This window comes from Pseudomonas sp. UBA7530 (assembly GCF_002479365.1).
Classification (GTDB): domain Bacteria; phylum Pseudomonadota; class Gammaproteobacteria; order Pseudomonadales; family Pseudomonadaceae; genus Aquipseudomonas.
Genome location: NZ_DLMS01000005.1, coordinates 114,760 through 167,779, shown reverse-complemented (window position 1 = coordinate 167,779; position 53,020 = coordinate 114,760). Strand labels below are relative to the sequence as shown.

Annotated in this window: 52 protein-coding genes and 1 tRNA gene (1 of these 53 cut by a window edge); 26 read left to right on the top strand and 27 right to left on the bottom strand. The window is 62.3% G+C overall.

Annotated features, from left to right (window positions below; genetic code table 11):
* Positions 1-63: 63 nt before the first annotated feature.
* Both B2U07_RS09835 and B2U07_RS09830 read left to right on the top strand, forming a co-directional pair.
* Positions 64-1,341: a hypothetical protein gene (locus B2U07_RS09835; RefSeq protein ID WP_275545193.1), complete on the top strand. Its 1,278-nt coding sequence runs from the start codon at positions 64-66 to the stop codon at positions 1,339-1,341.
* Between the two features lie 69 nt (positions 1,342-1,410).
* Positions 1,411-2,418, top strand: a complete 1,008-nt coding sequence (locus B2U07_RS09830) for a phage integrase (RefSeq protein WP_296276879.1) — start codon at positions 1,411-1,413, stop codon at positions 2,416-2,418.
* Between the two features lie 55 nt (positions 2,419-2,473).
* On the opposite strand, the gene B2U07_RS09825 is transcribed toward B2U07_RS09830, so the two are convergent.
* Positions 2,474-2,563 (bottom strand) — tRNA-Ser (locus B2U07_RS09825).
* 92 nt (positions 2,564-2,655) lie between these two features.
* Entirely contained in the window at positions 2,656-2,874 is a 219-nt protein-coding gene (locus B2U07_RS09820; RefSeq protein WP_275545194.1) for a hypothetical protein, read from the bottom strand.
* A 184-nt stretch (positions 2,875-3,058) separates the two neighbouring features.
* Between B2U07_RS09820 and B2U07_RS09815 the strand changes: the two genes are divergently transcribed.
* Positions 3,059-3,748, top strand: coding sequence for a crotonase/enoyl-CoA hydratase family protein (locus tag B2U07_RS09815; RefSeq protein ID WP_275545195.1), 690 nt, complete (start codon positions 3,059-3,061; stop codon positions 3,746-3,748).
* Positions 3,749-3,850: 102 nt separating this feature from the next.
* On the opposite strand, the gene B2U07_RS09810 is transcribed toward B2U07_RS09815, so the two are convergent.
* Positions 3,851-4,243 carry a hypothetical protein gene (locus B2U07_RS09810; protein ID WP_343252177.1) on the bottom strand — a complete coding sequence of 131 codons (393 nt, stop codon included), beginning with the start codon at positions 4,241-4,243 and terminating at the stop codon, positions 3,851-3,853.
* Between the two features lie 153 nt (positions 4,244-4,396).
* On the opposite strand from B2U07_RS09810, the gene B2U07_RS09805 reads away from it, so the two are divergent.
* The 13 genes from B2U07_RS09805 to cobA all read left to right on the top strand — a co-directional run bounded on the left by B2U07_RS09805 (position 4,397) and on the right by cobA (position 19,786).
* Entirely contained in the window at positions 4,397-4,711 is a 315-nt protein-coding gene (locus tag B2U07_RS09805) for a transcriptional regulator (RefSeq protein WP_197855793.1), read from the top strand.
* 361 nt (positions 4,712-5,072) lie between these two features.
* Positions 5,073-6,356 (top strand): CmpA/NrtA family ABC transporter substrate-binding protein, encoded by a 1,284-nt coding sequence (locus B2U07_RS09800; RefSeq protein WP_275545197.1) that lies wholly within the window; start codon positions 5,073-5,075, stop codon positions 6,354-6,356.
* Between the two features lie 12 nt (positions 6,357-6,368).
* On the top strand, positions 6,369-7,220 hold the full coding sequence (gene ntrB / locus B2U07_RS09795; protein WP_275545198.1) for a nitrate ABC transporter permease: 852 nt from the start codon (positions 6,369-6,371) through the stop codon (positions 7,218-7,220).
* Between the two features lie 129 nt (positions 7,221-7,349).
* A complete protein-coding gene (locus B2U07_RS09790) occupies positions 7,350-8,141 on the top strand; it encodes an ABC transporter ATP-binding protein (protein ID WP_275545199.1) in 792 nt (263 codons plus the stop codon).
* 96 nt (positions 8,142-8,237) lie between these two features.
* The gene (locus tag B2U07_RS09785; protein ID WP_275545200.1) at positions 8,238-8,927 is read left to right on the top strand and encodes a polysaccharide lyase family 7 protein; all 690 of its coding nucleotides are present in this window, start codon (positions 8,238-8,240) and stop codon (positions 8,925-8,927) included.
* Between the two features lie 48 nt (positions 8,928-8,975).
* Positions 8,976-9,419 (top strand): thioesterase family protein, encoded by a 444-nt coding sequence (locus B2U07_RS09780; RefSeq protein WP_275545201.1) that lies wholly within the window; start codon positions 8,976-8,978, stop codon positions 9,417-9,419.
* A 148-nt stretch (positions 9,420-9,567) separates the two neighbouring features.
* A complete protein-coding gene (locus B2U07_RS09775; protein ID WP_275545202.1) occupies positions 9,568-9,723 on the top strand; it encodes a hypothetical protein in 156 nt (51 codons plus the stop codon).
* Positions 9,724-10,144: 421 nt separating this feature from the next.
* Positions 10,145-11,356, top strand: a complete 1,212-nt coding sequence (locus tag B2U07_RS09770; RefSeq protein WP_275545203.1) for a nitrate/nitrite transporter — start codon at positions 10,145-10,147, stop codon at positions 11,354-11,356.
* Positions 11,357-11,360: 4 nt separating this feature from the next.
* Positions 11,361-13,025 (top strand): bifunctional protein-serine/threonine kinase/phosphatase, encoded by a 1,665-nt coding sequence (locus B2U07_RS09765; RefSeq protein ID WP_275545204.1) that lies wholly within the window; start codon positions 11,361-11,363, stop codon positions 13,023-13,025.
* A 303-nt stretch (positions 13,026-13,328) separates the two neighbouring features.
* Positions 13,329-15,785: a nitrite reductase large subunit NirB gene (gene nirB, locus B2U07_RS09760; protein WP_275545205.1), complete on the top strand. Its 2,457-nt coding sequence runs from the start codon at positions 13,329-13,331 to the stop codon at positions 15,783-15,785.
* On the top strand, positions 15,782-16,108 hold the full coding sequence (gene nirD, locus B2U07_RS09755; protein WP_197855802.1) for a nitrite reductase small subunit NirD: 327 nt from the start codon (positions 15,782-15,784) through the stop codon (positions 16,106-16,108). The genes nirB and nirD overlap by 4 nt, the downstream gene beginning before the upstream one ends.
* A 98-nt stretch (positions 16,109-16,206) precedes the next feature.
* On the top strand, positions 16,207-18,927 hold the full coding sequence (locus B2U07_RS09750) for a nitrate reductase (protein WP_275545206.1): 2,721 nt from the start codon (positions 16,207-16,209) through the stop codon (positions 18,925-18,927).
* A 115-nt stretch (positions 18,928-19,042) separates the two neighbouring features.
* Positions 19,043-19,786 carry a uroporphyrinogen-III C-methyltransferase gene (gene cobA / locus B2U07_RS09745; RefSeq protein ID WP_275545207.1) on the top strand — a complete coding sequence of 248 codons (744 nt, stop codon included), beginning with the start codon at positions 19,043-19,045 and terminating at the stop codon, positions 19,784-19,786.
* Positions 19,787-19,892: 106 nt separating this feature from the next.
* Here cobA and B2U07_RS09740 read toward each other — a convergent pair whose 3' ends face one another.
* From B2U07_RS09740 to ppsA, 8 genes are all read right to left on the bottom strand, one after another.
* A complete protein-coding gene (locus B2U07_RS09740; protein ID WP_197855805.1) occupies positions 19,893-20,873 on the bottom strand; it encodes an OmpA family protein in 981 nt (326 codons plus the stop codon).
* 107 nt (positions 20,874-20,980) lie between these two features.
* Positions 20,981-21,571, bottom strand: a complete 591-nt coding sequence (gene sigX, locus B2U07_RS09735; RefSeq protein WP_275545208.1) for an RNA polymerase sigma factor SigX — start codon at positions 21,569-21,571, stop codon at positions 20,981-20,983.
* An 82-nt stretch (positions 21,572-21,653) separates the two neighbouring features.
* Positions 21,654-22,478, bottom strand: coding sequence for a mechanosensitive ion channel family protein (locus B2U07_RS09730; protein WP_013715734.1), 825 nt, complete (start codon positions 22,476-22,478; stop codon positions 21,654-21,656).
* 1 nt (position 22,479) lies between these two features.
* Entirely contained in the window at positions 22,480-22,731 is a 252-nt protein-coding gene (locus tag B2U07_RS09725) for a CrfX protein (RefSeq protein ID WP_172825358.1), read from the bottom strand.
* A 49-nt stretch (positions 22,732-22,780) separates the two neighbouring features.
* Positions 22,781-23,767, bottom strand: coding sequence for a zinc transporter ZntB (locus B2U07_RS09720; protein ID WP_275545209.1), 987 nt, complete (start codon positions 23,765-23,767; stop codon positions 22,781-22,783).
* A 4-nt stretch (positions 23,768-23,771) separates the two neighbouring features.
* The gene (gene rraA / locus B2U07_RS09715) at positions 23,772-24,260 is read right to left on the bottom strand and encodes a ribonuclease E activity regulator RraA (protein WP_275545210.1); all 489 of its coding nucleotides are present in this window, start codon (positions 24,258-24,260) and stop codon (positions 23,772-23,774) included.
* A gap of 183 nt (positions 24,261-24,443) precedes the next feature.
* Entirely contained in the window at positions 24,444-25,430 is a 987-nt protein-coding gene (locus B2U07_RS09710) for an alpha/beta fold hydrolase (protein ID WP_275545211.1), read from the bottom strand.
* Positions 25,431-25,595: 165 nt separating this feature from the next.
* On the bottom strand, positions 25,596-27,968 hold the full coding sequence (gene ppsA, locus B2U07_RS09705) for a phosphoenolpyruvate synthase (RefSeq protein ID WP_275545212.1): 2,373 nt from the start codon (positions 27,966-27,968) through the stop codon (positions 25,596-25,598).
* A gap of 261 nt (positions 27,969-28,229) precedes the next feature.
* Between ppsA and ppsR the strand changes: the two genes are divergently transcribed.
* Entirely contained in the window at positions 28,230-29,048 is an 819-nt protein-coding gene (gene ppsR / locus B2U07_RS09700; protein WP_197855811.1) for a posphoenolpyruvate synthetase regulatory kinase/phosphorylase PpsR, read from the top strand.
* A 65-nt stretch (positions 29,049-29,113) separates the two neighbouring features.
* On the opposite strand, the gene prpF is transcribed toward ppsR, so the two are convergent.
* From prpF to B2U07_RS09675, 5 genes are all read right to left on the bottom strand, one after another.
* Positions 29,114-30,301, bottom strand: a complete 1,188-nt coding sequence (prpF, locus tag B2U07_RS09695; protein ID WP_275545213.1) for a 2-methylaconitate cis-trans isomerase PrpF — start codon at positions 30,299-30,301, stop codon at positions 29,114-29,116.
* A gap of 175 nt (positions 30,302-30,476) precedes the next feature.
* Entirely contained in the window at positions 30,477-33,086 is a 2,610-nt protein-coding gene (gene acnD / locus B2U07_RS09690; protein WP_275545347.1) for a Fe/S-dependent 2-methylisocitrate dehydratase AcnD, read from the bottom strand.
* Positions 33,087-33,116: 30 nt separating this feature from the next.
* Positions 33,117-34,274 carry a bifunctional 2-methylcitrate synthase/citrate synthase gene (gene prpC / locus B2U07_RS09685; protein WP_275545214.1) on the bottom strand — a complete coding sequence of 386 codons (1,158 nt, stop codon included), beginning with the start codon at positions 34,272-34,274 and terminating at the stop codon, positions 33,117-33,119.
* Between the two features lie 123 nt (positions 34,275-34,397).
* Positions 34,398-35,285, bottom strand: coding sequence for a methylisocitrate lyase (gene prpB / locus B2U07_RS09680; protein ID WP_275545215.1), 888 nt, complete (start codon positions 35,283-35,285; stop codon positions 34,398-34,400).
* Positions 35,282-36,004: a GntR family transcriptional regulator gene (locus tag B2U07_RS09675; RefSeq protein WP_275545216.1), complete on the bottom strand. Its 723-nt coding sequence runs from the start codon at positions 36,002-36,004 to the stop codon at positions 35,282-35,284. Before B2U07_RS09675 ends, prpB begins: the two co-directional genes overlap by 4 nt.
* A 303-nt stretch (positions 36,005-36,307) precedes the next feature.
* On the opposite strand from B2U07_RS09675, the gene B2U07_RS09670 reads away from it, so the two are divergent.
* The 4 genes from B2U07_RS09670 (at position 36,308) to pabB (ending at position 41,005) form a co-directional block, all read left to right on the top strand.
* Positions 36,308-36,844, top strand: a complete 537-nt coding sequence (locus tag B2U07_RS09670; protein ID WP_115291503.1) for an ATP-dependent zinc protease — start codon at positions 36,308-36,310, stop codon at positions 36,842-36,844.
* 5 nt (positions 36,845-36,849) lie between these two features.
* Positions 36,850-38,376, top strand: a complete 1,527-nt coding sequence (locus B2U07_RS09665; RefSeq protein WP_275545217.1) for an inactive transglutaminase family protein — start codon at positions 36,850-36,852, stop codon at positions 38,374-38,376.
* A gap of 4 nt (positions 38,377-38,380) precedes the next feature.
* Positions 38,381-39,367: an alpha-L-glutamate ligase-like protein gene (locus B2U07_RS09660; RefSeq protein ID WP_275545218.1), complete on the top strand. Its 987-nt coding sequence runs from the start codon at positions 38,381-38,383 to the stop codon at positions 39,365-39,367.
* Positions 39,368-39,646: 279 nt separating this feature from the next.
* Positions 39,647-41,005: an aminodeoxychorismate synthase component I gene (gene pabB / locus B2U07_RS09655; protein WP_275545219.1), complete on the top strand. Its 1,359-nt coding sequence runs from the start codon at positions 39,647-39,649 to the stop codon at positions 41,003-41,005.
* A 40-nt stretch (positions 41,006-41,045) separates the two neighbouring features.
* Here the strand turns inward: pabB and thrH are convergent, their stop codons facing one another.
* The gene (thrH, locus tag B2U07_RS09650) at positions 41,046-41,663 is read right to left on the bottom strand and encodes a bifunctional phosphoserine phosphatase/homoserine phosphotransferase ThrH (RefSeq protein WP_275545220.1); all 618 of its coding nucleotides are present in this window, start codon (positions 41,661-41,663) and stop codon (positions 41,046-41,048) included.
* Between the two features lie 175 nt (positions 41,664-41,838).
* Between thrH and B2U07_RS09645 the strand changes: the two genes are divergently transcribed.
* On the top strand, positions 41,839-42,459 hold the full coding sequence (locus B2U07_RS09645) for a phosphoadenosine phosphosulfate reductase family protein (RefSeq protein WP_197855820.1): 621 nt from the start codon (positions 41,839-41,841) through the stop codon (positions 42,457-42,459).
* Positions 42,460-42,519: 60 nt separating this feature from the next.
* Here the strand turns inward: B2U07_RS09645 and cysB are convergent, their stop codons facing one another.
* The 5 genes from cysB to B2U07_RS09620 form a co-directional block, all read right to left on the bottom strand.
* The gene (gene cysB / locus B2U07_RS09640) at positions 42,520-43,494 is read right to left on the bottom strand and encodes an HTH-type transcriptional regulator CysB (protein WP_197855821.1); all 975 of its coding nucleotides are present in this window, start codon (positions 43,492-43,494) and stop codon (positions 42,520-42,522) included.
* 104 nt (positions 43,495-43,598) lie between these two features.
* The gene (locus B2U07_RS09635; RefSeq protein WP_197855822.1) at positions 43,599-44,099 is read right to left on the bottom strand and encodes a universal stress protein; all 501 of its coding nucleotides are present in this window, start codon (positions 44,097-44,099) and stop codon (positions 43,599-43,601) included.
* Between the two features lie 124 nt (positions 44,100-44,223).
* A complete protein-coding gene (locus tag B2U07_RS09630) occupies positions 44,224-45,129 on the bottom strand; it encodes a 5'-nucleotidase (RefSeq protein WP_197855823.1) in 906 nt (301 codons plus the stop codon).
* Between the two features lies 1 nt (position 45,130).
* Positions 45,131-46,087: a putative 2-dehydropantoate 2-reductase gene (locus B2U07_RS09625; RefSeq protein ID WP_275545221.1), complete on the bottom strand. Its 957-nt coding sequence runs from the start codon at positions 46,085-46,087 to the stop codon at positions 45,131-45,133.
* Entirely contained in the window at positions 46,087-46,473 is a 387-nt protein-coding gene (locus B2U07_RS09620; protein WP_275545222.1) for a thioredoxin, read from the bottom strand. The genes B2U07_RS09625 and B2U07_RS09620 overlap by 1 nt, the downstream gene beginning before the upstream one ends.
* Here B2U07_RS09620 and B2U07_RS09615 point away from each other — a divergent pair.
* Both B2U07_RS09615 and B2U07_RS09610 read left to right on the top strand, forming a co-directional pair.
* On the top strand, positions 46,472-46,885 hold the full coding sequence (locus B2U07_RS09615) for a PilZ domain-containing protein (RefSeq protein ID WP_197855826.1): 414 nt from the start codon (positions 46,472-46,474) through the stop codon (positions 46,883-46,885). The two genes, B2U07_RS09620 and B2U07_RS09615, sit on opposite strands and share 2 nt — an antisense overlap.
* Before the next feature lie 201 nt (positions 46,886-47,086).
* Positions 47,087-48,163, top strand: coding sequence for a 3-deoxy-7-phosphoheptulonate synthase (locus B2U07_RS09610; RefSeq protein ID WP_275545223.1), 1,077 nt, complete (start codon positions 47,087-47,089; stop codon positions 48,161-48,163).
* A 92-nt stretch (positions 48,164-48,255) separates the two neighbouring features.
* On the opposite strand, the gene B2U07_RS09605 is transcribed toward B2U07_RS09610, so the two are convergent.
* Both B2U07_RS09605 and B2U07_RS09600 read right to left on the bottom strand, forming a co-directional pair.
* Positions 48,256-48,528 (bottom strand): GNAT family N-acetyltransferase, encoded by a 273-nt coding sequence (locus tag B2U07_RS09605; RefSeq protein ID WP_013715766.1) that lies wholly within the window; start codon positions 48,526-48,528, stop codon positions 48,256-48,258.
* 136 nt (positions 48,529-48,664) lie between these two features.
* Complete coding sequence (locus B2U07_RS09600) at positions 48,665-50,038, bottom strand: GntP family permease (protein WP_275545224.1); 1,374 nt, start codon at positions 50,036-50,038, stop codon at positions 48,665-48,667.
* A 267-nt stretch (positions 50,039-50,305) separates the two neighbouring features.
* Between B2U07_RS09600 and oprI the strand changes: the two genes are divergently transcribed.
* Positions 50,306-50,557, top strand: coding sequence for an outer membrane lipoprotei OprI (gene oprI / locus B2U07_RS09595; protein WP_003239826.1), 252 nt, complete (start codon positions 50,306-50,308; stop codon positions 50,555-50,557).
* A gap of 142 nt (positions 50,558-50,699) precedes the next feature.
* Here oprI and B2U07_RS09590 read toward each other — a convergent pair whose 3' ends face one another.
* From B2U07_RS09590 to B2U07_RS09580, 3 genes are all read right to left on the bottom strand, one after another.
* Positions 50,700-51,656, bottom strand: coding sequence for a L,D-transpeptidase family protein (locus B2U07_RS09590; RefSeq protein WP_197855829.1), 957 nt, complete (start codon positions 51,654-51,656; stop codon positions 50,700-50,702).
* A gap of 72 nt (positions 51,657-51,728) precedes the next feature.
* Positions 51,729-52,010, bottom strand: a complete 282-nt coding sequence (locus tag B2U07_RS09585; RefSeq protein WP_275545225.1) for a hypothetical protein — start codon at positions 52,008-52,010, stop codon at positions 51,729-51,731.
* Between the two features lie 90 nt (positions 52,011-52,100).
* A complete protein-coding gene (locus B2U07_RS09580) occupies positions 52,101-52,706 on the bottom strand; it encodes an arylesterase (RefSeq protein ID WP_275545226.1) in 606 nt (201 codons plus the stop codon).
* Between the two features lie 11 nt (positions 52,707-52,717).
* Between B2U07_RS09580 and B2U07_RS09575 the strand changes: the two genes are divergently transcribed.
* On the top strand, positions 52,718-53,020 hold the 5' end (the start) of the coding sequence (locus B2U07_RS09575; RefSeq protein ID WP_275545227.1) for an ABC transporter ATP-binding protein. The gene runs 381 nt beyond the window's last position; only the first 303 of its 684 coding nucleotides appear in the window; it begins with the start codon at positions 52,718-52,720; the stop codon falls past the right edge of the window.

Here is a 53,020-nt window from a genome sequence, read left to right as displayed (position 1 = left end):
TGTAGCACGTCAGATAAACCAAGGTTAAACGTGTCGATTCGGCACTATTTGGAGCATTAGAAAATGGCAGTTAAAGACCAACTCCGCGTTGATCGTGAGTTCAATAAAAACCCAACCGGTAGGCTGTTTTTCGACAGCATGACCGCTCGGATAACTGACCTTTCCAACGTCCGAATCCTGGCCTGTAGCGTCGACACCGTCCGCCAGCTCTATCGCGGCCTGATCCGCCCGGAAATCATGAGCCTCTTCGACAAGCCCGGCACCATCGTTGACTTCGCGGGCCAGCGTTGGCACTCGGGTCGCGTCAGCAAGGATTCCGGGTACCAGTACAAGCTGCAGAATGCTGACCTAGGCATCATCCTGCTGGTGAAGAACTTCAACGCCAAAATCGAGAACATCGGCCCCCACCTGAAAATCGAAGTGTCACCCCATGCTATCGACCAGTTCTGCCCCGAGCGCCTGCAGGAACGCCTGGACTACTACGCCGGCCACGTGCTGACCAACATCGAGCGCAACCAATGCGCCGTTCACCTCGCCCTGGATCTGCAAGGCTGGCAACCGCCCGCCGATCTGGTCGCCCGTATGCACTGCCGCGCACGCGCTGCCCGCGATATTTCCGGCATCAAGGAAATCCAATGGACGCTGGAGTCTGCGACCTACGGCAAAGGTCAGTCCTACCTGTTCGGCTCAGCTGGTGGCGTCCAGCTCGGTATCTACAACAAGACCGAACAGGCCCGCGCCATCGACAAGCTCGACTACTGGGAAGGCGTGTGGAGACGTCGCGATAGCTTCGATGAAGGCGACCCGGACAACTACGACCCAGAGCAAGACGTCTGGCGCGTAGAGCTGCGTTACCACCACTCTGTGATCCAGCAATTCGCCTCGGGCTCGTTCGATCTGCAGACCAGCCAGATCATTGAAACCAACAGCTACGCCGCCTTTGCCCCGCACCTAGACGGCCTGTGGCGCTATGGCCTGCGCCAATTCAAGCTACTGGCTCGCCCTGGTTACTTCGAACCCATTTGGACCCTGATCCGCGAAGACGTTCGCGTGGATCTGCCGGTTGATTCCCTGGTGGACGAAACCGAGTACAAGCGCCAATACAAGACCTCGCGGGGCTTCTCCGGCAAGAACGTCGAGTTATTCCTGGGAAACTTCGTCAGCCTGCTGGCACGGGAGCGAGTGGGCGCTAGAAAGGCTTTCTATCGGCTCAAGGATTGGGAGTGCTGGCCGGTGATCCGCGACCACTACGCCGCTAAGGGCATGGACGAAGACGGGTTGTATAAGCACATCAAAGGCATCCTTGAGGAACGCCATGTTCGTTGGGGGCGTGCTGTCTGATGTTTGTTTGCCAAATACACAAACAAGACAAACACGCTGATGCTCACGCGCTTGGCCAGGGCCGTCACCATGGCAATTGAGCAACTGAGTGATGGTCGCTGGAAAGTCGACGTTGAACCCATCAAGGGCCGTCGCTTCCGCAAGACCTTCAAGACCAAGGTTGAAGCCCAGCGCTTTGAAGCGACCTGCAGGGCCAATTGCATCGACTCGCCAGCCTGGACGCCCAAGCCGAAAGATCGTCGCCGCCTGTCTGAACTCTGCACCCGGTACCATGAACTGCACGGCCATGCGTTGGCTGATGGTGCCGCGATCCTCCGCACTCTGCAGAATCTGGCTAAAGACCTGGGCGACCCCATCGCGGTCAAGCTAACCGGCAACGCCTTCTGCGAAACACGCAGCGAATTGCTCAAGGCCGGCATTCAAGGCAAGACCATGAACAACCGGCTCGGCTACCTGAAAGCCCTGTTCAACGAGCTGCACCGCCTGGGCGATATCGACTACCCGAACCCGCTGGTCAACGTCCGCCCGCTACGCCTGCAGGAACGCCCTATTTCCTTCCTCTCGACCTGCCAGATAGCCGAACTGCTCGAGGCCCTGGATGACCGCACCACCAGCCCAGGAATCGGCTTGATCGCTCGCGTCTGTCTGAGTACGGGTGCCAGGTGGGGAGAAGCCCAAGCGCTGACACCTGAGCGAGTGCGTAACGGCATGGTGACCTTTGCCAACACTAAGTCGAAGCGAACCCGGTCGATTCCTATCGATAGCGCACTGGAGAGGGCGCTACATGTCTACTTCAAGCGTCACGGCCTGTTCACCAACTGCATGCTGACCTTCAGCCGTGTGCTGGATAAGACCTCGATCAAGCTCCCGGCCGGCCAGGCCACGCACGTGCTACGGCACACCTTCGCCAGTCACTTCGTCATGCGGGGCGGGAACATCCTGACGCTGCAGAAAATCCTGGGGCATACGTCGCTGGCAATGACCATGCGCTATGCGCACCTGTCACCGGACCATCTGCAGGATGCTTTGACCTTGAATCCGCTTTTCGACACTTCTTCGACACCTGCCGAAAGCTGAAAAGCAAAAAGCCCCGAAAACTTCTCAGTTCTCAGGGCTTTAGGTATTGCGAAAGTGGCGGTGAAGAAGAGATTCGAACTCTTGATACGGTTTCCCGTATACACACTTTCCAGGCGTGCTCCTTCAACCACTCGGACACTTCACCGGATCTCGACGTTTTGGCCTGTAGCCCGTCGAGGTGCGCTAATGTAGTCGAATGTTTTCCGAATGGCAAATTTTTTTAAAGGATTCATGCGCTTAAGAGCGCAGCGGGTTTTCCTCTGGGCCTTCGGCAGGCGTTTCGTCGAAACGCAGGTGGCCGAACAGCAGGAAACCCAGGGACATGAACAGCCCCGCACCGAACAGAAGCAGCACACCGGCGGGGCTGCGAAGGTAGAGCATTTCGCTGAGCGTGACCGAGCCCAGCAGTAGGCCGATCACTGCGAGGGTATAAAGGATGGAATTCAGGATGTTCATGGACAGCTCCTTCGCTTCGCCGCCACCTTAATAGCCAGGCTTCGCTGCCCGCCAATTGCCATCCGGCATCGCCACGATAGGCAAAACCGCTGACCCGCCAGTCAGTCACGGCGCTTTACCGGAGCGATTGGGCTGAGTACCTTCTGCCGACATTCAGCCTGCGGCTCCAACAAGGAAAACTGCCATGAGCGACCTGATCAGCTATCAACTCGAAGACGGCATCGCCACCCTCACCCTGAGCAATGGCAAGGTCAACGCCATCTCGCCTGACGTGATCGCTGCCTTCAATGCTGCGCTCGACCGCGCCGAGCAGGATCGCGCCATCGTCATCATCACCGGTCAGCAAGGCATTCTTTCCGGCGGCTACGACCTGAAAGTAATGACCTCCGGCCCGCAGAACGCGATCAACCTGGTCGCTGCAGGTTCCACCCTGGCGCGGCGCATGCTTGCCCACCCCTTCCCGATCATCGTCGCCTGCCCTGGCCATGCCGTGGCCAAGGGTGCCTTCATCCTGCTGTCGAGCGATTACCGCATCGGCGTCGAAGGCCCGTTCAGCATCGGCCTGAACGAAGTGCAGATCGGCATGACCATGCACCATGTCGGTATCGAGCTGGCCCGTGATCGCCTGCGCAAGTCGGCCTTCCACCGCTCTGTGATCAATGGCGAGATGTTCGACCCGGCTGGCGCCGTGGATGCCGGCTTCCTGGACAAGGTGGTGCCGGCCGAGCAACTGCTGGCCACCGCACAGGCTGCGGCGCAGCAGATGAAGAAGATCAACATGACGGCGCACAAGAACACCAAGTTGAAGGTGCGCAAGGCGCTACTGGAAACCCTCGATGCGGCCATCGAGACGGACAAGCAGCACCTGATGTAAGCACGCGACACATCGCGCCTAGAAAAAAGCGCCGCTTCCGTTGAGGTCGCGGCGCTTTTTAGTTTTTGGCCTGTTGCTCTGAGGGCGAAGGTTGCTGCGTGTTCAGCCGGAGTAGTCAAGCGCCGTCCAGGCCCTGCTCATACCCTGGGCCAGCACGCAGCCAGGCTTGCTCAATTGCTCATTGAAGGCTGTCGGCAGCAGCGTGGTTTCGCCCTCGGCAGCGCCATGACGCTCGGTAAGCCATTGCAGCCTGCCGCAATTGGGCGTCTCGATCACATAGCTGGCGGCGATATTGGAGTGGTGGCTGGGCAGGTGGATCACGTCGAGCACCACGCCCGCCTCTTCAACCCGCTGACCATCGGAGACCAGCACGGCCCAGGCCTGCTCGCCCTCGATCACCAGATAGGCACCGTTGGCCTGTGGTCGCTCAATCTGCGGTTGCGCGCAGCCACTCAACAGGGCCAGTAGCACAATCGTCATCAGCATGTGTTGCATTGCCAATACCCCCTTGCAAGGCGCCCACATCTGCATGGTGGGCGGGTCGTTGTCGCCTGAATGAGGCCACTATTACCCAATACTGTTTATTTGTACAGTATTTTTCGATTACCCTATTCGCAGGCAAATGACCGAGCACATAGGAGCGCCATCATGCTGGACGTACTGCAGCTGAAACACCGAGTGAACCGCATGCCGCTGGAGCGCGTTCGCGAGATGGTCGACGAGTTGCTGCTCGAAGGCATCGTCACCGAGAGCCGCACGCCCTTTAATCGTCAGCACTTCAATACCTGCTTCGCCGAGATCGAGGCGTTGTTGCAGCGCGCTGGCTATCACCGGCAGCTGGATGTGGTCGGTTATCAGGGGCTGGCCTACGCGCTGTTCGATCCGGCCCGCTGGGAAGCCGTCGAGGTGCTGCGCTGGTTGCGCGATTACGTCGAAGAAGCCCATGTACAGCCGGCCTCCTGAGCCGGCAGGGCGAACCAAAAACGCTCAGTGACGCACGGCCATGCACGGCATTGGCTCAACGGCAGGCCCGCAACATGGCGCCTGCGCAAAGCCGTTAAGGCTCCAATCGATCTCATCAAATAGCTGCAAACCATTGATTTATAACCTACAGCCTCTTATCCGCAGTTCCGTTCGTGTATCGCCGAGTATCGCGAGCGAAAGCTGGCAAGCCCCTTGCTAATGCCCTGTCAACATCCTGCGTAGCACGCCAACGGCGGCGGGCCGGGGATCACGGACAACGGCGTCCGTCAGGTCACCTCCTCTTAACGAGGTGGCCTGGCGTACGCCGTTTTTGTTTATGCGCCTGACAAGGATTAGACCCATGACCGATCGTGATTCGACCAAGCCCTTCGGCACCAGCCGCCGCAACTTCCTCAAGCAATCCATCGCCCTGGCCGGCGCCGTAGGCGGTATCGCCGCACTCGGCCTGTCCGCCCCCGCATCGCTACGCAGTGCGGCCTGGGCTGCCGGCTCCGACGCACCGGAGAAATCCGCGCTGACGGTCGGCTTCATTCCCCTGACCGATTGCGCATCGGTGGTAGTGGCAGCCACCCAGGGTTTCGGTGAGAAGTATGGCCTGACCATCAAGCCGAGCAAGGAGGCCTCCTGGGCCGGCGTGCGCGACAAGCTGGGCACCGGCGAGCTGGATGCCGCCCACGTGCTCTACGGCATGATGTACGGCGCCCAGCTCGGCCTCGCCGGCCCGCAGAAGGACATGGCGGTGCTGATGGGACTGAACCAGAACGGCCAGGCCATCACCCTGTCCAAGCAGCTGCGCGAAGCCGGGGTAACCAACGGCGCGCAACTGGCCGAGCACGTGAAGAAAGGCGGTAATCCGCTGACCTTCGCCCAGACTTTCCCCACCGGCACCCATGCCATGTGGCTGTACTACTGGCTCGGCAGCCTGGGCATCAACCCGATGAGCGACGTGAAGACCATCGTCGTACCGCCGCCGCAGATGGTCGCCAACATGCGCGTCGGCAACATGGACGGCTTCTGTGTTGGCGAGCCCTGGGGCGCGCGGGCGATCTTCGACAAGATCGGCTTTACCGCCACCACCACCCAGCAGATCTGGCCGGACCACCCGGAGAAGGTGCTCGGCACCACCCGCGCCTTCGTCGAGCAGTACCCCAATGCGGCGCGCGCGCTGATCATGGCGATTCTTGATGCCAGCCGCTTCATCGAGGCCAGCGAGGAGAACCGCAAGAGCACCGCCAAGCTGATTTCCGGCAAGGCTTACGTCAACGCGCCGGTGCAGGTGATCGAGCCGCGCTTCCTCGCCCAGTACGAGGACGGCCTCGGTAATAGCTGGAAGGACGAGCACGCCATGGCCTTCTGCAAGGACGGCAGTGTCAACTTCCCCTATCACTCCGACGGCATGTGGTTCCTGACCCAGTTCAAGCGCTGGGGCCTGCTCAAGGACGCGCCGGACTACGCCGCCGTGGCCGCGCAGATCAACCAGACCGCGCTGTACGCCGAAGCTGCTGGCGCGCTCAAGCTGGCGGTGCCGAGCAGCCCGCTGCGCAGCAGCACGCTGATCGACGGTGTGGTCTGGGACGGCAGCAACCCGGCCGCCTACGCCGACTCCTTCGCCATCAAAGCTTGACCGGAGGTGATCATGAACGCGCCCCTGAAAACGCCCCTTCCCACAGTCAGCAAACCGCGCCTTTCGCCTGCCGCCCTGCTGCCGAGCGCAACGACCCTCGGTCACCTGGCCAAGGCCGGTATCGCCCCGCTGCTGGGCATCCTCGCCTTCATCGGCTTCTGGTCGCTGCTGGCGCAATACAGCGAAGGTCTGCCGGGGCCGCTGAGCACCTGGCAGGCTGCCCTGGTGCTGTTCGCCGACCCGTTCTACGACAACGGCCCCAACGACATGGGCATCGGCTGGAACATCCTCAATTCGCTCGGTCGAGTCGGCATCGGCTTCGGTCTCGCTGCGCTGGTTGGCATTCCCCTGGGTTTCGCCATCGGCCGCTTCGCCTTTCTCGCCGGCATGCTGGCGCCCATCATCAGCCTGCTGCGTCCGGTCTCGCCACTGGCCTGGTTGCCGATCGGCCTGCTGGTGTTCGAGGCAGCGGGGCCGGCGTCGATCTGGGTGATCTTCATCAGTTCGATCTGGCCGATCATTCTCAACACCGCGGCGGGCGTTGCCAGCGTGCCGCAGGATTACCTGAATGTGGCCCGCGTGCTCAAGCTGTCGGAGTTCAAGGTGCTGACGCGCATCCTCTTCCCCGCCGTGCTACCGCACCTGATGACCGGCATCCGCCTGGCCATCGGCGTGGCCTGGCTGGTGATCGTCGCCGCGGAGATGCTCACCGGCGGCATCGGCCTGGGCTTCTGGGTGTGGGATGAGTGGAACAACCTCAACGTCGAGCACATTCTCATCGCCATCATCATCGTCGGCCTGGTGGGCCTGGCGCTGGAGCAGACGCTGCTACTAATTGCCAGGCGCTTCGATTACGCAAGCTGATAAAGCCTTACAAGACATTACGCCAACTCGTTGTTTTAAATGAAGAGTAGCCTGGATGAAATCCGGGTCGCCATGACCCAAATCCTCCGGATTGCATCCGGGCTACGGCGAGAGAATGGGAGAATTTCGATGGAAAAATTCGTAGAGCTGACCCAGGTATCCAAGCATTTCGATACCAAAAAAGGCCGCTTCCAGGCCTTGGCCGACGTCAACCTGAGCATCGCCCGCGGCGAGTTCGTAGCGCTGATCGGCCATTCCGGTTGCGGCAAGTCGACCGTACTCAATCTGATCGCGGGCCTGCTTGAAGCCAACGAAGGGGGGTTGATCTGCAATGGCCGCGAGATCGACGGCCCCGGCCCGGAGCGCGCCGTGGTGTTCCAGAACCACAGTCTGCTGCCCTGGATGACCTGCTTCGGTAACGTCCATCTGGCGGTGGAACGGGTGTTCGGCGCGCAGGAAAGCAAGGCCCAACTCAAGGCCCGCACCGAGCAGGCGCTGAACATGGTCGGCCTCGGCCATGCCATGCACAAGCATCCCAGCGAGATCTCCGGCGGCATGAAACAGCGCGTCGGCATTGCCCGCGCCCTGGCCATGGAGCCGAAGGTGCTGCTGATGGACGAGCCGTTCGGTGCCCTCGATGCGCTCACCCGCGCGCATCTGCAGGACGAGCTGCTGCGCATCGTCGCGCAGACCCGCAGCACCGTGGTGATGGTCACCCATGACGTCGACGAGGCCGTGCTGCTGTCCGATCGCATCGTGATGATGACCAATGGCCCGGCGGCCACCGTCGGCGAAATCCTCGCCGTCGAACTGCCGCGCCCGCGCAACCGCCTGGCGCTGGCCAATGACCCGCAGTACCACAGCTATCGCACCGCCGTGCTGGAGTTCCTCTACCAGCGCCAGCAGCGCCCGGCCGCCTGAAGCTGTGGCAACCGCTCTGGCTGGAGGGCCGGAGCGGGAACCTCTGGGTCGATTCAGGGACGAACCTGTGCCTCCAACCGACGAGCAGAGAACGCCGTGCTAGACCTTACGACCTGGAACCTGTCGATCCCCACCGACCCCGCACCCACCACCATCAGCACCGAGCGCCTGAACAACGGCTACGAAAGCCGTTACTTCCGACGCAACGGCGACGGCAGCGTGACCTTTTGGGTCCCGGTAACCGGCTCGACCACCGCGGATGCGCGCTATCCGCGCAGCGAGCTACGCGAAACCCAGCGCGACGGCAGCCTGAGCAACTGGCAGCACGCCAGTTCGGACAACTACCTCAGTGCCGTACTGCAGGTGGAGCGGGTGCCCAGCCGCAATAAGGTGGTGATTGGCCAGATCCACAGCACCGACGTGCCGGGCAGCCAGAACGACCCGCTGGCCAAGCTGCAGTATCACTATCGCCGCGGCGTCGGCCGCGTCGAGTTGTTGCTGCGCGCCCGCCCCGGAGACAGCAAGGTGCAGAACATCCTGCTGGCCGAGAACGTGCAGCTTGGCGAGCGTTTCGGCTACGACCTGCGCGTGACGCCCAGCGGGCGCCTCGGGGTCAGCGTGGCCAGCAGCGACGGTGACGAGGGCGCGATCTACCGGCAGCTCAGCAGCCGCTGGAACACCCAGTACCTGTACTTCAAGGCGGGCGCCTATATCCAGGACAATTCCGGGCCGGACAACGAAGGCGGCCGGGTGACCTTCCATCATCTCAACAGCCTGCACCGCTAGGGCACGCAGCAGCATACAATCGCCGTTTTTCTCGACAACGGTTCGACCATGGCGCGCCTGACCCTCGATTTTCCCGAAGACCAGTACTGCTACAGCACCCACCTCACCGTGCGTGTCACCGACATCAACGGCGCCAACCATCTGGGCAACGACTCGATGATCTCGATGATTTCCGAGGCGCGCGCACGTTTTCTCTTCGAATTCGGCATCCGTGAAACCGATGGCAGCGGCACCGGCATCATCGTCACCGATCTGGCCACCACCTACCGGGCCGAGGCGCATGCCCGTGACCAGTTGCTGTTCGAAGTCGGCGTGATGGATTTCAACAAGTATGGCGGCGATATCACCTTCCGCATCACCCGCCCAACCGACGGCACACTGGTGGCCATGGCCAAGTCCGGCTTCGTGTTCTTCGACTATCGCCAGTCGAAGGTGGTGCCGATGCCGGACGCCTTCAGCGGCAAATTCCCAAAGGTCAATCGGCTCGACTGACTGCCGCTGGCGTACCCGCCGAAGACGCGCACTACAGCCCGGCCTGGTGGTTCTGACCAAAACTTGCACAATTATTGCTGCCGGCTCCGTGACACATCGCTATTCATCTGCTACGCCTAGCTCATAAACAGAAAAAGGGGGATCGAGGATGACCGACACCTACCGCCGCGCCCGTCAGGCCGGACTGCTGAGCAACCTGCTGGCAATCGCCCTGCTGACCCTGCCGCTACCAACCCACGCCACCAGCGCTGCCCAATCTTCCACAATCGAATCGCAGGTCGCATTCAGCACGCTGCGCAGCTGAGCCAAACGCTCGCCCCGTTGGGGTGCAGCCAATGTGAAACCGCCTCGTTTTGCGGCATCCCTGCGTCGGCTGAATTTGCACAACGCCCGATCTTAAAGCCTTTGATCGATTGGCCCGGCCCTTGCTTGGTCCCTGGTACCAGGTAGCCAACGGCGGCCACCTCCCTCACGACAAAGACGTCGCCTCACCTCGCCTTCATGGCCTGTGGTGAAGCGGCGTTTTTTTTCGTGTTCGCCCCAGCGTTCGGGGCCGCTGCAGGTATCGCGAGCCGAGCCAGCAGCGCGATCGTTCAAACCTGTTGTGGCTTTGGCCGCTGGGCTCTGCATTACCCGTGCACGGCCTCCCCGACAGGTGCGGCAGTCGTGTCCACGACCAAGGTCTGCTGCGCCATGTCGGCTTCTTCTCGCTGATGAGGTGATCGATGAATACAAGTTTCTGGAAAGCCGGCCACGCCCCCACCCTGTTCGCCGCCTTTCTCTATTTCGACCTGAGCTTCATGGTCTGGTACCTGCTCGGCCCGCTGGCAGTGCAGATCGCCACCGACCTTGACCTCAACGCCCAACAACGCGGCCTGATGGTGGCCACACCGATTCTCGCCGGTGCCGTGCTGCGCCTGTTGATGGGTTTTCTCGCTGATCGCCTGTCGCCGAAAACCGCAGGCCTGCTCGGCCAGGTGGTGGTGATCGTCGCGCTGTTCTGCGCCTGGCAGATCGGTATCGGCAGCTACGAGCAGGCGCTGCTGCTCGGCCTGTTCCTCGGTTTCGCCGGCGCCGCCTTTGCCGTAGCCCTGCCGCTGGCCTCGCAGTGGTACCCGCCACAGCACCAGGGCAAGGCCATGGGCATCGCCGGTGCGGGCAACTCCGGCACCGTACTGGCAGCACTGTTCGCGCCCGGGCTGGCCGCGCTTTCAGGCTGGCAGAACGTGTTCGGCTGGGCGTTGATCCCGCTGCTGGCGACCCTGGTGATCTTTGCACTGGTGGCCAAGAACGCACCGGAGCGGCCCAAGGCAAAAGCTTTCGGCGACTACCTCAAGGCCCTCGGCGACCGCGACAGCTGGTGGTTCATGTTCTTCTACAGCGTCACCTTCGGTGGCTTCATCGGCCTGGCCAGCGCACTGCCTGGCTACTTCAGCGACCAGTACGGACTCAACCCGGTCACCGCCGGCTACTACACCGCCGCCTGCGTGTTCGCCGGCAGCCTGCTGCGCCCGCTCGGCGGCGCCCTGGCCGACCGCATCGGCGGCATCCGCTCGCTGCTCATGATGTATACCATCGCCTCGCTGTGCATCGCCGTGGTGGGCTTCAACCTGCCCAGTTCGACCGCCGCCCTGGCGTTGTTCGTCGCCGCCATGCTTGGCCTGGGCGCCGGCAATGGCGCGGTGTTCCAGCTGGTGCCGCAGCGTTTTCGCAAGGAAATCGGTGTGATGACCGGGCTGATCGGCATGGCCGGCGGCATTGGCGGCTTCTTCCTCGCCGCGGGCCTGGGCACGATCAAGCAGCATACCGGCGATTACCAGCTCGGCCTGTGGCTGTTCGCCAGCCTCGGCGTACTGGCCTGGGTCGGCCTGCATGGGGTCAAGCAACGCTGGCGCACCACCTGGGGCAGCGCCGCGGTGACCATCGCGCGGGTGTGAGCGAATGACCCTGCAACTGAGCATCGGCGAAGCCAGCGACACCGGCCCGCGCAGCGAGAACCAGGACGCGCTGCGCGTGGTCACCCCGGCGCCGGCCTTGGCCGCCAGCAAGGGCTACCTGCTGGGCCTGGCCGATGGCGTCAGCCAGTGCGCCGATGGCGGCCTGGCGGCGCGCGCCACCCTACAGGCGCTGGCTTTGGACTACTACTCCACGCCTGAGACCTGGCCGGTACAGCACAGCCTGGACCGCCTGCTGATCGCGCAGAACCGCTGGCTGCAAGCCAATGGCGGCGGCCAACCGCTGCTGACCACCCTCACCGCCCTGGTGCTGCGCGGCCGCCGCTACACCCTGGCGCATATCGGCGACAGCCGCGCCTACCTGTGGCGTGACGAACGCCTGCTGCGCCTGACCGAGGACCACGTCTGGGAACAGCCGGGCATGCAGCATGTGCTCAAGCGCGCCATGGGCCTGGATCAGCACCTGGTGGTGGACTACCGCGACGGCGAGCTGCAGGCCGGCGACCGCTTCCTGCTGGTCAGCGACGGGGTCTGGGCCTGCCTCAGCGACAAGCGCATCGGTGAACTGCTGCGAGGCGAAGATATCGAGGCAGTCTGCCAGGCGCTGGTCGCCGAGGCTCACCGCGCCGGCAGCCAGGACAACGCCAGCGCCCTGCTGGTGCACGTCGAGCAGCTTCCCGACGCCGCGCTGGCCGACACCCTGGCCCAGCTCGATCACTGGCCACTACCGCCGCGCCTGCGCGACGGCCAGGCATTCGAGGGCTGGCAGGTCGAAAGCCTGCTCGGCGAATCGCGCCAGTCGCTGATCTACCGCGTGCGCGACGCGCACAATCAGCCCTGGCTGCTCAAGACACTACCAGCCAGCCGTGCCGGCGAGGAGCAGGCCGGCCCGGCGCTGCTGCAGGAGGAATGGTTCCTACGCCGCGTCGCCGGGCGCCATTTCCCCGAACTGCACGCCCTGCCGCAGCGCCAGCACCTGTATTACGTGCAGCGTGAATATGCCGGCCAGACTCTGGCCGCGCGCCTACGACAGACCGGTCCGCTGAGTCTGGCCGACTGGCAGGACCTGGCGCCACGGCTGATCAAGGCCCTCGGCCTGCTGCACCGACGCAATATCATCCACCGCGACATCAAGCCGGAGAACCTGCTGCTCGGCGACGACGGCGAGCTGCGCGTGCTCGATTTCGGCCTCGCCTACTGTCCAGGTCTGACCCGCGACGAGGCACACAGCCTGCCTGGTACGCCCAGCTACATCGCCCCGGAGGCCTTCGCCGGCAACCCGCCCAGTGCGCAGCAGGATCTCTATGCCGCTGGTGTAACCCTTTATCACCTGCTGACCGGGCATTATCCATATGGCGAGATCGAGGCCTTCCAGCACCCGCGCTTCGGTCAGCCGCTACCCGCCAGCCGTTACCGCCCGGATCTGCCGGCCTGGCTCGATGAAATATTGAACCGCGCGGTCGCCGCCAGCCCGGCGCAGCGCTTCGAAACCGCCGAAGAGTGGCTGCTGGCCCTGGAAAGCGCTGAGCGTCAGTTGCTGAACAGCCGCCCGCGACCACTGCTCGAGCGCGAGCCGCTGCTGGTCTGGCGAACGGTGGCGCTGGTATCGCTGCTGCTCAATCTGCTGCTGGCGGTGCTGCTGCTCAAATGACTCGGCTCGCACCAAAGCAGCGCAAAAAAAGCCTCGCAACGGTGCACGCGCTAACTCACGCGACCCCGCAACGTCGCTGCAACGCCTGAAAAACCGTATTCCGCAGAGTTGGCACAAGGACTGCATTGCTTCTGACACAACATAAAGTGCGGCCTTCAACGAAGAAGGCTGCACCTCCCGACAGAACGGGACCTGGACAAAGGCGTCCTCGCTAGGTGACTAGCGGGACGCCTTTTTTGTTTTCTGGCCTGCCATTTATGGCAGCCACTTTTTCCGTGATCAACGATTCAGGAGATGGCCGGCATGCAAAAACTCAAGCTGGTGATGATCGGCAACGGCATGGCGGGTGTACGCACCCTCGAAGAGTTGCTCAAGCTCGCCCCCGATCTCTACGACATCACCGTGTTCGGCGCCGAGCCGCACCCCAACTACAACCGCATCCTGCTTTCGCCGGTGCTGGCCGGCGAGCAGACCTTCGAGGAGATCGTGCTCAACGATCTGAACTGGTACGCGGAAAACCACATCAAGCTGCTGCTCGGGCGCAAGGTGGTCAGGATCGACCGCAAGAAGCGCCTGGTCATCGCCGATGATGGCAGCGAGGCCGAATACGACCGCCTGCTGATCGCCACCGGCTCCAACCCCTTCATCCTGCCGATTCCGGGCAAGGATCTGGCTGGCGTGATCGGCTATCGCGACATCGCCGACACCCAGATGATGATGGACACCGCCAAGACCCATAAGCACGCGGTGGTCATCGGCGGCGGCCTGCTCGGCTTGGAGGCGGCCAACGGCCTCAAGCTGCGCGGCATGGACGTCACCGTGGTGCACATCGGCGACTGGCTGCTGGAGCGCCAGCTGGACCGCACCGCCGGCGAGCTGCTGCAAAAATCACTGGAAGACCGCGGCCTGAACTTCCTTCTGCCCAAGCACACCGCCGAATTGCTGGACAACGGCGAAGGCCGCGTCTGCGCGGTGAAGTTCAAGGACGGTGAGGTGATTCCTGCCGACCTGGTAGTGATGGCCGCCGGTATCCGCCCCAACAGCGATCTGGCCGAACAGGCCGGCATCGCCTGCAACCGCGGCATCCTGGTCAACGACACCATGCAGACCTATGATCCGCGCGTCTACGCCATCGGCGAGTGCGCCAGCCACCGCGGCATCGCCTACGGCCTGGTGGCGCCGCTGTTCGAACAGGCCAAGGTCTGTGCCAACCACCTGGCCCTGCTCGGCTACTCCCGCTATCAGGGCTCCGTGACCTCGACCAAGCTCAAGGTCACCGGCATCGACCTGTTCTCCGCTGGTGAATTCATGGGCGGCGAAGGCACTGAAACCATTACCCTCTCCGACCCCATCGGCGGCGTGTACAAGAAGCTGGTGATCAAGGACGACGTGCTGGTCGGCGCCTGTCTGTACGGCGACACCGCCGACGGCGGCTGGTATTTCCGCCAGATCCGCGAGAGCCAGAACGTCAGCGAGATTCGCGATCACCTGATGTTCGGCGAAGGCGCGATCGGGGACGTCGGCCACCAGGGCGCGGACAAGACCGCCAATATGCCCGACAGCATGGAAATCTGCGGCTGCAACGGCGTGTGCAAGGGCACCATCGTCAAGGCGATCCAGGAGAACGGCCTGTTCTCGGTCGACGAGGTGAAGAAGCACACCAAGGCCGCCAGCTCTTGCGGTTCCTGCGCCGGCCTGGTCGAGCAGATTCTGATCAGCACCGTCGGCGGTGCCGCCGACGTCAAGCCCAAGAGCGAAAAGGCTATCTGCGGCTGCAGCGACCTCAACCACGGACAAATCCGCAAGGCGATCCGAGAGCAGCACCTGACGTCCATGGCGCAAACCATGGAATACCTGAACTGGGGCACGCCCAATGGCTGCGCTACCTGCCGCCCCGCGCTCAACTACTACCTGATCTCAACCTGGCCGGGCGAAGCCAAGGACGACCCGCAGTCGCGCCTGATCAACGAACGCGCCCACGCCAATATTCAGAAGGACGGGACGTATTCCGTTGTTCCGCGTATGTGGGGCGGCGTGACCAATCCGTCGGAGCTGCGCCGCATCGCCGACGTCGCCGACAAGTACAACGTGCCGATGGTCAAGGTCACCGGCGGCCAGCGTATCGACCTGCTGGGGATCAGGAAGGAAGACCTGCCAGCAGTGTGGAAGGAGCTGGACATGCCGTCCGGCCACGCCTACGGCAAGTCCATCCGCACGGTGAAGACTTGCGTCGGCAGCGAGTTCTGCCGCTTCGGCACGCAGAACTCGACCCAGCTGGGCATCGACCTGGAGCACGACCTGTTCAACATGTGGTCGCCGCACAAGGTCAAGCTGGCGGTCTCCGGCTGCCCGCGCAACTGCGCCGAGGCCGGCATCAAGGACGTCGGCATCATCGGCGTGGACTCGGGCTTCGAGCTGTACATCGGCGGCAATGGCGGGATCAAGACGGAGGTGGCCGAGTTCTTCGTCAAGGTCAAGACCGCCGAAGAGGTGCGCGAATACAACGCCGCCTTCCTCCAGCTGTACCGCGAGGAAGCCTTCTACCTCGAACGCACCGTGCATTACATGCAGCGCGTCGGCATGGAGCACATCAAGAAGGCGGTGCTGGAAGACGAAGCCAACCGCAAGGCCCTGGCCGCGCGCCTGCACTATGCCCTGTCGTTCGAGCAGGACCCGTGGAAGGAACGCCTGGAGACGCCGCAGCTGAAAAAAGAGTTCGACACCATCAAGGTCGTGCAAATCGAGGAGGCCACCGTATGAACTGGCTGGATATCTGCGCTCTGGACGAAATCAACGTCCTCGGCTCGCGCATCGTCAGTGGCCCCAAGGGCGACATTGCTATTTTCCGCACTACCGGGGATGAGGTCTTCGCCCTCGACGACCGCTGCCCGCACAAGGGCGGCCCGCTGTCCCAAGGGCTGATCTATGGCAAGCGCGTAGCCTGCCCGCTGCACAACTGGCAGATCGAGCTGGAATCCGGCGAAGCCGTGGCGCCGGATGTAGGCTGCGCGCACCGGCACCACGCCCGCGTGGAAAACGGCCGTGTGCTGCTGGCCCTGAATACCGCCGCGAAATGTGCGTAAGCCGTAGGGTGGAAAACCGCGAAGCGTTTTCCACCGGTAACCCCACGCATTGGTGGACAAGCACAGCGTTGTCCACCCTACGCCTGTAGGAGCCCGACATGGCCAGCCCCACTCAAGTCACCGCGTCCACCTGCTGCTACTGCGGCGTGGGCTGCGGCGTGCTGATCGAGCACGACGGCGAGAAGATTCTCGGCGTCGCCGGCGACCCCAGCCACCCGGCCAACTTCGGCAAGCTGTGCAGCAAGGGGTCGACCCTGCACCTGACTGGCGATCTCGATGCCCGCGCCCTCCACCCCGAGCTGCGCCTGGGCAAGGGCCTGGCCCGTTCACGCACGGACTGGGACAGCGCTCTGGATCACGCCGCAGCCGTGTTCGCCAAGACCATCCGCGAACACGGCCCGGACAGCGTCGCCTTCTACATCTCCGGCCAGCTGCTGACCGAGGACTACTACGCCTTCAACAAGCTGGCCCGCGCCCTGGTCGGCACCAACAACATCGACTCCAACTCGCGCCTGTGCATGAGCTCGGCGGTGGTTGGCTACAAGCGCAGCCTCGGCGCCGACGCCCCGCCCTGCAGTTACGAGGATATCGAGCGGAGCGATTGCCTGCTGATCGCCGGTTCCAACATGGCCTACGCCCATCCGGTACTGTTCCGCCGCCTGGAAGAAGCCAAGGCACGCCGCCCGGAGATGAGGGTAATCGTCGTCGACCCACGGCGCACCGACACCTGCGAGCTGGCCGACCTTCACCTGGCAATCCTACCCGGCACCGACGTCGCGCTGTTCCACGGCATCCTGCATATCCTGCTCTGGGAGGGCTGGATCGACCGCGCCTATATCGATGCTCACACCGAAGGCTTCGAGGCGCTGAAGAACCTGGTGCGCGACTACAGCCCGGCGGCCACCGCCGATATCTGCGGCATCAGCCTGGACGCCCTGCAGCGCTGCGCCGAGCTGATCGGCCGCGCGCCCTCCTTCCTTTCACTGTGGTGCATGGGGCTCAATCAGTCTTCGTCCGGCAGCGCCAAGAACAGCGCGCTGATCAACCTGCACCTGGCCACCGGACAGATCGGCAAGCCCGGCGCCGGCCCCTTCTCGCTGACCGGCCAACCCAACGCCATGGGTGGCCGCGAGACCGGCAGCCTGAGCAACCTGCTGCCGGGCCATCGCGAGGCCGGCAATGCCGAGCACCGCGCCGAAGTCGCCGCCTACTGGGGCGTCGACGCCTTGCCGGAGGCGCCCGGCCTGTCCGCCATCGAGCTATTCGATGCCGTGCACGACGGTCGCATCAAGGCGCTGTGGATCGCCTGCACCAACCCGGCGCAATCGCTGCCGAACCAGAACAAGGTGCATGAGGCCCTGGCTGCCTGCCCTTTCGTTGTCGTTCAAGAAGCCTTCTTTACCACCGAGACCTGCCGCTACGCCGACCTGCTGCTGCCCGCCGCCAGCTGGGGCGAAAAGGAAGGCACGGTGACCAATTCCGAGCGCCGCGTCAGCCACGTGCGTGGCGCCGTGCCAGCGCCCTTCGATGCGCGGCCAGACTGGTCGATCACCTGCGACTTCGCCCGTCGCCTTGAAACTCTGCTCCGCCCCGGCCTGCCAAGCCTGTTCGATTTCGCCGACAGCGAGTCGCTGTTCGAGGAATACAAGCATCTGACCGCACAGCGCGATCTCGACCTCTCGGGGCTGAGCTACGCGCTGCTCGATGACCAAGGTCCGCAGCAATGGCCGTTTCCGCCCGGCGCGCGCCAGGGCAGCGCACGCCTCTACGCCGACGGCCGCTTTCCCACTGCCAGCGGGCGCGCGCAGTTCCACGCCGACCCGTACCGTGCACCGAAGGAAAAGCGCGAGGCGCGCTATTCGCTGACTCTCAACACCGGCCGCCTGCGCGACCAGTGGCACGGCATGAGCCGCACCGGCACCGCCGCGCGTCTGTTCGGCCATGTCGAGGCCGCCGTACTCGGCCTGCATCCGGACGAGCTGCGTCGCCGCCGTCTGCAGAACGGCGATCTGGTCGAGCTGCGCAGTCGCCGTGGCAGCCTGATCCTGCCGGTGCAGAGCGACGACTCGGTGCGGCCAGGCCAGGCCTGGCTGCCGATGCACTGGGGCGATCGTTTTCTCAAGGGGTTGGGCACCAACGTGCTGACCCAGCCGGCCTTCGATCCATTGTCGAAGCAGCCGGAGCTCAAGCATTCCGGAGTCGAGGTGGACAAGGTCGAGCTGCCCTGGCAACTGTTCGCCCTGGTCGAGGGTGAGGTGCAAAGCCGCTTCGAAGCGTTGCGCCCGCTGTTCGAGGACTTCGCCTACGCCAACCTTACCCCTAGCGGACGCGACCGCCCCGCCCTGCTGATCCGCGCCGCCAGCGCCGTGGCGCCGCAGCCCGAGTTGCTGGCGCAGATCGACCGCCTGCTGCGCCTGCATGAAGGTCCGGTGCTGGCCTATGACGATCCGCGCCGTGCAGTGGGTAAACGCGTGCGTATCGAGCATGGCCGTATCGTCAGTATCCGCCTGGCCGGCGAAACCGCCGCCAGCGAATGGCTGCGCAGCCTGTGGCTGGACGGTCAGGCCGACGCCGACCTGCGTCGCTGGCTACTCGCCCCGGTCTCCGCGCCGCCGGGCAATGTTGGCGCCACCACCCGTGGCAAAACCCTGTGCAACTGCCTGAACGTCAGCGAAGGCGCTGTGTGCGCCGGCATCGAGCGCGGCCTGGACCTGGACGGACTCAAGCAGGAACTCAAGTGCGGCACCAGTTGTGGCTCCTGCGTACCTGAAATCAAGCGCTTGCTGGCCAGCCAGCAGGTGGCTGTAAGGGCCTGTTGATCGCGCCTATGTGCTGGCGAGAGGCGCTGCCTCAAGGGACGCAGAGCGTCCCAGGATCGGTTTCCACGCCGGAGCGCGGGGACCAGCGGAAAAAGACATGATAGAGGTGGTGAACATGAGCGCAAAAGTCTGGCTGGTAGGCGCTGGCCCCGGTGACCCCGAGCTGCTAACGCTCAAGGCGGTCAAGGCACTGAAGCAAGCCGAGGTCGTGATGATCGACGATCTGGTCAACCCGGCCGTGCTCGAACACTGCCCGAGCGCCCGGATCGTCTCGGTGGGTAAACGCGGCGGCTGTCGCTCCACTCCGCAGGCCTTCATCCATCGCCTGATGCTGCGCTATGCGCGTCAGGATAAATGCGTGGTGCGCCTCAAGGGCGGCGACCCGTGCATCTTCGGCCGCGGCAGCGAGGAAGCCGACTGGCTCGTCGCACAGGGTATCGAGGTGGAGCTGGTCAACGGCATCACCGCCGGGCTGGCTGGCGCCACCAATTGTGGCATCCCCCTGACCCTGCGCGGCGTTGCCCGAGGCGTTACCTTGCTCACCGCCCATACCCAGGACGACAGCTCTCTGAACTGGCAGGCGCTGGCGCAGAGCGGCACGACGCTGGTGATCTACATGGGCGTCGCCAAGTTGGCGGATATCCAGACCGGCCTGCTCGACGGCGGCATGAGCGGCGAAATGCCGGTGGCGATGATCGAGAACGCCTCGCTGCCCGAGCAACGCGAATGCCGCAGCTCTCTGGGCGCCATGATGAACGATGCCGCAGCGTTCGCCCTGAAGAGCCCGGCCATCCTGGTGATTGGCGAAGTCGCCCGCGCCAGCAGCGAGATTGGCATGCCGCAGCTTTTGCACGCCTGACTCAATCCACGTTCTGCTTGCCTGCCCGCCGTCTCATGGCGGGCTTTTTTATTCCGCAAAAGAAAAAACCCGGCCGAGGCCGGGTTTTCCTTAAAGCACCAGGAGATTACTGCTGGACCTGGGCTTCCACTTCAGCTTCAACGCGACGGTTGACGGCACGGCCGGAGTCGGTGGCGTTGTCAGCTACCGGGCGGGTTTCGCCGTAGCCAACAGCGTTCACGCGGCTGCCGTCTACACCGTACTGATCGACCAGCACGTTACGTACGGCATTGGCACGACGCTCGGACAGACCCTGGTTGTAGGCATCGGTACCGACGGAGTCAGTGTGACCTTCCACGGTGGTGGTGGTCTGCGGGTACTGATTCATGAAGTCAGCCAGGTTCTTGATGTCGCCGTAGCTTTCTTCTTTAACGCGGTCTTTGTCGAAGTCGAACTTGACGTCCAGCTCAACACGAACGTTTTCCATCGCCGGCTCCGGAGCAGGCTCAGGCATCGGCTCGGGAGCTGCGGCTACAACAGGAGCCGGGGCCGGCTTGCTGCCGCCACCGAAGTTCAGACCAACACCCACGCCGGCTTGCCATTCGGTGTCGCCCTGGTCGATGTTGTACAGAGCGTCAACGCCAGCACGGGCGTAGAACATTTCAGTGAAGTAGTACTTGGCACCCGCGCCAGCGATGGCCAGGGTGGAGTGGTTACGACCACCGCCATTGGCGTCGCCGATGCTCTGATGGCCAAAACCGGCAGAGACGTAAGGACGCAGACCAACGCCCGGCTGACCGAAGTGGTAGATAGCCTTCAGATCGGTCAGGTTGCCTTTGATGTCCTTGCTGCCGCGAGAGCCTTCGCCACGCAGGTCGTGGTACTCGCCATAGGACAGCGCCAGCTCGACGTCGTCGGTCAGGTAGTAGCCGATGCTGCCACCGAACAGATTGCCTTCGTCGTGAGCGAAATCACGCTGAGTGTCGGTGAAGTAGCGATTGACGAAGCCCTCCACCTCGACAGCGCCTTGGCCTTGCGCCAGCGCGCCGAAGGAGGTTGCGGCAACGAGAGAGCCAATGACTACGCCCAAGGTGTTTTTTACTTTCATCCGTTAAATCCCCATCTTGGTGGTTAATAAGTCACCGTTACTTCAGTCGGCAACTTGTCGGCGATTTTATCAGGTTTCGCCACTCCCTTAGTGGTCAGGAAGCTGAACTAAGTTTCGGAAGTTTCCGAAAATTTATCCCGCAACCGATCCAATGCTCGCTTGTAGCGCATCTTCGTTGCGCTCAAGCCCATGTGCATGATGTCCGCAATCTCTTGAAACTCAAGTTCTGCGACAAAACGTAGCACAAGAATCTCGCGATCGATCGGGTTGACGTGTACCAACCATCGATCAAGACCGCCTCGCTCCTCGACTTTGGGTGTCTTCTCGTCGGAAGCCTCTTCGAGCGGATCCAAACTCAAGGCGTCAATCAATCGACGCTTGCGCCGCTCTTTTCGATACTGGGTAATGCATTCATTGTAGGTGATGCTGTAAAGCCAGGTTTTGAATTTGGATTTACCCTCAAAGTTTTTAAGGCCATAAAGTACTTTGAGCATCACCTCCTGACAGACATCGTCCGCATCCCTTTCGTTCCCTAAATAACGTGCACAAACGTTAAAGAGAGTTCGCTGGTAGCGTCGCATCAGCTCTTCATAAGCACGAGTGATGTGAAACAGCTCGTCGTGGGCGCGCGCCACCAGCTCTTCATCGGTGAGCTCGCGGGGGTCATAGCGCGTGGGCGGGGTTTGAGCTTTGTTCAAAACGAGTCGGGCCGACGGTCAGGACGAAAAGTGCCCGGCAGGTCACGCCTGCCGGGCAGCTACATAAAATAACAGATTGGCGTCAGCGACTGTTCACGCGTTGTTCGAGCATCACTCGATTGGCTACCGATACCAGCTCACCGGTATCGGTCAACAGGGTGGTCTTCACTGTGCCGATCTCTTCGATCTGGCCTTCGACCTCACCAACCTGCACTTGTTGCCCGACCTGATACAACTCGCGCACATAGATGCCGGCCAGGATCTGGCTGGCGATATCGCGGCTGCCCAAACCCAGTGCCAGCGCCACTGCCAGGCCGACTGAGATCAGCACGATGGCGATGACGTTGTTGAGCAGATCGGTCTTGACCTCCAGCTGGCCGATGGCCACGGAGATGCTGATGATGATCACCAGCCCCTGCGCAACGCGCCCCAGGCCGTTGGCGTATTCGAGGCCCACGCCTTCGGCGGCGCCACGCACCAGGCTGCTGACCAGCTGCGCCAGGAGCACGCCGGCGAGCAGCACCAAGGCCGCACCGAAGACCTTGGGCAGGTACAGCGCCAGCACATCGAGGGTCGCGGAAACCCGTTGCAGCCCCAGCGATTCAGCAGCGGAAACCAGGAAGATCAGCAGCACGAACCAGTAGACGATCTTGCCGATCAGGGTCGAGACCGAGGCGTGGATACCGACGCGTGCCAGCAGCTTGGTCAGACCGGTGCCCATCATCAGGCGATCCAGGCCAACCTTGCCGAGCAGCTTGGACAGCAGGGTGTCGAGCAGTTTGGCGACGACGAAGCCAAGCAACACCAGCACCAATGCGACGAACAGGTTGGGAATGAATCCGGCAACCTTGGTCCACAGTGCGGTCATCGCGGAGATCAGGCTTTGGGTCCAGGGATCGAGTTCCATTTCAGTCGGCCTTATCAGCAGAAGCAGAGGACTGGGTACGGCGCGATACCGGCGCGACATGCGCCGAACCGTTGTTCAGGGCGATCATCAGCGCCTGCGCCCAGTGGCCCATCAGACTGAACAGGTCACCAGCGCCGACCTGCCGGTTGGCGGTCTTGAGAACGCGGTGCAGGCAGGCATCGTCGTCATGGCTGGACGGCGAGGACTTGAGCAAATCGCGTAGAGACTCTTCGAATGGATCGTGCATGCGCACCTCACGGGATGTCACGGCTAGACGCAGTAGCCGGCGGATGAGTCACACATCACAGCCAACGCCAACGGCGAAAAAGCAGCAATTGCCCCACCGCCAGAAGGATCATCAGGCCGCAGGCGATGAAGAAACCGATCGGATTGTCCGCCCCGGGAATGCCGCCAACGTTGATACCCAGCAGCCCGGTCAGGAAGCTCAAAGGCAGGAACAGCCCGGTGATCACCGTGAAGCGGTACATGATCCGATTCATGCGTTCGCCAAGCCGACTGCTCTCCGCCTCGAGCACCAGACCAACCCGTTCACGAATCAGCTCCAGCTCCTCCAGATAGCGCGTCAGCCTGTTGTTGAGTTCATTCCAATAATCGTCATCATCTTCAACGAACCAGGGCTGCTTGTTGCGTGCCAGCTGCGCATAGAGATCACGCTGCGGCGCAAGAAAGCGACGCAAGCTGGCCGCACGCCGTCGCACCTGCAGCATCAAGCCGTGATCGGGACGATAGCGCTCGTCGTCATCGAGACCATCCTCCTCGCCGTCGAGCTGCTCGCTCAGCTCGGCGACCAGGTCATCGACGCGACTGGTCAGGTGACGCGCCAGTTCCAGCAGCAGCTCGGAAGAGGTTTTTGGCCCCTTGCCCGCCAGCAGATCGGCAATCAGTGCATCGGTCGCCAGCAGCGGTCGCAGGCGCAGGGAAATCACCCGCCGGGCATCGGCAAAAATGCGCACCGACACCATGTCTTCGGGCTCGGCGCCAGGGTTGCGGTTGACCCCGCGCAGGAAGATCAACATCTCGTTGTCCGGCAACGGCAAAAGACGCGGCCGGGTATTCTCTTCCAACAGCAGGTCGCAGCTGAATTCGTCCAGCCCACTGCTCTCGCGCAACCAGCGCTGTGACTGCGCCTGGCTGCGATCCCAATGCAGCCAGAGGCTCTCATGCTCGCCCAGCTGCAGGCCGTCCAGTTCGTCGCGACTGATGCTGCGCGCACCGCCACGGCCATCGAGTACGAAGGCGTGCAGCAGCGCCGAATCCTGATCCAGCATCGGCTTATTCCGGCATCCTGAGAGCTTGCGGGGAGACGATTACGCCGTTGTTGTCGGCGTACAGGTAATCGCCCGGCTTGAAGGTCACGCCGCCAAAGGTGACTGGCACGTTCAGGTCGCCAATACCGCGCTTGTCGGTTTTCATCGGATGGCTGGCCAGCGCCTGCACGCCTAGGTCGGTCTGGGCGATGACGTCGACGTCACGAATGCAGCCATACACCACGATGCCCTCCCAACCATTCCTGGCAGCTTTCTCGGCCAGCATGTCGCCCAGCAGCGCGCGCCGCAGCGAACCACCACCATCGACGACCAGCACCTTGCCCTGCCCGGGCAGATCGACCTGCTCCTTCACCAGGGAATTGTCCTCATGGCACTTGATGGTGACGATCTGACCGCCGAAGGAATCGCGGCCGCCGTAATTGGCGAACATCGGCTCGACCACCTGGATCAGTTCCGGGTAGACATCGCAGAGATCGGGGGTGATGTAGTGCATGACACAACTCCTTGCGACAATGGGTGAAAAGGCAGCCACCTTCATGGACCGATCGAGGCGGTGCAAGCGCAACACCTCGCTCGCAATGAACGGCGAACGAGCGCCAGCCCTGGAAATGACCACGCGCACACGATGCGTCACATAGTACCGGTAAGCATCCGCTGAAGAAACGACCTTGGCCGCTCAAGCACCTGCTATAGAAGCCTCGACGAACTCGGCAGGCAAGTGCAGATGCCGTAGCCAATGTTCGGCAATTGGCCACACCTCGCGCTGGGCCTCCTTGCTGACCAGCATTTCGATATGCCCGAAGTCACTGGCGAAACCTTGGTCCTTGCCCAGCAGCAGAAAGTGCCTCGGCGCGGCGCTGCACTGCTCAAGCAGCTTGCGGCAAGCCCAGGCAGGATCATCGGAATCAGCCGCAGCCGCCACGGCCAGAATCGGTACGCGCACTTGGGCAAGACCCGCCCACCAGTCCTGCTCGCCGTCGCCGAATCGCCCGAACAGCCTGAGCCAGCGCAGGGTTTCCCGTGCCAGGCCGATCGGCTCGTCTTCAGGCCCACGCTTCAGGCGACGCCCGGAAAGATAGGGAAAGGCGCGCAGCAGCAGGCGCGCGCCCCACTCTACTGGCGGCACCTTAAGCGGCCAGTAGATGCGGCTGATCTGGCTGCCGAACAGCGCAGCCGAGCGCGCGCGAGATTGCTCGAGATAACCGCCGCCCAGTGCAGCTGCCAGAATTACCCCTCCCAGGGAGTGGCCGACCCAGTGCGCAGGCTGCCCGGACTGCTCGAAAATGAAATCGGCGATGGCCGGCAGGTCGTAGCGCACGTACTGCGCCACGCTGTTGTCACGATAGCCTTCGTTGCGCGGCGACAGACCATGGCCGCGCATTTCGGCGATCCACACGTCGAACCCGGCGCGCGCCAGATAAGCGCCGAGGCCGATGCCCTTGGGCGAATACCAGAAACGTCGGTTGGAGAAGCTGCCATGCAACAACACCACGGGCACGCCGCGCGCACCTTCGGCGCCTGGCCGGCCCAGCCGGGTCAGGGCCAGCTCGACGCTGGAGTCCGGGCTATTGTTGGGCTTGAGGAGGTAGACGTCCTCGCTGAGGTCGCCACGTAGTTCGGCGCTGATCAGGGCGACGGGGAAAAGCTCACTACTGCTTTGCATGGATCGAAAAACCGCAATGGCGCTGCGCCACAAAGAAGAACGGAACCCACAAAAAACCGCCGGAGCGACTGTGAAATCGCTGGCGACGGCTCTGGTGACTGTCAGGGCTGAACAACCAGAAAAAAGGGCGGGATCGACCCGCCCTTCTTCTGGTCGCTAGTGATCTCAGGCGGGCTGCGCCTCGGCCAGGAAGAACCAGGTGTCGAGGACCGAATCAGGGTTCAGCGAGACGCTCTCGATGCCCTGTTCCATCAGCCACTTGGCCAGGTCCGGGTGATCCGAAGGGCCCTGGCCGCAGATGCCAATGTACTTACCAGCCTTGTTGCAGGCGGCAATGGCGTTGGCCAGGAGCTTCTTCACCGCCGGGTTACGTTCATCGAACAGGTGCGCAACGATGCCGGAGTCGCGATCCAGGCCCAGGGTCAGCTGGGTCAGGTCGTTGGAACCGATGGAGAAGCCATCGAAGAACTCAAGGAACTCTTCAGCCAGAATGGCGTTGGACGGCAGCTCGCACATCATGATGACCTTCAGACCATCCTGACCGCGCGCCAGGCCATTGCTGGCCAGCAGTTCGACCACTTGCGAGGCCTCGCCCAGGGTGCGCACGAAGGGCACCATTATCTCGACGTTGGTCAGGCCCATCTCGTTGCGCACTTTCTTCAGCGCCCGGCATTCCAGTTCGAAGCAGTCACGGAACGATTCGCTGATGTAGCGCGAGGCGCCACGGAAGCCCAGCATCGGGTTTTCTTCTTCCGGCTCGTACAGCTTGCCGCCGATCAGGTTGGCGTATTCGTTGGACTTGAAGTCCGACAGGCGCACGATGACCTTCTTCGGCCAGAACGCTGCGGCCAGGGTGCTGATGCCCTCGACCAGCTTCTCGACGTAGAAGTCGACCGGATCACCATAACCGGCGATGCGCTTCTCGACGCTGTCCTTGATCTCCGGCGGCAGGCTGGAGAAGTTCAGCAGCGCCTTCGGATGCACGCCGATCATGCGGTTGATGATGAATTCCAGGCGGGCCAGACCCACGCCTTCGTTGGGCAGCTGGGCGAAATCGAAGGCGCGATCCGGGTTGCCAACGTTCATCATGATCTTGAACGGCAGCTCGGGCATGGCGTCGACCGAGTTCTTGCGGATGTCGAAGCCCAGCTCGCCTTCGAAGATGAAGCCGGTATCGCCTTCAGCACAGGAGACGGTGACACCCTGGCCATCCTTCAGCACGCTGGTGGCGTTGCCGCAGCCGACCACGGCCGGAATGCCCAGCTCGCGGGCGATGATCGCCGCATGACAGGTACGGCCGCCGCGGTTGGTAACGATGGCGCTGGCGCGCTTCATCACCGGTTCCCAATCCGGGTCGGTCATGTCGGAAACCAGCACGTCGCCCGGCTGCACCTTGTCCATTTCGGACACGTCGTGGATCACCCGCACCTTGCCGGCGCCGATGCGCTGGCCGATGGCGCGACCTTCCACCAGAACGGTGCCCTTCTCTTTCAGCAGGTAGCGCTCCATCACGGTGGCGCTGGAGCGGCTCTTCACGGTTTCCGGACGGGCCTGCACGATGTACAGCTTGCCGTCATCACCGTCTTTCGCCCACTCGATATCCATCGGGCGACCGTAGTGTTTCTCGATGATCAGCGCCTGCTTGGCCAGCTCGCTGACCTCGGCGTCGGTGATGCAGAAGCGTGCGCGCTCGGCACGTTCAACCTCGACGGTCTTGACCGAACGCCCGGCCTTGGCTTCGTCGCCGTAGACCATCTTGATCGCCTTGCTGCCCAGGTTGCGACGCAAAATCGCCGGGCGGCCCGCTTCCAGGGTCGGCTTGTGTACGTAGAATTCGTCGGGGTTCACCGCACCCTGCACCACGGTCTCGCCGAGGCCGTAGGCCCCGGTAATGAACACCACGTCACGGAAGCCGGACTCGGTGTCGAGGGTGAACATCACGCCGGCGGTGCCGGTTTCCGAGCGCACCATGCGCTGCACGCCAGCGGACAGGGCGACCAGCTTGTGGTCGAAGCCCTGGTGCACGCGGTAGGCGATGGCGCGATCGTTGAACAGGGAAGCGAAGACTTCCTTGGCAGCGCGGATCACGTTGTCCACACCGCGGATATTGAGGAAGGTTTCCTGTTGGCCGGCAAAGGAGGCGTCGGGCAGGTCTTCGGCGGTGGCGGAGGAACGCACGGCCACGGCCATGTTGTCGTTGCCGGCGCTCATTTCGGCGAAGGCCTTGCGAATATCGGCATCGAGTTGGGCCGGAAATTCGGCGTCCATCACCCACTGGCGAATCTGTGCGCCAGTCTTGGCAAGAGCGTTGACGTCGTCGACATCGAGTGCGTCGAGCGCTGCGTGGATCTGCGCGTTCAGACCGCTCTGCTCGAGAAAGTCGCGATAGGCCTGAGCCGTAGTGGCGAAACCGCCGGGAACCGAGACGCCGGCGCCAGCCAGGTTACTGATCATCTCGCCGAGGGATGCGTTCTTGCCCCCCACATGCTCAACATCGTGATTGCCGAGCTTATCGAGGGAAACTACGTACTCTACCAAGGTGATCTCTCCACTAAGATGTTGGAAAAGCTCAGAATTCGCGTAAAGCCAGCTGCGCATCGGCCATGCTGCATTAGAAGCAGGCTCCAGCTCGCAAGCTTTTGCACAAATTCTCGGGGGGCTGGATGCTCTGGCGGCGAACTGCCGCAAGATTGTGGCCTTGCCCTTGAATAAGTAACAATGCCGAAACCCCATGGGGCCGGCGGAAAACGCGGCCTATCATAGCCAAGAATCGATCTCAGCTTAAGGCCTTTGGCGCAAATGAAACGAACCGCTTTCTTCATCTCCGACGGCACTGGCATCACGGCCGAAACCTTGGGCCAGAGCTTGCTCGCGCAGTTCGAGAATATTCAATTCACCAAACTTACGCGTCCTTATATCGACAGTGTCGATAAAGCGCGCGCCATGGTACAACAAATCAACGCCGCCGCTGAAAGGGACGGTGTACGCCCGATCATCTTCGACACCATCGTCAATCGCGATATTCGTGCGATCCTCGACACCGCAAATGGTTTCATGATCGACATCTTTTCCACCTTCCTCTCGCCCCTTGAACAGGAGTTGAGCTCGCACTCCTCCTACTCCGTCGGCAAGTCGCACTCCATTGGCCAGCACTCCAACTATATGGAGCGCATCGAGGCGGTGAACTTTGCACTGGATAACGACGACGGCGCGCGCACCCATTATTACGACAAGGCCGATCTGATCCTGGTCGGTGTTTCACGCTGCGGCAAAACGCCCACCTGCCTGTATATGGCCATGCAGTACGGCATCCGCGCCGCCAACTATCCGCTGACCGAAGACGACATGGAGCGCCTGCAGCTTCCCGACTCGCTGAAAAAATACCGCGAAAAGCTGTTCGGCCTGACCATCGACCCGGATCGCCTCACCGCTATCCGCCACGAGCGCAAGCCCAATAGCCGCTATGCCAGCTTTGCCCAGTGCGAGTTCGAGGTGCGCGAGGTCGAGAGCCTGTTCCGTCGCGAGAACATCGCCTTCATCAACTCCACGCATTTCTCGGTCGAGGAAATCTCGGCCAAGATCCTCGTCGAGAAAGGCGTCGAACGCCGACTTAAATAAGTTGTAGGAGCGAATTTATTCGCGATCGGACTTCGCGAATAAATTCGCTCCTACAGGCCTGCCGCTCATAACTGCTCTACTGGCACTCGCACCCAGCCTTCCATCAGGATGCGCGCACTGCGGCTCATCACCGCCTTGGTCACGGTCCACTGACCATCGACGGACGTGGCCTGCGCGCCGACACGCAAGGTGCCGGACGGATGGCCGAAACGTACCGCCTCGCGCTCGCCGCCACCGGCAGCCAGGTTGACCAGCGTGCCGGGAATCGCCGCCGCGGTGCCAATGGCCACCGCGCAGGTGCCCATCATCGCGTGGTGCAGCTTGCCCATGGACAGCGCACGCACCAGCAGATCGACCTCGCCGGCCTTCACATTCTTGCCGCTGGAGGTGCGGTAGTCCTTGGGCGGGCTAACGAAGGCGACCTTCGGCGTGTGCTGACGTGTCGCAGCCTCCTCAGCCGTTTTTATAAGCCCCATCCGTAGCGCACCGGCAATGCGGATCTGTTCGAAACGCGCCAGTTGCGCCGGGTCGCCGTTGATATTTTCACGCAGCTCGGTGCCCTGATAGCCGATGTCTTCGGCGTTGACGAAGATGGTCGGAATGCCGGCGGTGATCATGGTCGCCTTCAAGGTGCCGATGCCTGGCACCTCGAGGTCGTCGACCAGATTTCCGGTGGGGAACATCGAGCCACCCTCCTCGCCGTCATCCGACGGATCGAGAAATTCCAGCACGATCTCCGCCGACGGGAAGGTCACGCCGTCCAGCTCGAAGTCGCCGGTTTCCTGCACCTGGCCGTCAGTAACTGGCACATGGGCGATGATGGTTTTCTGAATATTGGCCTGCCAGATACGCACCTCGCAGGTGCCGTTGTCGGGTATCCGTGCAGGATCGACCAGACCGGCATGGATGGCGAAGGCACCGGCAGCGGTGGACAGGTTGCCGCAGTTGCCGCTCCAGTCGACGAAGGCCTTGTCGATGGAGACCTGGCCATAGAGGTAGTCGACATCGTGCTCGGCCTGGCTGCTTTTCGACAGGATCACGCACTTCGAGGTGCTCGAGGTGGCGCCGCCCATGCCGTCGATCTGCGCCGCGTAGGGATCGGGGCTGCCGATCACGCGCATGAACAGTTTGTCACGGGGCTCGCCCGGCACCTGGCAAGGTTCGGGCAGATCCTGCAGGCGAAAGAACACGCCCTTGCTGGTGCCACCACGCATATAGGTGGCGGGGATTTTCACTTGCGGCAGATAAGCCATGAGTGCAGTCCTGATAGGAAATGATGGTGCTCCTCGGATTTCATCCGAGCTACGCGCTAGCGCTTCTTGGAGGAGCGAGCTTTGCTCGCGAATAGCCTCGCTGAGAAGCTTCGTTCGCGAGCAGAGCTCGCTCCTACAGAAGTTGTACCGACCCGCTTACGGGCCGGTCGTCACATCAAGCCACCGCGCTTTCAAGGAAATCCTTGGCGAAGCGCTGCAGCACGCCACCAGCGTTGTAAACGCTAACGTCGGCGGCCGTATCCAGACGGCAGGTCACCGGCACCCGCAGCACCTCACCGTTGCGGCGATTGACCACCAGGGTCAGGTCGCAACGCGGCGAGATATCGCCCTCGATGTCATAGGTCTCGGTGCCATCCAGGCTCAGGGTCAGGCGTGTGGTACCTGGCTTGAACTCCACCGGCAGCACGCCCATGCCCACCAGGTTGGTGCGGTGAATGCGCTCGAAGCCTTCGGCAACGATCACCTCCACCCCCGCCAGGCGCACGCCCTTGGCCGCCCAGTCCCGCGATGAGCCCTGGCCGTAGTCGGCGCCAGCCACGATGATCAGGTTCTGCTTGCGGTTCATGTAGGTCTCGATGGCTTCCCACATCCGCATCACCTTTCCCTCGGGCTCGACGCGGGCCAGCGAGCCCTTCTTCACCTGCCCGTCGACCACGACCATCTCGTTGACCAGTTGCGGGTTGGCGAAGGTGGCGCGCTGGGCGGTCAGGTGGTCGCCGCGGTGGGTGGCGTAGGAGTTGAAGTCCTCCTCCGGCAGGCCCATTTTTGCCAGGTACTCGCCAGCTGCCGAGTCCGCCAGGATGGCGTTGGACGGCGACAGGTGATCGGTGGTGATGTTGTCCGGCAGGATCGCCAGCGGCAGCATGCCCTTGAGCGTGCGTTCACCGGCCAGCGCACCTTCCCAGTACGGCGGGCGGCGGATATAGGTCGACATCGGCCGCCAGTCATACAGCGGACTCTCGGCCTCCTGCACGCTGCCCAGGTCGAACATCGGGATATAGATCTGCTTGAACTGCTCGGGCTTCACGCTCGCCGCGACGATGGCGTCGATCTCCTCATCGCTCGGCCACAGATCCTTCAGGGTGATCGGATTGCCAGCCGAGTCATGGCCCAGTACATCCTGCTCGATATCGAAGCGCATGGTGCCCGCGATAGCGTAGGCGACCACCAGCGGCGGCGAGGCGAGGAAGGCCTGTTTGGCATAGGGATGGATGCGCCCGTCGAAATTGCGGTTGCCCGAGAGCACGGCGGTAGCGTACAGGTCGCGCTCGATGATTTCCTTCTGGATCACCGGGTCGAGCGCGCCGGACATGCCGTTACAGGTGGTGCAGGCGTAGGCGACGATGCCGAAACCGAGCTTTTCCAGCTCCGGCAGCAGGCCGGCCTCTTCCAGATACAGCTTGGCAACCTTGGAGCCCGGCGCGAACGACGTCTTCACCCAGGGCTTGCGCATCAGGCCCAGGGCGTTGGCCTTCTTGGCCACCAGGCCGGCGGCCACCACGTTGCGCGGATTGGAGGTGTTGGTGCAGCTGGTGATGGCGGCGATGATCACCGCGCCATCGGGCATCAGCCCTTGCGCTTCTTCGCCCTTGCCGGCTTGCAGTTTGGCTTCGTCGGCGATGCCACGCTCGGCCAAAGCCGCAGTCGGCAGGCGGCGGTGCGGGTTGCTCGGGCCGGCCATATTGCGGCCCACGCTGCCCAGGTCGAAGCGCAGCACGCGCTCGTACTCGGCGGTTGTCAGCGCGTCACTCCACAACCCGAGGGTCCTGGCATAGTTCTCCACCAGCGCCACCTGCTCCGGCTCTCGGCCGGTGAGCTTGAGGTAGTCGATGGTCTGGCCGTCGATATAGAACATCGAAGCAGTGGCGCCGTATTCCGGACACATGTTGGAGATGGTCGCGCGGTCGCCGATGGACAGGCTGTCCGCACCCTCGCCGAAGAACTCGACCCAGGCACCGACCACGCGCTCCTTGCGCAAGAACTCGGTCAGCGCCAGGACGATATCGGTGGCGGTAATGCCAGGCTGACGTTTTCCGGTGAGCTCGACGCCGACGATATCAGGCAGGCGCATCATCGACGGATGGCCGAGCATCACCGTCTCGGCTTCCAGGCCGCCAACGCCAATGGCGATCACGCCCAGGGCGTCGACGTGCGGGGTATGGGAGTCGGTGCCGACGCAGGTGTCGGGGAAGGCGATACCGCCGCGCGCCTGGATTACCGGGCTCATCTTCTCCAGGTTGATCTGGTGCATGATGCCGTTGCCGGCCGGGATCACGTCGACGTTCTTGAACGCGGTCCTGGTCCAGTCGATGAAGTGGAAGCGATCCTCGTTGCGGCGATCCTCGATAGCGCGGTTCTTCTCGAACGCATCTGGGTCGAAACCCGGCGCTTCCACGGCCAACGAGTGGTCGACGATCAACTGGGTCGGCACCACCGGGTTGACCTTGGCCGGATCACCACCCTGTTCGGCGATGGCGTCGCGCAGGCCGGCCAGATCGACCAGTGCGGTCTGGCCGAGAATGTCGTGGCAGACCACCCGCGCCGGATACCAGGGAAAATCCAGGTCGCGCTTGCGATAGACCAGTTGCTCCAGCGCGGCGCTCAGGTCCTGCGGGTCGCAGCGGCGCACCAGTTGCTCGGCAAGCACGCGCGAGGTGTACGGGAGCTTCGCCCAGGCGCCGATCTGGATCGCCTCGACCGCCTCACGGGCGTCGAAGTAATCCAGCGCGGTGCCGGGCAGGCGCTTGCGGTATTGGCTATTCACGGTGTCGTTCATGGTGTTTTCCATGATTAGTTATTTACGATCCTTGAGCGGCACGAACTTCAGGTCTTCGGGGCCTGTGTAGTTGGCGCTCGGACGGATGATCTTGCCGTCGATGCGTTGCTCGATGACGTGAGCGGACCAGCCGGCGGTGCGGGCGATGACGAACAGCGGGGTGAACATGGCGGTGGGCACACCCATCATGTGGTAGCTCACGGCGCTGAACCAGTCGAGGTTGGGGAACATCTTCTTGATCTCCCACATCACGCTTTCCAGGCGCTCGGCGATGTCATACATCTTGGTACTGCCCTGCTCCACGGACAGCTCGCGGGCCACTTCCTTGATCACCTTGTTGCGCGGGTCGCTGACGGTGTAGACCGGGTGGCCGAAGCCGATCACCACTTCCTTGCGCCCTACCCGTTCGCGGATATCTGCCTCGGCCTCGTCCGGGCTGTCGTAGCGCTTCTGCACCTCGAAGGCCACTTCGTTGGCGCCGCCGTGCTTTGGGCCGCGCAGCGCGCCGATGGCGCCGGCGATGCAGGAGAACAGGTCGGAGCCGGTGCCGGCGATCACCCGCGAGGTGAAGGTCGAGGCGTTGAACTCGTGCTCGGCGTACAGGTTGAGCGAGGTGTGCATGGCGCGCACCCAGGACTCGCGCGGCTTCTCGCCGTGCAGCAGGTGCAGGAAGTGGCCGCCGATGGAGTCGTCGTCGGTTTCAACGTCAATGCGCTTGCCGTTGTGGCTGTAGTGGTACCAGTACAGCAGCGCCGAGCCCAGAGAGGCCATCAGCTTGTCGGCAATGTCGCGGGCGCCCGGATGGTTGTGATCATCCTTCTCCGGCGCCAGGCAGCCAAGCACGGATACCGCGGTGCGCATCACGTCCATCGGGTGCGCCGAGGGCGGCAGTTGCTCCAGAGCCGCCTTCACCCCGGCCGGCAGACCGCGCAGGGCTTTGAGCTTGGCCTTGTAGCCAGCCAGCTCGGCGACGTTGGGCAGCTTGCCGTGCACCAGCAGGTAGGCGATCTCCTCGAACTCGCAGCGGTTGGCGAAATCGAGCACGTCATAGCCACGGTAGTGCAGGTCGTTGCCGGTGCGACCGACAGTGCACAGCGCGGTGTTACCGGCGGCGGTGCCGCTCAGAGCGACGGATTTTTTCGGCTTGAAGCCAGGGGTGGTTTCGGTGGCGCTCATGGTTATCTCCTCGACTCTTCTTGTTCTGCTTACTGTCAGCGGTAGCGGGCCGTAGCGCAGGAGCGGATTCATCGGCGAATCGCGAATAAATTCGCTCCTACATAAGCGACCCCGTGCGCAGCTTTACTTCTTGCCGGCGGCGAACAGCGCGTCGAGCTTCTGCTCGAAGGCGTGGTAGCCGATGCGGTCGTACAACTCGGCGCGGGTCTGCATCAGCTCGATCACATCTTTCTGGTGGCCGTTCTGGCGAATCGAGGTGTAGACACTTTCCGCCGCCTTGTTCGCCGCACGGAACGCGGACAGCGGATACAGCTGGATGGCGACGCCGACCGAGGCCAGCTCGTCGCGGGTGAACAGCGGCGTGGCGCCGAACTCGGTGATATTGGCCAGCACCGGCACCTTCAGCGCCTCGACGAAACGCTTGTAGGTCGGCAGGTCGTAAGCGGCCTCGGCGAAGATTGCATCGGCACCGGCCTCGACATAGCGCAGGCACCGTTCGATGGCGGCGTCGACACCTTCAGCCTGGATCGCGTCAGTACGGGCGATCAGGAAGAAGTCTGGATCGGTCTTGGCGTCGGCAGCAGCGCGCACCCGGTCGCACATTTCCTCGCAGGAGACGATCTCCTTGCCCGGACGGTGGCCACAGCGCTTGGCTCCGACCTGATCCTCGATATGCGCGGCGGCAGCACCGGCCTTGATCAGGTTCTTGATGGTGCGCTCGATGTTGAAGGCGCTGGGACCAAAGCCGGTATCGATATCTACCAGCAGCGGCAGGTCGCAGACATCGGTGATGCGGCGCACGTCGGTCAGCACGTCATCCAGGGTGTTGATGCCCAGATCCGGCAGCCCGAGCGAGCCGGCCGCGACACCGCCACCGGACAGGTAGATGGCGCGAAAGCCTGCGCGCTTGGCCAGCAGTGCATGGTTGGCGTTGATCGCGCCGATCACCTGCAGCGGTTGCTCTTCGGCGAGGGCCTGGCGGAAACGCTGGCCGGCGGAAAGCTGGGTCATGAATCACCTCGGGTCTTGGATGAAGTGGCGAGCGCTTCGCTGTAGTGGCGCTCGATATTGCGCTTGGAGGCGCCGATGTGGCGGCGCATCAGCAGTTCGGCCAGCTCGCCGTCACGGTCGGCGATGGCATCGAGAATGCGGTGGTGTTCGGCGAAGGCCTGGTGCGGCCGATTAGGCGTCGCGGAGAACTGCAGGCGGTACATGCGCACCAGTTGGTACAGCTCGTCGCACAGCAGCTTGGCCAGGGTGCGGTTGCCGCTGCCCTGGATGATCCGGTAGTGGAAGTCGAAGTCGCCTTCCTGCTGGTAGTAACCGACGCCAGCCTTGAACGCGGCGTCCTGCTCGTGCAGCTCCAGCACCCGGCGCAGTTCGTCGATCTCATGCTGGGTCATGCGCTCAGCGGCCAGGCGGCAGGCCATGCCTTCGAGGGACTCGCGGATCTCGTACAGCTCGATCAGCTCGGCATGACTGAGCGACACCACCCGTGCGCCCACATGCGGTACGCGCACCAGCAGCTTCTGCCCTTCCAGGCGATGGATTGCCTCGCGCAGCGGACCCCGGCTGATGCCGTAGGTACGCGCCAACTCCGGCTCGGAAATCTTGCTGCCGGGGGCGATCTCACCTTTGACGATGGCAGCCTGGATCAGGCGAAAGACGTGCTCGGAAAGTGTTTCCGAATCCACCTGAGCCGTTGCTGACGCATCTGATTCAAGCAGCATGATTGTCGACACCGATAGCGATCAATGACGACAAAACTACGCTTAAAAGCCAAAACCGTCAAAGCAGACCAAAGTATTGTCGACAATATTTTATTCTCGCCGCCCTGCCCGAGCCTTGACCTTACTTGCAGAAAGCTACATAAGCTGCTGTCAGCTCGGAAAATCCCCATGTTAGAATCCGCGCATTCACGCCCGGCCAACGCCTGTTGCCATGCTGCTAGACTTCCCGGCAGACGGTTATATCGCAGTATGCCGCCAGACGCTGTCGCTCACCCGCCCCTGGCAACACCTTCTCAAGGACCCATGAGACTGAAACCCTTCTCCCTGTTGCTCTGCCTGCTGACCTTGTCCTGCCCGGCTCTGGCCATGGGCAAGTCGATCTATGGCCTGAACGAATACATTCACATAGAAGAACTGGACCTGCAGGTAGCGGCCAAGCTCGACACCGGCGCCAAGACAGCGTCCCTCAGCGCTCGCGACATCAAACGCTTCAAGCGTGACGGAGAAACCTGGGTGCGTTTCGTGCTGGCCATCGATGACGCCCACGAGCGGACCATCGAGCGTCCGCTGGCGCGTATCAGCAAGATCAAACGACGTGCGGGCGACTTCGACCCCGATGAAGACAAGACCTACACCGCACGCCCGGTCATCGACCTCGAACTGTGCATGGGGCAGACCCTGCGCACGATCGAAGTGAACTTGACCGACCGAAGCGCATTCCAATACCCGCTTCTGATCGGCTCCGAAGCGCTCAAGCACTTCGAGGCCATGGTCGATCCAAGCCTTAAATACGCGGCCGGCAAACCCGACTGCACCGACGACGCAACCCCTGGCGAGTAATTCCCATGCGCTCTCTGAACCTGCATCTGAAAGTCCTGATCACCCTGCTGGTGACCTTGGGCGTTCTGATTACGGCATACCAAATCTTCATTCTCGGCATCCCGATGACCGAGGACGAGACCGACGATCTGTGGAACATCGACGCCAAGGTCGAATTCCAGGCGACCCCGCGCGAGCCGGTGAAGCTGCAGATGTTCGTACCGCCGCTGAACCAGGATTACGTGAGCCTCAACGAAAGCTTCATTTCCAACAACTACGGCGTCAGCGTCAACCGTGTCGACGGCAACCGCCGCGTCACCTGGTCGGCCCGGCGCGCCAGCGGCAAGCAGACCCTCTACTACCGCCTGGTCCTGACCAAGCGCTACAGCGGCGAACAGCCGCCGGCCAAGGGCCCGATCTTCCGCGACAGCATCCCGGTCGAAGGCCCCGAGAAGATCGCAGCCGAAGCCCTGCTCGCGCCGATCCGCCAGCATTCGGCGGACGTCGAAACCTTCATCAGCGAGACCATCAAGCGCGTTAACAATGTAAGTGACGACAACGTCAAGCTGCTGCTCGGCGGCGACGCTTCCACCGCCAACAAGGCCAAGGTGGTCGACCTGCTGCTGTCCATCGCCCACGTGCCGATGGAGCGCGTACACACCATTCGTCTGCAGGCCGAAGTAGCTCAATCGCCAGAGCTGTGGCTGCGCAGTTTCAATGGCCAGAAGTGGCTGTATTTCAACCCGGAAACCGGTGAACAGGGCCTGCCGGCAGACCGCCTGGTCTGGTGGATCGGCGATGGTGAACTGGTCAGCCTCGAGGGCGGCCGTCAAGCCGCCGTCAGCTTCAGCCTGAACAACAGCGAGATGAACGCCATTCGCCTGGCCAAGCTGACCGACGAGAACACCGACGCCAGCTTCCTCGAATACTCGCTGTACGGCTTGCCGCTGCAGACCCAGCAGACCTTCATGATCATGGTCATGATCCCGATCGGCGTGTTGGTCATCCTGATCCTGCGCAACCTCGGCGGCCTGCAGACGCTGGGTACCTTCACCCCGGTACTGATCGCCCTGGCCTTCCGCGAAACCCAGCTGGGCTTCGGCATCTTCCTGTTTACCGTGATCACTGCGCTCGGTCTGTCGTTGCGTTCCTATCTGGAGCATCTGAAGCTGCAGATGCTGCCGCGCCTGTCGGTGGTGCTGACCTTCGTCGTGGTGCTGATCGCCGCCATCAGCCTGTTCAGCCACAAGCTGGGCCTGGAGCGCGGTCTGTCGGTAGCGCTGTTCCCGATGGTGATTCTGACCATGACCATCGAACGCCTGTCGATCACCTGGGAAGAGCGCGGCGGCAGCCACGCGTTCAAGGTCGCCATCGGCACCCTGTTCGCCGCCACCATCGCGCACCTGCTGATGAGCGTGCCGGAGCTGGTGTACTTCGTATTCACCTTCCCGGCGATCCTGCTGATCCTGGTGGGCTTCATGCTGGCGATGGGTCGCTACCGCGGCTACCGCCTGACCGAACTGTTCCGCTTCAAAGCCTTCCTCAAGGACTAAGACCATGTTCGGCCTGATCAAGACGTGGAAGGCCCTTGAAGCCAAAGGCATCATGGGCATCAACCGACGCAATGCGGACTACGTGCTGAAGTACAACAAACGGCACCTGTACCCTATCGTCGACGACAAGATCATCACCAAGGAGCGGGCCATCGAGGCCGGCATCGATGTGCCCGAGCTGTACGGCATCATCGAGACCGAGAAAGGCATCGAGAACCTCCACAAGATCATCGAGGGACGCACCGACTTCGTCATCAAGCCGGCACAGGGCGCCGGCGGTGACGGCATCATGGTCATCGCCGACCGTTTCGAGGACCGTTTCAAGACGGTGTCCGGTAAGATCGTCAGCCACGATGAGTTGGAGCAGCAGATCTCCAGCATCCTCTCCGGCCTGTACTCGCTCGGCGGCCACCGTGACCGCGCGCTGATCGAGTACCGCGTGACCCCGGACACCATCTTCAAGAGCATCAGCTACGAAGGCGTGCCGGACATCCGCATCATCGTGCTGATGGGCTATCCGGTGATGGCCATGCTGCGCCTGCCGACGCGTCAGTCCAACGGCAAGGCCAACCTGCACCAAGGGGCCATCGGCGTGGGTGTGGACCTGGCCACCGGCGTGACCCTGCGCGGCACCTGGCTGAACAACAAGATCAGCAAGCACCCGGACACCACCAACGCGGTGGACGGTGTGCAATTGCCGAACTGGGATGGCTTCATGAAACTCGCCGCCGGCTGCTACGAGTTGTGCGGCCTGGGTTACATCGGCGTGGACATGGTGCTGGATCAGGACAAGGGCCCGCTGATTCTCGAGCTCAACGCCCGCCCCGGCCTGAATATCCAGATCGCCAATGACTGTGGTCTGACCCACCGCGCTCACGCCGTCGAAGCTCGCCTGGAAGAACTGAAGGCCAAGGGCATTCAGGAGGACGCCGAAGAGCGCGTGCGTTTCTCCCAGGAGCTGTTCGGCCATATCGTCAGCAAGGAAGTCTGACGCACGCCTGGCCCGTCGCGAGGTCGCTGCGGCCTCGCGACAGGCCGGGTCGTCCTGTAGAGAATCCAGGCTGCGCGCTGTCACTCGCTTGCACACACCTTCATCTCCAAGGGCAACGGCTTATCAGGTCTTTATGCGCTGCCGATACTGGCGCCCACAGCGCATGCTGAGCAGTCGCATCGTACGCCAGGCATCAGCAGCACAGCTGCAACATGCGGCGCTAGGATGAATACTGGCAGCGGACTACAATCGCCCTTTCTAGCCTTCCGACTGCCACGCATGCCAAGCTGCTCCCTGCACCCCCTTCCTTACCGGACAGACCCCAGCGACTACTTCCGGCGCATTCGTCAGGCCCCCGGCGCGGTACTGCTGGATGCCGGGCGCCCGAATGCCGAGCGCGGCCGCTATGACCTGATGAGCGCCTGGCCGTTGGCCGAACTGGCGCCAGTGGCCGACGAATCGGCCAACGCTTTCCTGCAACGCCTGCGCGACGCGCTGCAGAGCCTTGGCCATGCAGAGGCGCCGGCACAGCAGACGCTGCCCTTCGTCGGCGGCCTGATCGGTTACCTGTCCTACGATTTCGGTCGCCGCCTGGAGGCGCTGCCCGAGCAGAGCATCGACGATCTGGGCCTCGAGGATGCGCGGTTCGGTCTCTACGCCTGGGCGTTGATCAGCGATCACCAGCTTGGCACCAGCGCTCTGCTGTTTCACCCGAGCCTGCCGCACGCAGAGCGCCAGCGCCTGCAGGCGCTGTTCGAAGCACCGTACAGCGAAGACCTAGCGCCCTTCCACCTGAGTCAGCCGTTCCAGGCCGATATCGACCAGCACCGCTATCGCCAGGCGATCGAACGCATCCAGAGCTACATTCTCGCGGGCGACTGTTATCAGGTGAATTTCGCCCAGCGCTTTCAGGCACCCTGCGCAGGCGATCCGTGGACGGCTTACCTGGCGCTGCGCCAGGCCTGCCCCACCCCCTTCTCAGGCTTCCAAAGCCTGGGAGATGGCAACGCCATTCTCAGCCTGTCGCCGGAGCGTTTCCTCAAGGTCAGCGCCGGCCAGGTGGAAACACGTCCGATCAAGGGCACCCGGCGCCGAGGCGAAGATGCCGAGGATGACCAGGCGCAGGCGCAGGAACTGCTGGCCAGCCGCAAGGACCGCGCCGAGAACCTGATGATCGTCGATCTGCTGCGCAATGATCTCGGCCGCAGCTGCCGTACCGGCTCGGTCAAGGTGCCGGAGCTGTTCGCTCTGGAAAGCTATCCCAACGTGCATCATCTGGTCAGTTGCGTGACCGCCGAGCTGGCGCCCGACAAGGATGCGCTGGACCTGATCGCCGGCAGTTTCCCGGGCGGCTCAATCACCGGCGCACCGAAGATCCGCGCCATGCAGATCATCGACGAGCTGGAGCCGACCCGGCGCGGACTCTACTGCGGCTCACTGCTGTATCTCGACGTGCGCGGCGAGATGGACAGCTCCATCGCCATTCGCAGCCTGCTGGTCAAGGATGGCAAGGTCAGTTGCTGGGGCGGTGGCGGCATCGTTACCGACTCCCACTGGCAGGCCGAGTACCAGGAGTCGATCACCAAGGTGAAGGTGCTGCTGGAGACGCTGGAGCGTCTGCCAAACAAGCTGGACTAACGAAAACGCCGCGAAATCGCGGCGTTCTTATTCATCGGCCTTACATGCTCAGCTTGCGGTTCGATGCCTTGAGAAATTCCTGTTTGAGGTCCTCATAGCTGTGCACCGCCGGGAACTGCGGGAACTCGCGGATCACGTTGTCCGGCGCGTGGAACAGGATACCGGCGTGGGCTTCGCTGAGCATGGTGGTGTCGTTGTAAGAATCACCCGCCGCGATCACGCGGTAGTACAGGCTCTTGAAGGCAACGACCGACTGGCGCTTGGGGTCCTTCTGGCGCAGCTGGTAGCTGACCACGCGATCGTTCTCGTCGGTGATCAGACGGTGGCACAGCAGGGTCGGGAAACCGAGCTGGCGCATCAGCGGCTGGGAGAACTCGTAGAACGTGTCGGAGAGAATCACCACCTGGAAGCGCTCGCGCAGCCAGTCGACGAACTCGACGGCGCCCTCGAGCGGCTTGAGCGTGGCGATCACGTCCTGAATGTCCTTCAGCTTCAGGCCGTGCTCGTCGAGGATGCGCAGGCGCTGCTGCATCAGCACGTCGTAATCGGGGATGTCGCGGGTGGTCGCCTTGAGCGACTCGATGCCGGTTTTTTCCGCAAAGGCGATCCATATTTCCGGGACCAGTACACCTTCCAGGTCGAGACACGCGATTTCCACAGGCCACTCCTCGGTTGAGCCAAAAAGGAGCCGGCACTCTAGCCGCTGGGCTTGGCTGGCGCAATGCGACCTGCTTATAACTGGAACGAAGGACATCAAGCGCCTTAGTTATTTAGCCGCATAACCGGGCTTTGTTACCATCGCGCCCTCACGCACTCGATCTGGAGTCCTCAACATGGAACTCGACCTGGACGCGCTCAACGCCGAATTCGGCAACCAGCCTGAAAAGCTGGTGCAGTGGGCTATCGGACTGGGCAAACCCGCCATTTGCACCACCAACTTCCGCCCGTTCGAAGCGGTGATCCTGCATATGGTCAGCCAGGTCAAACCGGATATTCCGGTGGTCTGGATGGACAGCGGCTACAACACCGACGCCACCTACCGCTTCGCCGACGAGGTGACGCGCAAGCTGGGCCTCAACCTGATCACTTACCTGCCCAAGCGTTCGCGCGCGCATCGCGAGGCAATCGACGGGCCCCTGCCTGGCCTGGATGATCCGCGCCACGCCGCGTTTACCGAAGAAGTGAAGCTCGAGCCGTTCGCCCGCGCCCTGCGCGAGACCGCACCAAGCGTCTGGTTCACCGCCCTACGCGCCACCGATACCGCCGTGCGTGCGCAGATGGACCCCATCAGCATCAACCCGGACGGCCTGATCAAGGTCGCGCCGCTGCTGCATTGGTCTTCCAAGGACCTCTACCAATACCTGGTCGCTCACGACCTGCCGAACGAGTTCGATTACTACGACCCGACCAAGGGTGAAGATAATCGAGAGTGCGGCCTGCACCTCAGCCACTGATTGGCACTGGCTGGAACGAACATGGCGCCCAAGGGCGCCATGTTTCGTTTCAGCGTCTGCTCAGTGCATTGGCAACTCGACACCCGCGAACAAGTCTTCGAGTTCGGACTTGTTGTGGCACTGCACGGCTTTGGCCAGCATGTCACGGGTCAGGTGCGGGGCGAAACGTTCGATGAAATCGCACATGAAGCCGCGCAGGAAGGTGCCGCGACGAAAACCGATCTTGGTCACGCTGGGCTCGAACAACTCGTCGGCGTCGAGCACCACCAGATCCGGGTCCAGCTTGGGGTCGACGGCCATCTTGGCCACGATGCCGACGCCCAGATTCAGGCGCACGTAGGTCTTGATCACGTCGGCGTCGGCTGCGGTGAATACCACCTTGGGCGTCAGACCGCGATGACTGAAGGCTTCATCCAGTTTCGAGCGCCCGGTGAAACCGAACACGTAGGTGACGATGGGGTGCTCGGCCAGTGCTTCGAGGGTGAGCTTCGGCAGCTTGGTCAACGGGTGCCCCTGCGGCACTACCACGCAGCGGTTCCAGCGATAGCACGGCATCATGATCAGGTCGTTGAACAGTTCCAGGCCTTCGGTGGCGATGGCGAAATCGACACTGCCATCGGCGGCCATCTCGGCGATCTGCGTCGGCGTGCCCTGATGCATGTGCAGTGACACGTCCGGGTACTGCTTGATGAAGGCACTGATCACTGGCGGCAAGGCATAGCGTGCCTGGGTGTGGGTAGTGGCGATGGACAGCGTGCCCTTCTTCTCGTTGGAGAACTCCTGGGCGATCTGCTTGATGCTTTCGACCTTGCGCAGAATCTCGCCGGCGGTGGTGATGATACGCTCCCCGGCAGGGGTCACGCGGGTCAGGTGCTTGCCGCTGCGGGCGAAAACTTCCACGCCCAGCTCATCCTCGAGCAAGCGAATCTGCTTGCTGATCCCTGGTTGCGAGGTGTAAAGGCTCTGAGCGGTAGCCGATACGTTGAGGTCGTGGTGCGCAACTTCCCAGATGTAGCGCAATTGCTGAAGCTTCATATGTTTCCCTCAGAGCAATAAGGCAGATCAACAGCCGCCAATGCCGTATATAACCATATTGTTGGTTTATTCGAATAGCCTAGAACTTTTTACACATTCCCCCTTTATAGATCGCCATGTCCACGATGCTGGAGCATTGGCACCAGATACACCGGCACCTCCGACAACTGCACGATTCGCGCTGCCGTGCGCCCCAGCGGTATGGTCAGGTCCGTGCCATGGCTGTGACTGCCTACGACCAGCAGATCCACCCCAAGTTTCTGCGCCTCCTCGAGAATCACCGCCGGCGGGTCCCCTTGCAGCACCCGCACCGCACGTATCAGTTGAAGATCCTGCTGACCGTCACCCAGCTCGTCACGAAAGCCCTCCAGTACCCGCTGCTCGATGCTGGCCATGACTGTGTTCAGCCCAGTACGGCGAAGCTCTGCAAGCGTGTCCTCGTCCAGATAGGTCTGCAGCACGGATTCGGCGAACAGGCCCATGGGCTCCACCGCGTGTACTACATACAGGTCGGCCTGGAAGCTGCGCGTCAGTGCGAGGGCATGTTGCAGCACATAGGAGGCATAAAGCCCCAGATCGGTGGCATAAAGTATCGAGCGAATCACGCGGCCTCCTCGACTGCTGGCGCAGGCCCTTGATTGAGCTTAGCAGTGCATCAGACAAAGCAAGATCGGCGAGGTTATTTAGGACGAATGGCTATATACAGGCACCTGAGTGCCTGAATCAGGGTCAAGGCAGCAATTCGTTGCTCACACCATGAGGGACGTGACCGGTCGCCACCACCTGGCGAGCCCTTTCGCAGTGGCCGGTCTGGTCGTCGAAGAACACGTCGGCGGCGAAGGCTTCCAGCACCGCCGACTTGTCCAGACCGCCCAGGAAGAAGGATTCGTCCAGGCGGATATTCCACTCGCGCAACGTGCGGATCACCCGCTCATGCGCTGGCGCCGAACGGGCAGTGACCAACGCTGTGCGAATCGGACATTCGGCTTCGGGAAACTCCTGCTGCAGCGCATGCAGCGCGGCGAGAAAGGGCTTGAACGGCCCACCTGGCAGGGCCTGCCGAGCGGACTCACGCTCGTGGTCCTGAAAGGCATTGAGACCGCCACTCTGATAGACCCGCTCGGAGTCATCGGAAAACAGCACGGCATCGCCATCGAAGGCAATACGTAGCTCATTACTGTTGGCCCGGCGGGTACCGCCGGAAAGTAGCGTGGCCGCACCGAAACCCGCTTTCAGCGCGTTGCGCACATCATCGGCGTGGGTGGACAGAAACAGGTGGCAGCCAAAGGCCGCCAGGTAAGGATCGGGGCTGCGACCACCAACGAAGGCGGCGCGGGAAATGCCGAGGCCGTAGTGCTGGATGGAGTTGAACGCACGCAGGCCGGTATCGGCGCTGTTGCGCGACACCAGGATGACCTCGACGCGCTGATCGCTGAGCCGAGCGTTCAACCCGAGCAGCTTCTCCACCAGCGGGAAGGCGTCACCTGGCATCAGCACTTCGTCCTCATGTTCGATCTGATAGCGACGATAGGCTTCCACCCCCTCGCTTTCGTAGATCTGGTGGCTTTCGCTCAGATCGAACAGCGCCCGCGATGAAATCGCCAGCACCAGTTTGTCCCCCAGCCCCTTGCCCATGTTAAGCCTCCCGGCGAGCCTGAATGAAACGTAGCGCCTGATACAGGGCGCGCACCTTGGGCATGTCGAAACCCGCCACATCCGCAGCCGCCAGCGGTGCTTCATAAATGGCGTGCAGTTCGGCCGGCCGCCCCTGGGCGAAGTCGTGATACATGCTCGGCAGGTAATCGGGCATACGCTGCGTCGCCGCCAGCAGTTTGTCCGCATAGCTTTCCGGCATGGTGTAACCCAGCGCCCGGGCGGCCTGCACCACTTCCTGCATCATGTCGCCGATCAGAGCGCGGCTATCGGCGTTGCCCATCAGGCGCTGCGTGTCGGCATCGAGCAACACCGACAGACCGTTGTACGGGATGTTCCACACCAGTTTCTGCCAGCGCGTCTGCGCCAGGTCACGCATCGCTGCAGAGTCCACGCCGGTGCTGCGCAGCAGGCTCGCGCCCTCCTCGGCCAGCGCCAGGCGCGCCTCGTCGTCATCCTGCGGCCCAGAGTGGTAGGCCAGATTGATCGCCCCCAAAGCCTGATGCTCGATCACACCCGGCGCACTGCGGTGAACGCAGATGTAGCAGAGCCCACCCAGCAGGTGCAGATCGTCACTCAGCAGCGGACGCAGCTCATCCTCCACCGCCAGGCCGTTCTGTAGCAGCACCACCTTGGCGCCAGGCGCCGCGGCCTTGGCGATCAACGGCGCCAGCTCGGCATTGGCCGTGGTCTTGGCTCCCACCAGCAGCCAGTCGCATTGCGGCATGTCATCGATATGCTGATAGGCCTGCACTGGCGCCAAGTGCAGGGCGCCGTGCACGCTGCTGTTCAGTTGCAGGCCACGCTCGACAACCGCAGCGTATTCGCTGCGCAGCAAAAAGTGCACGTCATGCCCGGCACGTGCGAGCAGCATGCCGTAGAAGCCGCCGATGGCACCGGTGCCGATGATGCCGATACGCGGCGCGGGGGATTGGGACATCAGGGAAGCTCCTCAGCCGGGCGAAGCAGAGCCTCACCAATGGCGGTCAGCAGATCGGGATGGGTAAGGTGCGCCTGCAATGCGCCAAAGAAATGGCCATCCTTGACCAGAAATAACGAGGGCAGATGGAAAACCTCGTAGCGTGTCACCAATCCGGCGTTATGCCCGGCATCGATCCAGCACAGGCGCTCGACCGGAAGCGGCATACCAGGCAGTGCCTGACGCGCCCAACGACAGCTGGCACAGCCCGTGCTTGTGAACACCAGTAGCGAGGTACCGGGAAGATCGAGCAGGCGGCGGTCAGCATCCAGATCGGTCAATTCCAGTTGTGTCGCTATACTGAAGCCACTGATATCAGTTTGCCTGCATTCGAGGTCGGTGTTCATGCGTAAGTTTCTGCGTCATCCAAGCGACATGCCGGTGGAACTGATCCTGCGCAGACAGGCCTGCATTCCCCGGCAACGGCTGAACAATATCAGCCTGGGCGGGGTTGCATGCAACTCGTTACGCGGCTTTCGCCGCGGTACTTCAATCGAATTGCGCATCCCGCTGCTAGGCGATCAGGCGCGCTATCCCGGGGTGGTGGCCTGGTGTCGGCGCCAGGAAAACGATTACCTAGTGGGCATCGCCTTCCTTGATGAGGACACCTTGTTCCGCGCACGCATGGTCGAACAGGTCTGCCAGATCCAGCATTACCGCCAGCAGCTAGAGCAGGAATCCGGCCAGGCCATCGCCATCGAGCAATGCGCCCAGGACTGGATCGCCAAGCATGCCGCCGGGTTTCCCTATCTGGCTTGAGCACGGCGCAGCCATCATCCGTCCGCTATCAAGTCACTTCATTGCCAATCGATGAGCCCCATTGAACTTAACGCCCATTGTCGCGCAGCCCTGTACGCGCTAAGGTTCGGCTCCCCCTGCGCCAACTAGCTGTGCACCGCCATAGGGGATCGCTGGCGGCCGGCACCCGTGACCTGACGACCTGACCCGATGAATAGCACGATGGCAGATTTACCGATCGACGACCTCAACGTCGCTTCCAACGAAACCCTGATCACCCCCGATCAGCTGAAACGCGAAATCCCCCTGACCGATGCCGCACTGAAGACCGTCGCCCATGGTCGCCAGGTGGTACGCGATATCCTCGACGGCAAGGATCATCGCCTGTTCGTGGTCGTCGGCCCCTGCTCCATTCACGACATCAAGGCCGCTCACGAGTATGCCGAGCGCCTCAAGGTGCTGGCTGCCGAGCTGTCCGACAGCCTGTTTCTGGTCATGCGCGTGTACTTCGAGAAGCCGCGCACCACGGTCGGCTGGAAAGGCCTGATCAACGACCCGTATCTGGATGACTCGTTCAAGATCCAGGATGGCCTGCACATCGGCCGTCAACTGCTGCGCGACCTGGCGGAAATGGGCCTGCCCACCGCCACCGAGGCGCTCGATCCGATTTCCCCGCAGTACCTGCAGGACCTGATCAGCTGGTCGGCCATCGGCGCCCGTACCACCGAATCCCAGACCCACCGCGAAATGGCCTCGGGCCTGTCCTCGGCCGTCGGTTTCAAGAACGGCACAGACGGCGGCCTGACCGTGGCGATCAACGCGCTGCAGTCGGTCTCCAGCCCGCACCGTTTCCTTGGCATCAACCAGGAAGGCGGCGTGTCCATCGTCACCACCAAGGGCAACGCCTACGGTCACGTGGTACTGCGCGGCGGCAACGGCAAGCCCAACTACGATTCGGTCAGTGTCGCCATTTGTGAGCAGGAACTGACCAAAGCCGGCATCCGTCCGAACATCATGGTCGACTGCAGCCACGCCAACTCCAACAAGGACCCGGCCCTGCAGCCGCTAGTGCTGGAGAACGTGGCCAACCAGATCCTCGAAGGCAACAACTCCATCGTCGGCCTGATGGTCGAGAGCCACCTGGGCTGGGGCAACCAGTCGATTCCGAAGGATCTGTGCGACCTCAAGTATGGTGTATCCATCACCGATGCCTGCATCGACTGGGACGCCACCGAGAAGAGCCTGCGCTGCATGCACGCCAAGCTCAAGGATGTGCTGCCCAAGCGTTCTCGCGGCTGAAGACAACATGGCAAAGAAAACGCCGGGCAATGCCCGGCGTTTTCTTGTTCGTTCGTCAAGCGGGATTGTTTCGCCGCCCTTGAGAATTGCGCCTATTGATGCCGCGCACGACGCTCCATGTAGCGCTCGACGTAGGAGCATGACGGAATCACGGTATAACCCTTGCCCTCGGCATACTGCAAGGCATGCTCGGTGAGTGCTGCAGCAATGCCGCGGCCACGCAGGGCGTTGGGTACGAAGGTGCGGTAGATGTCCAACGTCTGCTTACCCAGATCCATATAGGCCAGATAGGCACGATCACCATCGACGGTTGTCACGAACTGGTGACTCGCCTGGTCATGGTGGATGGACAACCCCTCGCTCATCTTCACTCCTCTAGCCGCAACCGTTAGCGGCGCATCTGCTTTTACTTCATACCGGTGCTTTGGCAAAAGCGCAAACTGCTTCTGCACATGCGATCGGCCAAGCTTATCAGGCGCAGAACGGCCCAGCCACGGGCAATCAGATACTCAACAGCGCAATGCAGAGCAACGCCGCTATCACAGGGATCAGCACCGTGATGACGAAGATGTCCTTGTACGCCTGCCTGTGCGTCAAGCCCATGATCATCAGCATGGCGATCACCGCGCCGCAATGCGGCAGCGAATCCAGGCCGCCGGCGGTAATGTTGGCGATACGGTGCAGCACCTCCGGCTCCACGCCCATTTCCAGGTAGCGCGGCGCCAGGGTCTGCATGAATATCTGCAAGCCACCGGAAGAGGAACCGACGATCCCCGATACCACGCTGACCGAGGCGAACACCGACAGCAGTGGCGGCAGGTCCACGGCCAGTATCCATTGGGCGAACTGGGCAAAACCTGCAGTCTGGGTAACGACCCCACCAAAGCCGATCACCGCCGCCGTATTCAACAGCGGCATGATCGAATCGTCCGCCCCCTGCCCCAGCAAACCCAGGGTATTGCGGCGCAAGGCCGGGAACATCAGCACAGCGACGCCAGTGGCGATCACCAGCGCCAGACTGGGCCAGAGAATCGGCTGCGCCTGACTGAAGCTCAGCAGCCCACCCAGTGCACCCTCGCCCGGCAGGACAGCACCTGACAGGGCAAGCAGGCGCGGCAAGAGAATGATGCCCAGCACCACGATGATCGGCACCAGCGCCAGGCCCCAGTGCGGCCCGCTACCTGGTGCGCCGGCGAGCTGCTGCATGCGCTCGTCCTGCGCGTTGGGCTCGAAGCCCTCGCCACGCTCGCGCGCCAGGCGCCACTCCCGCTGCAGATAAGCCATACCCAGGGCGATCATCACCAGCGAAGCGAATAGCCCGATCCAGGCACCGGCGAACAGGTCGGTACCCAGCGCACTGGCGGCGATCACGTTGTGAATCGATGGCGAACCGGGTAACGCCGTCATGGTGAAGGTACCGGCACCGAGCGCCGTGGCGGCGCAGAACAGGCGCTTGGGCAGGTTGGCTTCGCGCATCAGAGTGATGCCCAGCGGATACATGGTGAAGATCACCACGAACACCACCACCCCACCGTAAGTCAGCACCGCACACACCAGCATCGCCACCCACAGCGTGCGCTGCGTACCCAGCCCGCGGGTAATGGCCTGCGCAATGCTGCCGGCCGCCTGGCTGGCCGCCATGACCTTGCCGAAGATCGCCCCACAGAGAAACAGCACGAAGAACTTGCCGGCAAAGGTAAACGCACCCAGTGGGCCGAATGGAAAATGTTCAAGAAGTGCACGAGGTACGGCGACACCATTGCTCAGCGCCACCAGAATCGAACACAGCAATGCTGCGATGAAAATGTTCACGCCGCGCAGCGCCATGAAGATAAGTAGCGCCAGGCCCAGCAAGAGCCCCAAATTCCCAAGCATCGCCATTCCCCTCTTTATTGTTTTAGTTCCAAGCCGGGACAGTTATAACAGTTCGTACAGCCGCTACTGTATGGATTGCGTAACTGACTGTTTTTTAGCCAGCCCCCGTGAGCCGTGCCCTGTAGCCGCCGGGTCAAAGAAAAAAAACTGCAACTCTTGCCCTGGCTCCGTTTACTTACTAAAACTAATAGGTAGTATGTACGCCGGCTAATTTCCCGCAGTTGGGGAATTGCTTTTTATGGAAAACTCCACCTCAAGGGGAACACGATGAACAACGTTCTGAAATTCTCTGCTCTGGCTCTGGCCGCAGTTCTGGCTACCGGTTGCAGCAGCATGTCCAAAGAAACCGAAGCTCGTCTGACTGCTACCGAAGACGCAGCTGCTCGCGCTCAAGCCCGTGCCGACGAAGCCTACCGCAAGGCTGATGAAGCTCTGGCCGCTGCTCAGAAGGCTCAGCAGACCGCTGACGAAGCCAACGAGCGTGCTCTGCGCATGCTGGAAAAAGCCAGCCGCAAGTAATTGCGACTCGTTTTTTCGAAAGCCGTCCCAGGCAACTGGGGCGGCTTTTTTATTGCCTGCGACGGACACTGAACAGCTCCAGCAATCAGGCAATAAAAAGCCCGCCGACATGATTGCGGGCGGGCTTTCAGTGACTCGAAAATCAGAACGGGTTGTCGCTGCTGGCGACCACGCTCTCGGTTTGTGCGGCGATAGGCACCGGCATGCCGTCTTCGGCAGCGACCACTTCGCGGACCATTTCCCAGTCCAGGCGCAGGCCGCTGAGTTCGTCGCGCTTGAGCAATGCATTGATCACCGCCGTATGTTTGTCGACAACGGACGGATCGCCCTCGTCATCGAGCGGCGCGTGGGCCTCCAGGTAGATCTTGCCGCCACTGACGCCGAACTTGTACGGCTCGTTCAGAATGCGTACCGGAGTGCCGACCGGCACCATGTCTGCCAGTTCCAGCACGTTGTGATTGAGCATGCGGAAGCAGCCATGGCTGACACGCATACCAATACCGAACTTCTTGTTCGAACCGTGGATCAGGTAACCCGGGAACGACAGCGTCATCTTGTACGGCCCCAGCGGATTATCCGGGCCAGGCGGCACCACGGTGGGCAGGATGTCACCCTCGGCAGCGTGCTCTTCACGAATGGACTTGGGCGGATACCAGGCCGGGTTCGGCGTCTTCACCGTCACCCGGCCGGTGCCCAGCGGCGAACCCCAGCCTTCCCGGCCGATGCCCAGCGGAAAGGTGTGCACCACGTTCTGCCCCTTCGGGAAGTAGTACAGGCGATACTCGGCCAGGTTGATCACGATGCCCTCGCGCGGGCCCGGCGGCAGCACATAGCGCGTCGGCAGGATAACCTCGGTGCCCTCGCCAGGCAGCCAGGGGTCGACGCCCGGATTGGCGGCGACCATTTCCAGATAGCCAAGATCGTTTGCCGTTCCCAGATCGGCGAAAGTGTCCTCGTACTTGGCCGTGATCACTTGTACCTGGCCCACCACATCTTCGCCTGGCGGCGGCAGTGGAAGTTCGAGAGCCTGAGCTGCGGCACTGGAGCACAGGGCGACCAGAGTCAGGCAGCGGTTGACCGCAGAAAAGCGCGACAACATCCGGGAATACCTTGAAAAGAGTTGAGTGATATTGCGGCGATTGTACACCGCCGTTGGAACGCCTGGCAGACCTCAGCCATCCGCCCAGTTCGAGCACAAACCCTGGCGCTGCGCCTCGAAGGTAGCCAGGCAGGCAGAACAGAGTCGACGATCGCGCAGCCAGACCTTTTCCAGCGCACGCCAACGTGGCTGCGCCGGTAACAAACCGCCACACAATGTGCGATCGGCATGCCCACCCAGGCGCAATTGGCGAGCCACCAGGTGCACGCGCACCTCACGGCAGGCGAACAGATCCAGCTGCTCGTCTGGCTCGATCAGTTGATAGGCATAAAGGGTCCAGGCGGGACGCGGCATCTGGGGCTCCGTGACAGGTCGGCCACATTAGCCGAAAGGCTTGAGGCGGAAAAGCCTCCAGCCATTCAGTTTCCCTCAGCGATGAGGCGGTTACAGCAAGGGCTTGAGCGCCGGCCAGGCATTATCCAGCAGCACGGCCTGTGCGTCCTGAGTCGGGTGAATGCCATCGGCCTGCATCATCCCCGGCACACCACCGACACCCTCGAGGAAGAACGGCACCAGTGCAACCTGCTTCTGCTCGGCCAGGTCAGCGAACACCTGGGCAAAAGCCGTGGTGTAGCGAGCACCATAGTTCGGGGGCAGGCGCATTCCCAGAAGCAGCACTTTGGCACCGGCCGACTGCGAGGCGTCGATCATCGACGCAAGATTCTGTTGCAATTGTGCGGGGGGCTGGCCACGCAGGCCGTCGTTGCCGCCCAGCTCGATGATGACCAGCTCCGGCTTGTGTTCGGCAAGTAGCGCAGAGAGCCGTGCGGCGCCGCCTGCGCTGGTGTCGCCGCTGATCGAGGCATTAACTACGGAGTGCTCGAAACCCTCTTCCCGAAGGCGTTTCTCCAGCAGCGCGACCCATCCCACCCGGCTATCCAGGCCAAAAGCGGCGCTGATACTATCGCCGACCACAAGCAGGGTGCCTGCAACCGCTCCCTGAGCCCAGAACATCAGGGTCAAGGCACCACTGAGCCACCATGCACGCATTTGGAATCTCCATGACTTCGAGCATTCTCGCTGCGCGGAACCTTAGCAAAGTGGTCAGCAGCGCGGAAGGCGAGCTGACCATCCTCCATGATCTCGATCTCGAACTGAGCAAAGGCGACAGCCTGGCCATCGTCGGTAGTTCCGGGTCCGGCAAATCCACCCTGCTCGGGTTGCTCGCCGGCCTCGACCTGCCCAGCGGCGGCGCCGTGCTGCTGGCCGGCAAGAACCTCAGCGAACTCGATGAGGACCAGCGTGCGCGCCTGCGCGCCGAGCATGTCGGCTTCGTATTCCAGTCGTTCCAGTTGCTCGACAGC

Coding starts and splice junctions, on each gene's coding strand:
- B2U07_RS09620 (WP_275545222.1), bottom strand. CDS start 46,473: ATGAACACCGACCTCGAATGCAGGCAAACTGATATCAGTGGCTTCAGT.
- B2U07_RS09815 (WP_275545195.1), top strand. CDS start 3,059: ATGAGCGACCTGATCAGCTATCAACTCGAAGACGGCATCGCCACCCTC.
- prpB (WP_275545215.1), bottom strand. CDS start 35,285: ATGACCCAGCTTTCCGCCGGCCAGCGTTTCCGCCAGGCCCTCGCCGAA.
- B2U07_RS09610 (WP_275545223.1), top strand. CDS start 47,087: ATGGCAGATTTACCGATCGACGACCTCAACGTCGCTTCCAACGAAACC.
- B2U07_RS09645 (WP_197855820.1), top strand. CDS start 41,839: ATGGAACTCGACCTGGACGCGCTCAACGCCGAATTCGGCAACCAGCCT.
- nirD (WP_197855802.1), top strand. CDS start 15,782: ATGAACTGGCTGGATATCTGCGCTCTGGACGAAATCAACGTCCTCGGC.
- B2U07_RS09820 (WP_275545194.1), bottom strand. CDS start 2,874: ATGAACATCCTGAATTCCATCCTTTATACCCTCGCAGTGATCGGCCTA.
- B2U07_RS09810 (WP_343252177.1), bottom strand. CDS start 4,243: ATGCAACACATGCTGATGACGATTGTGCTACTGGCCCTGTTGAGTGGC.
- rraA (WP_275545210.1), bottom strand. CDS start 24,260: ATGCACTACATCACCCCCGATCTCTGCGATGTCTACCCGGAACTGATC.
- B2U07_RS09800 (WP_275545197.1), top strand. CDS start 5,073: ATGACCGATCGTGATTCGACCAAGCCCTTCGGCACCAGCCGCCGCAAC.
- B2U07_RS09710 (WP_275545211.1), bottom strand. CDS start 25,430: ATGCAAAGCAGTAGTGAGCTTTTCCCCGTCGCCCTGATCAGCGCCGAA.
- B2U07_RS09750 (WP_275545206.1), top strand. CDS start 16,207: ATGGCCAGCCCCACTCAAGTCACCGCGTCCACCTGCTGCTACTGCGGC.
- B2U07_RS09675 (WP_275545216.1), bottom strand. CDS start 36,004: ATGCTGCTTGAATCAGATGCGTCAGCAACGGCTCAGGTGGATTCGGAA.
- B2U07_RS09775 (WP_275545202.1), top strand. CDS start 9,568: ATGACCGACACCTACCGCCGCGCCCGTCAGGCCGGACTGCTGAGCAAC.
- B2U07_RS09790 (WP_275545199.1), top strand. CDS start 7,350: ATGGAAAAATTCGTAGAGCTGACCCAGGTATCCAAGCATTTCGATACC.
- B2U07_RS09585 (WP_275545225.1), bottom strand. CDS start 52,010: ATGCCGCGTCCCGCCTGGACCCTTTATGCCTATCAACTGATCGAGCCA.
- B2U07_RS09805 (WP_197855793.1), top strand. CDS start 4,397: ATGCTGGACGTACTGCAGCTGAAACACCGAGTGAACCGCATGCCGCTG.
- nirB (WP_275545205.1), top strand. CDS start 13,329: ATGCAAAAACTCAAGCTGGTGATGATCGGCAACGGCATGGCGGGTGTA.
- B2U07_RS09780 (WP_275545201.1), top strand. CDS start 8,976: ATGGCGCGCCTGACCCTCGATTTTCCCGAAGACCAGTACTGCTACAGC.
- cysB (WP_197855821.1), bottom strand. CDS start 43,494: ATGAAGCTTCAGCAATTGCGCTACATCTGGGAAGTTGCGCACCACGAC.
- B2U07_RS09740 (WP_197855805.1), bottom strand. CDS start 20,873: ATGAAAGTAAAAAACACCTTGGGCGTAGTCATTGGCTCTCTCGTTGCC.
- pabB (WP_275545219.1), top strand. CDS start 39,647: ATGCCAAGCTGCTCCCTGCACCCCCTTCCTTACCGGACAGACCCCAGC.
- B2U07_RS09600 (WP_275545224.1), bottom strand. CDS start 50,038: ATGCTTGGGAATTTGGGGCTCTTGCTGGGCCTGGCGCTACTTATCTTC.
- prpF (WP_275545213.1), bottom strand. CDS start 30,301: ATGGCTTATCTGCCGCAAGTGAAAATCCCCGCCACCTATATGCGTGGT.
- B2U07_RS09770 (WP_275545203.1), top strand. CDS start 10,145: ATGAATACAAGTTTCTGGAAAGCCGGCCACGCCCCCACCCTGTTCGCC.
- B2U07_RS09670 (WP_115291503.1), top strand. CDS start 36,308: ATGAGACTGAAACCCTTCTCCCTGTTGCTCTGCCTGCTGACCTTGTCC.
- B2U07_RS09580 (WP_275545226.1), bottom strand. CDS start 52,706: ATGCGTGCATGGTGGCTCAGTGGTGCCTTGACCCTGATGTTCTGGGCT.
- oprI (WP_003239826.1), top strand. CDS start 50,306: ATGAACAACGTTCTGAAATTCTCTGCTCTGGCTCTGGCCGCAGTTCTG.
- ppsR (WP_197855811.1), top strand. CDS start 28,230: ATGAAACGAACCGCTTTCTTCATCTCCGACGGCACTGGCATCACGGCC.
- B2U07_RS09630 (WP_197855823.1), bottom strand. CDS start 45,129: ATGGGCAAGGGGCTGGGGGACAAACTGGTGCTGGCGATTTCATCGCGG.
- B2U07_RS09730 (WP_013715734.1), bottom strand. CDS start 22,478: ATGGAACTCGATCCCTGGACCCAAAGCCTGATCTCCGCGATGACCGCA.
- B2U07_RS09615 (WP_197855826.1), top strand. CDS start 46,472: ATGCGTAAGTTTCTGCGTCATCCAAGCGACATGCCGGTGGAACTGATC.
- B2U07_RS09830 (WP_296276879.1), top strand. CDS start 1,411: ATGGCAATTGAGCAACTGAGTGATGGTCGCTGGAAAGTCGACGTTGAA.
- B2U07_RS09625 (WP_275545221.1), bottom strand. CDS start 46,087: ATGTCCCAATCCCCCGCGCCGCGTATCGGCATCATCGGCACCGGTGCC.
- B2U07_RS09605 (WP_013715766.1), bottom strand. CDS start 48,528: ATGAGCGAGGGGTTGTCCATCCACCATGACCAGGCGAGTCACCAGTTC.
- B2U07_RS09765 (WP_275545204.1), top strand. CDS start 11,361: ATGACCCTGCAACTGAGCATCGGCGAAGCCAGCGACACCGGCCCGCGC.
- prpC (WP_275545214.1), bottom strand. CDS start 34,274: ATGAGCGCCACCGAAACCACCCCTGGCTTCAAGCCGAAAAAATCCGTC.
- B2U07_RS09665 (WP_275545217.1), top strand. CDS start 36,850: ATGCGCTCTCTGAACCTGCATCTGAAAGTCCTGATCACCCTGCTGGTG.
- B2U07_RS09660 (WP_275545218.1), top strand. CDS start 38,381: ATGTTCGGCCTGATCAAGACGTGGAAGGCCCTTGAAGCCAAAGGCATC.
- B2U07_RS09720 (WP_275545209.1), bottom strand. CDS start 23,767: ATGCTGGATCAGGATTCGGCGCTGCTGCACGCCTTCGTACTCGATGGC.
- B2U07_RS09835 (WP_275545193.1), top strand. CDS start 64: ATGGCAGTTAAAGACCAACTCCGCGTTGATCGTGAGTTCAATAAAAAC.
- cobA (WP_275545207.1), top strand. CDS start 19,043: ATGAGCGCAAAAGTCTGGCTGGTAGGCGCTGGCCCCGGTGACCCCGAG.
- ntrB (WP_275545198.1), top strand. CDS start 6,369: ATGAACGCGCCCCTGAAAACGCCCCTTCCCACAGTCAGCAAACCGCGC.
- B2U07_RS09590 (WP_197855829.1), bottom strand. CDS start 51,656: ATGTTGTCGCGCTTTTCTGCGGTCAACCGCTGCCTGACTCTGGTCGCC.